Below are 56,354 nucleotides of genomic sequence, written 5' to 3' on the forward strand. Positions count from 1 at the left end.
ACCGGGACCGTGCTGGTGGCAGGCCTTGCCGGGGCCAGTTTGGTGCTCGCCCGGATCACAGATCAGTGACGGCGACCACTCAACCGGGGGCGTCAAGGAGCCGATAAGGCAAGCAGGTGAGCGTTCTCCTGCGACCGGCCCAACCGGTAATCTGCCGAGGAGCGTGATCGCCTGACTTCCAACCGTGAGCATTGAGGAGGACCGCTGTGCGCGCACTGTGGGCCGCAGGTGGCTCCGCCGTGCTCGGGTCCGCGTTGCTCGGGGTGCTGGTGGGAATGGCGCTCCACGGCGTCGCCGACGACGATCCGCTGAGCAGGACACCCTCGTCCACGTGGGTCAAGTCCACGGCGAGCACATCGTCGAGCACACCGGAGAGCTCCACTCCCGAGAGCAGCGCACCGCCGAGTTCCAGCAGTTCGGCACCGAGCCCGCAGCAGACGCCGAAGAAGACCACGACCCCGCCGCCGGCCGCGACCGACCCGGAGCCGCCGCCACCGCCCGCAGCGGTCACCACGACGACGACGCCGTCGTCCGGATGGCCGTGCAGCCCCCTCAACCCGCTGCCGCCGCCCACCTGCAAGAACCTCAGCAACTGAAAAGGGTCCGCCAGCACCGGCGGACCCTCTGCACAGCGTTGGTCAGGCCGATTCGCGGCGCACCAGAACCGTCGGCAGCATCTGCTTCTTCGTCTTCACGGTCTCGTCGCGCAGCAGCTTCATCAGGTGCTCGACCATGTGCTTGACCTGCTCGTCCGAGTCTTGCCGCACCGACGTCAGCGGCGGCGACGTGTGCTCGGCGATCGTCACGTGGTCGTCGAAGCCGACCACCGCGACGTCCTCCGGCACGCGCTTGCCCGCCTCCTGCAACGTTTCCAGCGCGCCGGCCGCCATCAGGTCGGACGCCACGAACACGGCGTCCAGCGAAGGCACCTTCGCGAGCAGCGCGGCCATCGCCTTGCGACCGCCCTCGCGCGTGAAGCCACCGTCCTCGGTGACCTTCGCGGCGCCCTTGTCGTCCAGGCCGAGCGCGGACTTGAAGCCGTTCAGGCGGTCGATCGCGGACAGCTCGTCCGCGGGACCCGCCACGTGCACGATCTTCTTGCGGCCGAGCGACTTGAGGTGCTCGGTGGCGAGCACGGCGCCGCCCTCGTTGTCGTTGTCGACGAGGTGCATGCCGCGCAACGAGCCCCACGGCTTACCGGCGTAGACGACCGGCAGCGGCAGCTTCTTCACGATCGACACGAGCTCGTCGTTGCGGTGCGGCGCGAACACCAGGGCGCCGTCGACGTGGCCGCCCGCGAGGAAGCGGTGTGCGCGGGCCTGGTCGTCCGGCGAGTGCACCAGCATCAGGACCATCTGCACGTCGACGTCCGCCAGCGCACGCGCGCCCGCACGGATCAGCCGGGCGAAGTGCGGGTCGTCGAAGATCTTGGGCTCCGGCTCGGAGAACACCACGGCGACCGCACCGGTTCGACGCGTCACCAACGCACGAGCGGCACGGTTCGGCTGGTAGCCCAGAGCCAGCACGGCGGCGTTGACCGCCTCCAGAGCCTCGGGGCTGACCCGCGGCGACGCGTTCAGCACTCGTGACGCCGTGGCGCGGGAGACCCCGGCCCTCGCGGCCACGTCCTCCAACGTCGGACGCGCGTGGATGGACACGAGCACCACCACTCCTCGATGAAAACCTTTGAGTCGCCGGTCAGCTTAGCTGGAAGCGATCTCCGAGGAGGGTTTCCGCGCTGTTCATCGTGTTTTTTCAGCCACAAGGTCCGTGATTGGGGTCGAAAGTGCACGGCCGCGCGGCGCCATCGACACCCTCAGGAGCCCGTCCTCACGGCGTGTCGTGGTGTCCAGACCGGCTCGTTCGGCGGTCCTCACCAGCGAGTTCTCCGACGGCAGGCACCACGCGACGAGCTCGCGGAAGCCCGCGGCACGGGCGTCCTCCGCGAGTGCGCCGAGCAGCGCAGTGCCCACTCCCCTGCGCTGCCACGCGTCCTCGACCAGCAACGACACCTCGGCGGACGTCGGCTCGCCGGTGTGCAGGAGCTGCCCGAGCGCCACCACCTGGTCCGCGCACTGCGCGAGGATCGTGGTGCCACGTGGCGGGTTCAGCAGCCGGTGCAGCCATCGGCGCGGCACCGTGCGCATGCCGGAGTGGTAGCGGTTGAACAAGGTCTTCATCGAGCAACGGGTGTGCAGCCCCGCGACGGCGTCTTCGTCCTCGTTGGTTCCAGGCCGCAGAACCAGTGCCACGCCGTCATCGCTGAGCACCCCTCGCATCGCGGGCGCCGGTGCGTCGAGCAGGTCCAGCAGGGCCTGGCCGCGAGCGAGCTCGACCTGGGTGAAGCCGGCCCAGCCGCGCCGCGCCGCCAGCTCGCCGAGCTGGACCTGGCCGTCCGCGGCCACGCCGTGCGTCACCGCGTCGGCCGACAGCACCTGGCGGAGGGCCTCGCCGACGCGCGAGGGGTCGGAAAGCGCCATCCTGGCCGCACGCAGCACGGCCGTCGGTTCGTCCACGAGATCCCGCACGTCGGCGCGGGTGATGCCCGCGCACCTGCCGCCTTCCGAGCGGACGGCCTCGATGAGATCGGCGGGCAGCACGCCGGGAGCGGCCCGCACCACGATCTCGTCGAGCACACCGCCGGGCACGGGGATCACCTGCAACGCGAGGACGTTGCAGTCGGCCGCGGCCAGCCGGACTGTGACGCGCGCCAGCGCGCCGGGACTGTCGCTGAGTTCGATGCGCATGCGCCAGGTCGTGGTCATGCCTCCAGAATTCCCCCGAGCTGTTGCCTCGATGCGAACGACGGGTAAACCGCTCCGGATCACATCACCGGACGAGGGGTGAGGGTCAACTGTGACGGCATAGGGTGCCGTCATGAGGAGAACTCTGGCCGCAGGCCTCACCCTGCTCACCGTCACCGCGCTGGCCACGCCCACCACAGCCGCACCCGCTGCCGCGCCTTCCGGAGGCCCGAAGCAGGCCACGCTGACGAACTTCGCCTCACTCCCCGCCGAGACCTACCTGCCCGGCAGCGAGCCGAGCGGCGCCGCACTGGGGACGAGCCCGATCAACGGGATCACGCCGCCGTTCGCCGACCAGCCGATCCAGGGCTTCAGCGGCCTGGTCCGCAACAGCGACGGCACGTTCGACGCGATCTCCGACAACGGCTACGGCACGAAGGCCAACAGCGCGGACTTCCTGCTGCGCATCCACCGCATCGCACCGGACTTCGCGAAGAACACGGTCGACGTCCTCGGCGGCATCACGCTGACCGATCCCAACGGCCACATCCCGTTCCCGCTGACCAGACCGGACCGGGTGATCACCGGCGCGGACATCGACATCGAGTCGGTCACCCGCGGCGCCGACGGCACGTACTGGATGGGCGACGAGTTCGGCCCGTACCTGCTGCACTTCGACCGCGCCGGCCGGCTGATGGCGCCGCCGGTGCCGCTGCCGGGTGTCCGTGCTCCCGAGAACCCCGCCGGCAACCCGAACATCGGTGGCAGCAAGGGTTTCGAGGGCATCACGCTCTCGCCGGACGGCAAGACGATCAACGCGCTGCTGGAGGGCACGGTCGCCGGTGACACGCCGGGCACCCTGCGCCTCAACGAGTTCGACATCGCGAGCAACAGCTTCACCGGCACGACGTGGCACTACCAGCTGGAGAGCCCGAACTTCGCCATCGGTGACGCGATCGCCGTCGACCGGAACCGCCTGCTGATCATCGAGCGGGACAGCGCACAGGGCGTCGACGCGATCGTCAAGCGCGTCTACCTCGCGGACAAGCGCGACAAGGACTCCGACGGCAAGCTCGACAAGACGATGGTCGCCGACCTGCTGAACCTCGCGAACCCCAAGCACATCGGCGGGCACGCGGACCCGTTCAAGTTCCCGTTCGTCACGATCGAGGACGTCACGATCATCGACGACCGCACGATCGCGGTGCTCAACGACAACAACTTCCCGTCGTCGTCGGGCCGCACGCCGGGCAAGCCGGACAACAACGAGTTCATCACCATCCGGCTCGCGGAGAACCTGCACGCCGACCCTCGGGTGCTGCGCCGCAGGTAAAACGAGAGAGCGCTCTCACCTGCGGCACAGAGGTGTCCGCAGGTGAGAGCGCCAGACCCCCTCGGTCCGGCCTAGATGGTGTAACCGTGCGCGGGAAGCCCGTTCTGCCCGATGATCCGGGACAGCGTGGCCGCGCTTTCCTTCACCGTGCGCTGCTGCGTTTCGAAGTCGACGTGCACGATCCCGAACCGCTGCGAGTACCCGGCCGCCCACTCGAAGTTGTCGAGCAGCGACCACGCGAGGTAGCCGCGGACGTCGGCGCCTTCCGAGATCGCCCGGTGCACCGCGCGCACGTGGTCCACCAGGTACTTGGTCCGCTCGACGTCGGCCACGCGGCCCATCGGGTCGACGACGTCGGGGAACGCTGACCCGTTCTCCGTGACCACCAGCGGCACTCCGCCGGCGTCGCGGGACAGCCGCACCAGCAGCTCGGTGAACGCGTCGGCGTTCTGCTCCCACCCGAACCCGGTCAGCTCACCCCGCGGAGGCTGGATGGATGCGCCGCGCAGGCCCGCGTGCGGCCCGGCCGGCACGAAGTCCGGGTCGGCCGGCGCGACGCGCGTCGGGCTGTAGTAGTTCACGCCGATCCAGTCGATCGGGGTCGCGATGGTCTCCATGTCGCCGTCGCGCACCACGTTCGTCCAGTCGCCCAGCCACGACGTGTCCTGCAGGACGTCGAGCGGGTAGCCGCGGCCGCAGATCGGGTCGAGCAGGATGCGGTTCTGCAACCCGTCGACCTTGCGCACGGCATCTTGGGAAGCGGCTGAGTCGTCCTCACCCCAGACGGTGCTGAAGTTCAGCACGATCGACAGCCGGTGCGACTCGGGTGCCTGCGCCCGCAACGCCTGCGTGGCGAGGCCGTGGGCCAGCAGCAGGTGGTGCGCCGCTTCCAGGGACGCCACCGCGTCGGTGACGCCCGGCGCGTGGATTCCGTTGCCGTAGCCCAGGAACGCCGACACCCACGGCTCGTTCAGCGTCGTCCAGGCCTGCACCCGGTCACCGAGCCGGTCGTGCACGATGGCGGCGTAGTCGGCGAAGCGGTAGGCGGTGTCCCGGTTGCGCCAGCCGCCGAAGTCCTCCAGGACCTGCGGCAGGTCCCAGTGGTACAGCGTCACCAGCGGCTGGATGTTCTTCTCCAGCAACGAGTCCACGAGGCGGTCGTAGAACGCGAGACCCCGCTCCTCCACCGCACCGCTGCCGGTGGGCTGGATTCTTGGCCACGCGACGGAGAACCGGTACGCAGCGAGGCCAAGTGAGGACATCAGGTCCACATCGGACTCGTACCGGTTGTAGTGGTCGCAGGCCGGGTTACCCGTGTCGCCGGCCAGCACCTTGCCGGGCGTCGCCGCGAACGTGTCCCAGATCGACGCACCGCGACCGTCCACTGTGGTCGAGCCCTCGATCTGAAACGCCGCGGTTGCCGCTCCCCACAGGAAGTCCGGTGGGAAGGTCAGCACCTCCTGCCCGACCTCGACCTCCGAGTCGGTCGTCATTCACTCATCCCTTCACCGCGCCCTGCATGATGCCGCCGACGATCTGGCGCGACAGCAGGACGAAGATCGCGATCACCGGCAGCACCGCGAGCGAGGCACCGGCGAGCATCAACGAGTAGTCGGTGTAGTAACCGCTGGCCAATGTGGACAGCGCCACCTGCACCGTCGGGCTGTCGTTGGGATCCAGCACGATCAACGGCCAGAAGAAGTCGTTCCAGGCCGTCATGAACGTGAACATGCCGAGCACCGCCGCCTGTGGCCGCACCGCGGGGAAGCCGACGTGCCAGAACGTCCGCAGCACCGAACAGCCGTCCATGCGCGCCGCCTCGATCAGCTCGAACGGCACGGTCTCCTCGCACGCCTGGCGCATCCAGAAGACGGCGAACGACCCGATCAGCGCCGGCACGATCACCGCCTGCAGCGTGCCGTACCAGTCGAGGTCGGACATCAGCATGTACAGCGGGATCACGCCGAGCTGCGTCGGCACCATGGCGGTGCCGAGCACCACGAGGAACAGCGTGTCACGTCCCTTGAACCGCAGCCGCGCGAACGCGAACCCGGCGAGCGTGCCCAGCACGACGTTCGAGATCGCGACGGTCGCCGCCACGACGAACGAGTTCTGCATGGCGAGCCAGAAGTCGACGGTGTCGAAGACCCGCGTGATGTTCTCGACCAGGTTGCCGCCGGGGACCAGCGGCGGCATCTTCTCGCCGAGGACCGAGTTGTCCTTCGACGCCACGATGAACGAGTAGTACAGCGGGAACACCGAGGCCGCCAGCACGGCGACCAGGAACCCGTAGAGCAGAGGGCCTGCCTTCGCGTTCTTCATGATCACCCCTTGCCCGCGATGCGCCGCGTCAGCGAGAAGTTGACGATCGCGACCAGCACGACGACCAGGAACAGCATCCACGCGACGGTGGCCGCGTAACCCGCGTCGAACAGCCGGAAACCCTTCTCGTACATGTAGAGCACCAGCGTCTGGAACTGCCGGTCGGACCCGCCGGTGGAGTTGTTGGCGGCGAAACCGGGGTCGAACAGCGCGGGCTCGGCGAACAGCTGCAGGCCACCGATCGTCGACGTCACCACGGTGAAGAGGATCGTCGGCCGGATCGACGGCACGGTGATCGACCAGAACATCCGCCAGCGCGACGCACCGTCCAAAGTGGCCGACTCGTACATGTCCTTCGGCACCGACTGCATCGCCGCCAAGTACAGCAGCGCGTTGTAGCCGGTCCAGCGCCACATGACCATCGTGGACACCGCGAGGTGCGACGCCCAGGTCTCCGCGCGCCAGTCGACCGGGTCGATGCCGACGAGGCCGAGCAGGAAGTTCACGATGCCGAAGTCACGGCCGAAGAACTGCGCGAACACCAGCGCCACCGCGGCGACCGAGATGACGTTGGGCAGCAGCACACCCGCGCGCCAGAACGCCCGTCCCCGCAACCCCCGGTCGAGCAGCGCGGCCAGGCCGAGCGCGGCCAGCAGCTGCGGCACCGTCGACAGGACGAACAGGCTGATCGTGTTGAACAGCGCGTTCCAGAAGTTGGCGTCGGCGAACAGCCGGACGTAGTTGTCGACACCGACGAACCCCTGGTTGCCGTCGATCAGCTGCCAGTCGTGCAGCGACACCCACGCCGTGTACACCAGCGGGTAGAGCCCGAAGATCGCGAACACCACGAAGAACGGCGCGACGATCAGGTACGGCGTGTACTTCGCGTCCCAGTGGTTCAGCCGGAAGCGCTTCGATTGGCCAGAAGAAGGAACCGAGGCGGCCGGGGCCACCTCGGTCTCCGTGCGGACAGCCGTCACTTGGCGGCGTCCTGCGCTTCCTTCAACGCCTGCGCCCACGCCTCGGCGGCAGACTGCTTGCCCTGCTCGACGCGGGTGAGCGCCGTGCCGAACACCGGTCCGACCTTCGAGTCCTTGGTGCCGCGGTAGGTCGGCTTCAGCGACTCGGCGGAGGTCGCGAAGATCTGCCCCACCGGCGCCTTGTTGAAGTACTCGTTGACGGTCGCCTGCACCTCGGCGTCCTGGTAGACCTTCGGCTGGCTCGGCAGGTTGCCGGTCTCCTTGAAGATCCGCTTCTGCTGCTCGGGCGCCGTCAGCCACTTGGCCAGCTCGTAGGCCTCTTTGGGGTGCTTGCTCTGCTTGGGAATCGCGAGGAACGAGCCACCCCAGTTGCCGCCACCGCCGGGCGCCGTCGTCACGTCCCACTTCCCGGCCGCCGCGTCACCGGCACCGGCCTTGATCAGCGCGAGCGCCCAGGCCGGGCACGTCGTGGTGGCGAACGACCCCTGCTTCAGCGCGACGTTCCACTCCTGGCTGAACGGCTCGAGCGCACCGGTCTGGCCCTTGGTGCCGAGCGCCGCCGCCGTGTCGAACGCCGTCTTGACCTTGTCGTTCTTCTCCGCGATGTACGAGTCGTCCTTCGCGAAGTAGCCCTCCTCGGTCTGGTCGAGGATCGCCTTGTAGACGTTGCGGCCGGTGTCGACGAACTTCACGTTCGGCGTCCTCGCCGTGAACTGGTCGGCGACCTTCGCGTAGTCGGCCCACGACGGCCAGAGCTTCGCGACCTCCTTGCGGTCGGTCGGCAGCCCGGCCGCCTCGAACAGGTCGCGCCGGTAGCAGAGCCCGAGGCTGCCCATGTCCGTGCCCAGCCCGAGCACGAACTCGCCGCCGTCCGCGGTGCCCTGGTTCCACTTCCAGCCGGCCCACTGGTCCTTGAGGTCCTTCGCCCCGTACTCGGCGAGGTTCACGAACTTGTCCTTGGAAGCCCGGAACTGGCTCACCACGCCCTCTTCGAGAGCGACGATGTCCGCCGCACCACGCCCACCCGCGAGCTGGGTCGCGAGCTGCGTGTTGTGCTGTTCCATCTTGACCTTGCGCTGCTCGATCTTGATGTTCGGGTGCGAGGCCATGTACTCCTCGATGAGCTTGTCGTACCCGAAGTCGGAGAACAGGCCCAGCGACAGCTCGACCTTGCCGTCAGCCCCGGAACTCCCGCCGCACCCCGCGGCCAGAACCATCACGAGGGTCGCAGCGACGCTGCCGACCAGACTTCTGCTCATCCGTCCTCCTCGACGGGCGGCGCCATGGGCGCTGCTGACAGTGGTGAGAGCGCTCTCACACTCAACCGGAGAGGCGCGGGTGTCAAGCGGTCGACATCGTTCCGTAACTTTGTGGAGGGTGGCAACAAAAAGCTGTGCCGGAACTGCGAGCGTCTCGGTTCGGCGGCCGCGGGCCTGGTGGAGACGACGAAGAGGGACGACCGGGCCCTCGCTCCGGTCGTCCCTCACCCCAGGTAAAGGGGTTTTCTGGCCGAAAGTGACGCGCGCGGCCAAATTTTTTTCCGCAACTTTCGGTTGAGATGTGGCTGCAGCGGGTAACGGCCCGCACCGTGAAGTACAGCGGAGGCCCGGTGCCCCGACAGCACCGGACCTCCACCGATCCCCCGGCCGCGCGGCCCCTGCTTCCGCGCGACCGAACCCGCCTGACCCGACGGCCCCCGACAGCCTGGGCCAGGCGTGGCGTCCTACGCCTCCGCCATGCCCGCGACCACGGAGTTCCTGGCCGCGCGGCGGGCCGGCAGAGCGGCGGCGATGATCGCCGCGACCACGGCCAGGCCCAGCATGATCCCGATCTGGCCGAACGGGACGGAGAAGCTGATCTGGAACTCCGAGTTGGAGATCGCCTCGACCAGCAGCCACCCGAACCCGGCGCCGAGCAGGACGCCGACGACCGCGCCGATCAGGGCCATCAGGATCGACTCGACCACCAGCATCTGCCGCAGCTGGCCCCGGGTGAGGCCCAGGGCCCGCAGCAGAGCGGACTCGCGGGTGCGTTCCAGGACCGAGAGCGTCAGCGTGTTCGCGATGCCGAACAGGGCGATGATCAGCGCCAGGCCGACGAGGGCCCAGATGAACAGCAGCACCTGGTCGATCTGCGCGTTCAGCTCCGCCTTGGTCTCGGCCGCGGAGTTCAGCACCGCGACCGGCGACGTGGCGATGACGCGTTCCAGGTCGGCGCGGGCGGCCGTGATGTCGGTGCCCGGCGCGAGCTTGACCAGCAGCTTCTGGTAGCCCTTCGGAGCTTCCTTCAGCAGCGACTGCGCCGAGGACAGCGTCACGATGCCGGCGCCGTAGCTGTTGCCCTTGATCAGCGCGACGACCTTGAAGTCCTTGTCGTTGATCTTCAACGTCGACCCGATCGAGAGGCCCGAGTCCTTGGCGTCCTTCTCGCGCAGGGCGATCTCGTTGTCCTTGAGCCCGGTCAGCGTGCCGCCGGCCAGTTCGGGACGGACGAGGGAACCGAGGGCGTCGGCCGGGTAGCCGGTGACGTCGGCGTACTTGAGCTTGTCGGACTCGCCGTAGGCCTGGACCTCCGGCGCGATCTTCGCGACGTTCTTCACCTTGGCGAGCTCGTCGGTGAACTTCTGGGTCAGCGGTTGGCTGTAGACGTTCGAGCTGACCTCGTAGTCGGCCGGGAAGCGCTTGTCCACCTGCTGGTTCATGGTTTCGCGGCCGCTGCCGGCCACGACCGTCACCATCGCGACGATGGTCACGCCGATCATCAGCGCCGCGGTGGTGGCGGCGGTGCGCTTCGGGTTGCGGCCCGCGTTGGCCGAGGCCAGCTTGGACGGGACGCCGCGCAGCGCCTTGCCGAACAGGCGGTTGATCGGGCCCACGTACAGCGGGCCGACCAGCAGGACCGCGAGCAGCAGCACCATCGTGGCGCCGCCGGTGATGAACATCGCGGGCTCTTCCTTCTCCTGCTGCAGGCCGAAGTAGACCGCGGCGCCACCGATCAGCGCGATCAGCGTCGCGACGATGATCCGGACCTTGCCGGTGCGGGCCACGTCGTCGTGGCTGTCCGGCTGCGAGCGCAGGGCGGCCACCGGGGCGACCTTCGTGGCGCGGCGCGCCGGCAGCACGGCCGACAGCACGGTCACGATCACGCCGACGCCGAAGCCGGCGGCGATGGTCACCCACGAGATCGGCAGGCGGATCTGGACGTCACCCGCGTTGGGGCCGTCGAACGAACCCACCAGCGCCTGCAGGCCCGCGGAGACGCCGAGTCCGCCGAGTATGCCCAGTACGGACGCCGCGAGGCCCATGAAGACCGCTTCGGCGAGCACGCTGCGGAACACCTGGCCGCGTTCCGCGCCGACGCAGCGCAGCAGGGCGAGCTCCTTCGTGCGCTGGGCGACGAGGATCGTGAAGGTGTTGTAGATGACCATGCCCGCGACGACGAGCGAGATGGCCGCGAACGCGAGCAGAAACGTCTTGATCTCGCCGGCGGCGTCACCGACCTGGGCCAGCGTCGCCTGGGTCAGCTGCTCACCGGTCTGCACCTTGTAGCCCGAGCCGATGGCCTTGTTGATGTTGTCGACGAGCTGCTGCTGCGTCACGCCGTCCTTGGCGACGGCCACGATCTCGTAGATGCGCTGGTCCGGGATGACCGAGCGCAGGCCCTCCGGCGACACCACGACGTGGTCGCTGCCGGACATGGAGATGCTGCTGGCGCCCTGCTGGTAGGTGCCGACGATCGTGAACGAGTGCTCGGCGTTGTCCCTGTCGAGCAGCTCGAGCTTGTCGCCGACTTTGAGCTTCGCGATCTCCGCGGTCTTCACGTCGATCGCGGCCTCGTCGGCCTTGGCCGGGAACCTGCCGTCCTTGAGGTTGAAGTCGCGGAGCTTCTCCGTCGTCGGCAGCGGCTGGACCAGCGCGTTGCGCGCCTTGTTGTCGCTGCCGAGCAGTGCCGCGCTGCCGAACTCACGGGAGTCCGCACCCGCCACCCCGGACGTCGAGCGGACCTTCTGCAGGACGTCGGCGGGGATGCCCTTCTCCATCTGCGGACTGTTGTCCTGCAGGTGCACCGCGGCGTCGACGTTGCGGGCGCTGCGGGCGAAGTTGTCCCTGGTCTGAGCCTCGACGGCGTCGCCGAGCACGAGCGTGCCCGTCACGAACGCGACGCCGAGCGCGATGGCGATGCTGGACAGCACCAGCCGCGCCGTGCGGGCACGCAGGCCCGCGAGGATCGTCTTCAGCATCTACCTCACGCCCCCAGGTGCGTGAGAGCGTTGACGACGGACTCGGTGGTGGGCTGGTGGATCTCGCCGGCGAGGCGGCCGTCGGCCAGCAGCACCACGCGGTCCGCGTAGCTCGCGGCCACCGGGTCGTGCGTCACCATGATCACGGTCTGGCCCAGCTTGCGGACCGACATGCGCAGGAAGTCGAGGACCTCGGCACCGCTGCGGGAGTCCAGGTTGCCGGTCGGCTCGTCGGCGAAGATGACCTCGGGACGGGCGACCAGGGCGCGGGCACACGCCACGCGCTGCTGCTGGCCACCGGACAGCTCGGTCGGGCGGTGGGTCAGGCGGTCGCGCAGGCCGAGGACGTTGACGATCGTGTCGAACCACTGCTTGTCGGGCTTGCGGCCGGCGAGCTCGAGCCCGAGCAGGATGTTCTGCTCGGCGGTCAGCGTCGGCAGCAGGTTGAAGGCCTGGAACACGAAGCCGACGCGGTCGCGGCGCAGCTTGGTCAGGTCCTTGTCGTTGAGCTTGGTGATCTCGGTCTGTCCGATGTGGATCGTGCCGCCGTCCACCGTGTCCAGTCCCGCGAGGCAGTGCATCAGCGTGGACTTGCCGGAGCCGGACGGGCCCATGATCGCGGTGAACCGGCCGGCCTGGAAGGCGACGTCGATGCCGTCGAGCGCCCGCACGGCGGTGTCACCCTTGCCGTAGATCTTGACCAGGTTGTGGGCCGCCGCCGCGGTCGTGCCGACTGCGCCCACTTCGGACACCAGTGCAGACATGTCGCTTGCCTTCCTCACAGGGGATGTTCCTTGACGAGGAAGAAGCTATGAGTCAGCTGAGTGCGCGGACATCAACTCCGCGACGCGTTGCACATCAGCCTGAGGTATGACAACCAGGCCTATTCCAGCAGACCCCGGTCGTACGCGATGGCCACCGCCTCCGCACGCCGGGAGGCCCCCAGCTTCGCCATGATCCGGGAAAGGTGCACGGAAACGGTCTTCTCGCTGATGTACAGCTCCTCGCCGACCTCGCGGTTCGTCCGTCCGGACGCGACCAGTGCGAGCACCGCGCGTTCGCGAGGGGTGAAGAGGTCGAGGTGCTCCCGCGCGGGTTCGTCCGCCCTGAGGGTGATGCGGGCCCGCTTGGCGCACGACGCCACGGCTTCCTGCAGCGGCACGGCCTTGAGCCTGGTCGCCACCTCGTCGGCGAGGCGCAGCTGTTCCGCGGCTTCGTCGCGGTGGTTCTCCTTGGCCTCCGCGCCCAGCAACGCCTCCGCGAGCCGCCACCGGCACAGCGCCTGCTCGAAGACCAGGCCGTAGCCGAACCCGTCGACGGCCTTCCGCCACAGCTCCGGGTCGCCGGGACCCTGGAGCCGGGACTCCTCGGCGTTGGCGCGGGCCAGCCAGGCGCGTCCTTCCGGCCCGAGTGTGCCGGCGCGCGGCTTGCCGTTCCGCGCGGTCAGCCGCACGTGCTCGGCGAGCTTGCGGCCCGCTTCGACGGCGTTCTCCTCGGCCTCGGTGTCCCGCTTGCGACGTGCCTTCGCGGCGACGTCCGCGTACGCCGCGATGCCGATCGCGCCGATCCGGATGTCCGCGAGCACCCAGGGGCCGCCGAGCTTGCGAGTCCACTCCAGCGCGTCCGTGACCCGCTCGACGGCGAGCTCAGGCCTGCCGCGCCACAGCGCGACCTCCGCGCCCGTGCCACCGGTGATCAGCGCGATCTGGATGTCGCGGTGCCAGTCGCTGCGCAGCTTCGTGATCAGCCGCTCGGTCTCGGCCAGCTCGCCCCGCCCGACCGTGAGGTGCGTGCGCGCCGCCGCCAGCCGGGCCAGCACCGTCGACGACACGGACATGCCGGGCGGCTCGCTGGCCCACGCCGCGTAGTCCCAGTCGCCGATGTAGTAGTGCACCAGCAACTGCAGGATGCGGATCTCCAGCCCGAACATGCTCCAGGTCAGGCCGGTCTCCTTGGCCCGGTTGCCCGCCTCGTTGAACACGCGGGCTGCCTCGGCCAGTTCACCCTGGTCGTAGTGCATCAGGCCGTAGTAGTACCAAGCCCTCAGTTCGTTGTTGAACGCGCCGACCTCACGCGCGCTCTTGATCGCGCGCTCGAAGCTCTCCTTGGCCTCGGCGTGCCGCATCGCGTGGTCGTCGAGGATGGCCAGCGTGCCCAGCGCGTCGGCGACCGCGCCGGGAGCGTTCGCCGTCCTGCCGTCCGCGATCGCCAGCTCGGCGGCCTCGCGTGCGGCGGCGTCCTTGCGTTGCTGGCGCAGCGACGACGCCTTGCCCGCCAGCACACGGGCGCGGGTGGGACTGGGTTCGCGGTCGTACACGAGGTCGAGCGCCTTCGCGATGACCGTGAAGTGCTCCTCCTCGTTGCCGTCCAGGATCGACAACGCCTGCGCGAGCCGCAGCCACACCTCGGCTGCTTCCTCCGGCGTCTGCTCGGAGGTGAGAGCCTTGGTGGCGCTGCGGGCGAACGCGACGGCCCGCTCCGGCTGCCCGGCCGTGCCCGCGACCCAGGAGGCCCGCCTCAGCAGCACCGCCTCGTCCACATCGGACGGACGGTCGGCCGCCGGCACCGCGTTCCACAGGTTGAGCGCCTTTTCCAGGTACCGCAACGACTCCGCGGGCGCACCGGCGCGTTCAGCCTCCTTGGCCGCCTTGATCGAGGCCCTCAACGCCTGCGGCAGGTCGTGGCTCTGGAAGGCGTGGTGCGCGAGGGCTGCCGCGGCACCGCGTTCGTCCAGGTGCTCTGCCAGGTAACGGGCATAGGCGGCATGCAGCCGCACCCGCTCGCCCGGCAGCAGGTCTCCGTACACGGCCTCCCTGAGCAGGGCGTGCCGGAAGATGTAGACCTCGTCGTCGTTCACGACGAGCAGGTGGTGCTGGACGAGCTCGCGCAACGCGGTGTCGAGGTCGACGTCGGACAGGCCCGCGACCTCGCGGAGCCGGTCGTGCCGGACCCGGCGGCCCCGCACCGAGGCGACGCGCACCACGTGCTGGGCTTGCGGGCTGAGGCGTTCCACGCGGCTGAGGAGCACGTCGGCCAGCGCGGACGGCAACGACGACCGGTCGTCGCAGGTGGCCACCGCGATGAGCTCTTCCGCGAAGAAGGCGTTGCCCTCCGAACGTTCCGCGACCTGCTGGACGACGTCCTCGGGCAGGTCGTCGGACAGCGCCTCGACGAACCGGCGGGCGTCCGCCGCGTTGAACGGCGAGAGGTCGAGGCGTTCCACCGCGGGCAGCCGGACCAACTCGGACAGCAAGGGCCGCAACGGATGGCTGCGGTGCAGGTCGTCCGCGCGGTAGGTGCAGACGACCAGCAGGCGCTGGGAACGCAGGCGGGACAACAGGAACGACAGCAGGTACCGCGTGGAGGCGTCCGCCCAGTGCAGGTCCTCGACGACGAGCAGCACGCGCTGGCGTTCGGAGAGGTCGCCGAGCAGTCCCAGCACGGCGTCGAACAGCTGGAGCTGACCGACGTCCTGCTCCGGCCTGCGTCCGGGGAGGAGGCCGGGCGCGGTCATGCCCTCGGTGCCGGGCTCCCGTTCGGCGGGAAGTGCCAGCTGGGGCAGCAACATCGCGAGCGCCGGGCGGTTCGTGATGTCCTTGAGGGTGCCGAGCGCCTCCGCGAACGGCAGGTACGGCAGGCCGGTCTCGCCCGCGTCGAGGCACCGTCCCATGAGGACGAGCGTGTCCTCGGCGCTGGCGGCCAGTTCGTCGATCAGCCGCGTCTTGCCGACACCCGCGTCGCCCGCCAGCAGCACCGCCCCCGCGGTGCCCTCACCAGCCCGAGCCAGCGCGGCGCGCAACCGGTCCAGCTCGCGGTCGCGCGCGACCAACGGGATTCCTGAACCGAGGCGTGCCACGAGTGGCATGCTCGCACATGTCATGCGCCGGTGCCGCCGGCTTTCGCAGTCGTGGGGTGGATCACTCGCCGCAGCCACGACGGCAGCGGGCCGTGCGACCGCTGCCAGTTGCAACGAGCGTTGCCGCGCCGGTACTCGATCTCCGCCTTGATCGCCTCAGGGGTCCATTCCGTCATGACCACGAGGTTCGTCCTGAGGCCTCACCTCAGGCATCGGGCGATCACGCAGTCCTGCCCGGCGAACCCCTTACCCCACCGTCACCGCGCGGGCTCTGGCCAGGCGAGCCCTCACCCCGTCCGCCTCGGAGGCTCCCAGCTCGGTGAACAACGCGAGCGCCCGCTGCCAGTGCGCCGCCGCCCCCGCCGCGCCGAGCCGGTCGAACACCGCCGCCAGCCGGTCGTGTGCCAGCGCCTGGTGGTACGGCGACACCGCGTCGCACGCCACCGCCAGCGCCAGGCGAGCCGATGACAACGCGCCGTCGGTGTCGCCGGTCTCCAGCAACGCCGTGGAGATGTCGACGTGGCACGACGCCTCGCCGCACTGTTCGCCCACCTCGTGGTACATCCGCAGGGCGACCCGCAGCCAGGGCATCGCGTCGTCGAAGCGCTGCGTCGTCAGGTACAGGACCCCGAGGTGGTGGTGGGCGTTGGCCTCGGCCCACTTCGACCCGGCGACCCGCGAGATCTCCATGGCCTCGCGGTAGTGCGCCTCGGCCTCGGCGGCACGACCGAGGTCCTGCAGCGTGCCGGCGATCGTGGTCAGCGCTCGGGCCTGCTGGTGCACGTCTCCCTTGCGGCGGGCCACTTCCAGGGCGCCGCGCTGGGCGTGCAGAGCCTCGTCGTGCCGTTCCAGCTGCACCAACGCCACGCCCAGGTTGAACTGCATGACGAACCGGGCGTCGTCGTCGTTCAGCGCTGTGGCGGCCTGCAACGCGGCTTCCGTGATGCGCAACGAGGTTTCGCGCTCCGTTCGCAGCCACAGGTACCGCGACAACGTGTACGGCAGCTGCCAGGCGTGGACGTGCCAGCCGGCGGCGAAGGCGAGTTCCGTGGCCGCGATCAGGTTGGCGCGTTCGGCGTCGAACCACGCCATCGCGTCCGCCGCACCGGACAGCGCCGGCACGTGGACCGGGCGGTGCTCCGGCGCCACCAGGACGCTGCCGCGGTTGATCGGGAGCATGCCGTCGGCCAGGTCCGCGCAGTGCAGGTAGTAGTCGAGCATGCGACCGGTGGCGGTACGGCGTTCCGGTTCGGAGAGCTCGCCGGCCAGGGTCTTGGTGTAGACGCGGACCATGTCGTGGGCCACGTACCGGCCGGGCTCGCCGACGGACAGCAGGTTGGCGGCGGTCAGCGCGTCCAGGGCCCGCTGGGCTTCCGTCAGCGGGACGTCACCCATCGCCGCGACGACGTGGGTGCTGAGGTCCGCGCCGGGGTGCAGGCCGATGATCGCGAGCAACCGGGACGGCAGCGGCGGCAGAGCACGGCGTGAGGCGTCCAGAGCGGCTCTTACGGTGCCCTCACCGTCCTCCAGGCCGAGTGCGGCGAGCCGTCCGTGCTCGTCCTGCAGCTCCTCGACGAGCTCGGCCACGCGCAAACGAGGGGACACGGCGAGCCGGGCGGCGGCGATGCGCAACGCCAGCGGCAGCCCGTCGCACAGCTCGGCCAGCTCGCGGAAGGCGTGCGTCTCGATGTCCGAGCGTCCGGCGATGCGGCCCAGGACGTCCACGGCGGCGTCCTGGTCGAGCATGTCGAGCTCGATCAGCTTGGCCTCGACCTGGGCGACCAGGCCGACCAGGCGGCGGCGCGAGGTCACCACGACGCACGAGGGCGCGCCGGGCAGCAACGGCAGCAGGTCGGCTGAGCTGCGGACGTTGTCCAGCATCACCAGCATGCGGCGATCGGCCAGCAGCGTCCGCAGCAGGGCAGAGCGTTCGTCCACCGAGACGGGGGTGTCGCCGGCCGGCACACCGAGGGCGCGCAGGAACCGGTTGAGCACCTCACCGATCTCCAGCGGCTCCCGGTTCGGGTCGTAGCCGTGGACGTCGACGTAGAGCTGGCCGTCCGGGAACTCGTCGCGCACCCGGTGCGACCAGTGCAGCGCGAGCGCCGTCTTGCCCACACCCGCAGGACCGGTCACGAGCAGCACCGGGCCGTCGTGATCACGCAGCAGCGCGTCCATGTGCGCCTGCTCGGCGTCCCTGCCGATCAACGCGACGGGAGCACGCGGGAGCTGCGCGGGAATCGTCACCGGCGCGGGTTCCGGGGCGGCTGCCTGCGGGGGCACGCGCACCGGCGGGCGTTCCGGCTCCGGGCTGTCGCCCGCCAGCACGGCCTGGTGCACGCGGCGCAGTTCGGGGCCGGGCTCGACCCCCAGCTCCTCGATCAGCACGCGACGGGCCTCGCGGTAGGCGGCCAGGGCCTCCGCCTGCCGGCCGGCCTGGACCAGCGCGCGCATCAGCAGGCCGTGGCCGCGTTCGCGCAACGGGTGCTCGGCGACCATCGAGGTCAGCTGGGACACCAGCTCGGGTCCCTGTCCGATCGCCAGGCCCAGTTCGGCGCGTTCCTCCAGCACAGCCAGGCGGCGTTCCACGAGACGACCGCGTTCGACGTCGGCGAAGAGGCCGGAGACACCGCCAAGGGGCTCGGCGCGGAACAACGCGAGGGCGTCGTCCAGCTCGACCGCGGCTCCGGCGAGATCACCCGCCGCGCGCATGCGGTTCGCGAGCAGGACCTGACGTTCGAACACATCGAGGTCCAGCGCTCCGGACTCGACGCGCAACAGGTAGCCGTCGCCGACCGACGTCAGCAGCTCGGCCGGGGCCCGGCGAGCGCGGGCCGGCTCCAGCGCTCTGCGCAGTCCGGCCACGTAGGTCTGGACCAAATTCACCGCGCTGGAGGGCACGTTGTCGCCCCAGACCGCCTCGATGATCTGCCCGCGGCTGACCGGTGTGTTGCGCGCCAGCAGGAGCACCGCGAGGACGGCGCGCTGCTTCGCCGCACCGAGATCAACCTCTTGACCTGCGCGAACGACTCGGAGAAGGCCGAGAACCTCGAACCGCAGGGGCTCCTCGCCGTGCGTCACCGACCTGTCCTTCGCCTGGTGGTCACCTGGAGCTTGAAGATCACTTCAGTCGGGCTCCAGTCGTGCTGTAGAAGGCATTCTTACGCTTAGCGTGTCCAACCAACCACAGACGGCGAGATCAACGGAAACCGAGATCGAGCAGTCGGAGCAGGTTGGACCGGACAGCGGAACACCCGCTGCTCCCCATGATCGACGTGGGCCGGCCGGCGTGCAAGGGGCATCCAGCCCGCGGCGGCGGAACGCCGGCCGGCCCACGTCCCCTAACGCGAGAAGGCCCCCGGCTGGACTTCCAGCCGGGGGCCTTCTTCGTTCGGATCTGGATCAGCTGACAAAAGAGCCGGTCTTCGCGGCGGCGAGGAAGGTCTCCCATCCGGCGTCACCGAACCTCAACCGCGCCCCGTCCGCGTTCTTGCTGTCACGGACAGCCGCACCGGACGAGACGAGCGCGATCTCCACGCACTCGGGCCCACCGGCGGACGAACGGCTGCTCTTGCGCCAACGCAAGCTTTCCACTGTCTGTTCACTCCCGGTCGCAGTCACGCGAGAGTGCGAGCGATCTCGGTGATCAGGGTTGCTGATTCCCTCGGGCTCAGGGCGGAGTTCACCAGCCGCTCGAACATCTCGGCGTACCAATGGACGTCTGACTGTTGCTCCAGATAGACGCCGCTCCTTGTGCTTTCGATGTACACGACTTCGGGGTCGAGCTGCTCGGGAAAGCTCAGGATGACGAACGGGCCGTCCATCGCAGCGTGACCACCGGCGCTGAACGGCACGACCTGCATCGTGACGTTCGGCAGTGCACCGACTTCGAGAAGACGCGCCATCTGGGTGCGCATCACCCCGGCGCCGCCGACGAGCCTGCGCAGGGCCGCCTCGTCGATCACGACGTGCAGGCGCAACGGGTCGTCTTCGCTCAGCAAGGCCTGCCGTGCCTTGCGCAACCGGACTCGCCGGTCGATCTCCGCGGTGCTCGCACCCGGCAACACCTGGGAGATCAACGCCCTCGTGTACGCCTCGCACTGCAGCAGGCCCGGGATCATCAGTCCCTGGTAGGTCCTGATCGAGTCCGCGTCGGCCTCGTACCCCACGTAACGACCGGGCACGATGTCGCCGAACTCGTCCCACCACGCCTTGCGGCGGGCCTCCCTGGCCAGCTGGACCAGTTCGTCGAGGGTGACGGTGTCCGCACCGTAGGCGGTGAGCATGTCCCGCACGTCGCGCGGGCTCACCCCCACCCGGCCCGTCTCGATGCGGCTGATCTTGGAGGCAGAGCACTCCAGCCGCTCGCCGACCTCCTCGATCGTCAGCTCGGCCGCTTCGCGCAGTCGCCTGAGCTCGCTCACGAGCCGTCGCTTGCGCAGGGTCGGGCTGCTACCCCGTGGCATCCACACCTCCTGGTCCTGTCTCAGTTTGAGAGCAAAGGAGGTTGTCGCAAAGGGACGTCATCCATTCGTGTAGTGCAACTTGCAGATCGCAGTTGGGTCGCGCCAGGCTGCATGGGCTGCTTACGCAAGGACTGGAGCTCTGAGCCTGATGGCCGTCACGGTGTTCAGCCAACTGGACAAGTCGCTGCACTCACACCTGGCCACCCTCACCGAACTGGCTCAGCACGGCGACGACCAGACGGCCCTCGTGCTCGCCAGGGTAGAGCTGCCGAGGGTCGTCGCGGTGGTCAAGGCGCTGCTGGACGAGCACCAGCCCGACGAGCACGGCCGGTGCGCTACCTGCAAGCGCGGCTGGTTCTCCCGCAGGCTGCCCGCACCGTGCCGCGCCTATCTGTCGGCGCAGCTGATCCTGACCGTGGTGGGCCAGGAGACTTCACACGGCAAGCACCTGCGCTCGGTAGGCTGAATTTCGGAACTCGATAGTTCTTCAGTTCCTGGGCCGGCTCCGCACCCCCCGACCGGAGCCGGCTCGTCTGGCGCCGTGACCGTCGACCTTCACCGCGTCTCCGCCGCTCAGCAGGGCGCCTCGCGGCACCGGCCCCACGTTCGCAGCCAACCAAGATGAGAACGCGGGGCCGGCACCACGATGCACCCGTCTGACCGACGGATACGGAGCAAAGGCTGACGGTCACGGCGCCATGCCATCACCTCCAGTGACGTTACGGGTCAAGATCAACACGGTTGGCTGAAACTTCTGCCACAGCACCGATTCCGCCGCCATCATGGTGGCGACGCGGCCTGATCTGACCCGATGCCTGTGCCGACACGGAGGTGTTCCCGTGCCGACCCCGCATGACCGCGCCGACGCGCTCGCTGCCGTTCGGCCACGCCGCTTGCTGCCCTTAGGGCGCCTCTAGCGAACTCCCCCTCCCCTCGCCCTGTGCCGCGCGCGCAGGGCCATGCCCCTGTTCCTTGAAAGGGAAACGTCGTTGTGAACCATCTGCAGAAGTCCGACGCCGGCGATCACACCCCGCACGGTCCACCGCTGGTTCTCCGGCACGACCTGCCCGCGAGCTTCGTGCTGTTCCTGATCTCGATCCCGCTGTCGCTCGGGATCGCGCACGCGACCGGCGCGCCGCTGATGGCCGGGATCATCTCCGCCGTCGTCGGCGGCGTGGTGGTCGGCGCGCTCAGCGGGGCGCCGTTGCAGATCAGCGGACCTGGCACCGGGCTCGTGGTGATCGTGGCCGGGCTGGTGGCGCAGTTCGGGTGGGCTGCCACCGCGGCGATCACACTGGCCGCGGGCGTGCTGCAGCTGGCTCTGGGACTCACCGGGATCAGCCGGCTGGTGATGTCGCTGTCCCCCGCCATCGTGCACGGAATGCTCGCGGGCATCGGCATTTCCATCGCCGCCGGGCAGCTCGTGGTGGTGCTGGGCGGCACGGCGTCGTCGTCCGTGCCCGAGAACGTCGCCCTGCTGCCGGCGGAGCTGGCGGGGTCGCACGTCGGGTCGCTGACGGCCGGTGCGGTGGCGATCGCGGCTTTGCTGCTGTGGCCACGGGTTCCGCGCGCCGCCGCGGTGCCCGCGCCGTTGGTGGCGGTGGGCGCGTCGACGCTGCTGGCGTACGTGCTGCAGCTGGACGTCGCTCGAGTCGACCTGCCGGACAGCCACGCGCTGGTGTTCCCGGAGATGCCGCGGGGCAGTGCCGGAGCGGTCGCCGCGGCGGTCGCCACCGTGGCGGTGGTGGCGAGCATGGAGTCGTTGCTGTCCGCGGTCGCGACCGACCGGCTGCACGACGGGCCGCGCGCCCGGCTGGACAAGGAACTGATCGCGCAGGGCACCGGGAACGTGCTCGCCGGCGCGCTGGGCGGGCTGCCGATCAGCGGTGGGCTCGCCCGCAGCTCCACGAACGTCGCGGCGGGCGCGAAGACCCGGTACAGCGCGATTCTGCAGGGTGTGTGGATCGCCGTGGCGGTGCTGGCGTTCCCCGTCGCGCTGGAGCAGATCCCTCTCGCGGCGCTGGCGGGCGTGCTCTTCGTGGTCGGGTTGAAGCTCGTGTCGCCGGACCGGATGCGGACGCTGTGGCGGCACCAGGAGTTCCTGGTGTACGCGGCGACCGTGCTCGGCGTCGTCCTCTTCGGACTGCTGGAAGGCGTGGTCGTCGGCCTCGCCATCGCGCTTCTGCGCGCGTTGTACCGGTTGACGCACTGTTCGGTGCGCGTCGAGGGCAACCGGGTGTGCGTGCGCGGATCGCTGGTGTTCCTCGGGGTCGGGCGGCTCGTGCGCGAGCTGCGCCGGTTGCCGCTGGGCCAGACCGTGGTGCTGGAGCTGCACATCGACTACCTGGACCACGCGTCGTACGAGGCGATCAACGACTGGCGCGAGGGCTACGAACGGCTCGGCGGGCTGGTGCGCGTCGACGAGGTGCACGACACCTGGTACGACCAGGCGGACCAGGGCAAACCGGGGCGGCGCAAGACGTTGCCCGGCCCGTTGCCGCGCTGGTTCGCACCGTGGTCGCACTGGCAGGGCTCGCCGGGCTCGGTGCTGCTGCCGGCGCAACGGTCCTCGGTCGAGGGCGATCCGATGATCCTGGGAATGCACGAGTTCGAGCGGCGGTCGGCACCGCTGGTGCGGCCGTTCCTGCACGAGCTGGCGCTGCGCGGGCAGCAACCGCAGCAGCTGTTCATCACCTGCGCGGACTCCCGCGTGGTACCGAACCTGATCACCACGTCCGGGCCGGGTGATCTCTTCTGCGTCCGCAACATCGGGAACCTGGTGCCGATGGTCTCCGCCGAGGACAGGTCCGTCGGCGCGGCGATCGAGTTCGCGGTCGAGGTGCTGAACGTCAGCTCGATCGTCGTTTGCGGACACTCCGACTGCGGTGCGATGAAGGCACTGGTGCGGGGAACCGCCGCGCGCGGCACGCACCTGCACTCGTGGCTGCGCAACGCGGAACCGTCGCTGATCCGGTTCCACGCGCCGACTTCGCCCGGCTGCGCGGAACTGCCGGTGGCGGACCGGCTCGCGGTCGCGAACGTCGCGCAGCAGCTGGACAACCTGCTCGGCTACCCGAGCGTGCGCGAAGCGATCACCGCGGGCACCCTGACGTTGAAGGGCATGTACTTCGACATCTCCAACGCCCGCGTCTACCTGGTCGACCCGGACCGCAACGGGCTGGAGCCGGTGCCTTCACCGGCCTAGAAACCCCGGAGCCGCCTCGGTTTCCCGGGGCGGCTCCAGTTCTCTAGCAGCTGCCGATCCACGAGCACTCGACGTCGTAACGTTCCTGAGGCGCCGACTCGATCCTCGGTGTGGCCACGCCGGCGCCGCCGTCCGAGGCCAGGCGCACGACGATCCTGTCCTCCACCGTCTTCGGGTTGACGGACCGCAGGACGTTGTTCTGCACCACCGAGAACACGAGCTCCCGGTTGTCCTGCGTCCTCACGTAACCGGACAGGGACGAGACGCCGGTGAGCGATCCCGTCTTGGCCTTCACGTTGCCCGCGGCCGGGGTGTTCTTCATGCGGTTGACCAGCGTGCCGTCGACACCGGCGACCGGCAGCGACGCCTGCCACGCCGCGAACCACGGCTTGGTCTTCGCCTTGAGCAGCAACGAGGCGAGGTCGTCCGGCGAGAACTGGCTCATCCGCGACAGGCCGGAGCCGTCGAAGACCTCGACCGAGTTCGGGTCGACGCCGAGACCCGGCCACGTGGTGCTGAGCTGGCGGACGCCGTTCGAGAACGAGCCGCCCGCCGTCTTGACCAGCACCTCCGCCAGCATGTTGTTGCTGTTCTTGAGCAACGGCACGTTCAGCTGGCTCAGCGGGGCGGACTCGTCGGACGCGAGCACCGCGGCACCGGCCGGCGCCTTGGCCCGCTTGACCCCGCCCGTGACGACGATCCCGTTCTGCTTCAACGCCTTGCGGAACACCGACGTGACGAGCCCCGCCGGATCCTTGACCGTCGAGAGCCTGGTGGTCTCGACGGACGTGGAACCGCTGACCTTGATCACGTTCGTGCCGTGCTCGCGCTCCACGGAGATGCCCGCGGTGCCGGTCGTCGCCGTGGAGACGATCTGCACGTGGTCGTTGGCCGGCTCGACGCTGACCACGGCCGGGGCACCCGCCGCGGCACCCGGCTTCACGCGCACGATCACCGTGCCGGCGCTGAACTTCTCGTCCGGCGACAGCGTGAGCGCCGACGTCTCCGCGTTGTACGAGTAGGGCTCGTCGTCCCACGCCCAGCCGGTTCCGTACGGCTGAGCGTCGAACTTGGTGTCGTCGACGACCAACGCGCCGTTGACCACCTTGACCCCGCTGGCTTTCAACGTGTCCGCGAGCTGCTGGTAGCGCTTCTGCGACATCGTCGGGTCACCGCCGCCGCGCAACACCAGGTCGCCGTTGAGCACCGGCCCGAACCTCGTGCCGTTCGACACCAGCTCGGTCTTCCAGCGGTGGTCCGGTCCCAGCAGGTCCAGCGCCGCGGCGGTGGTGACCATCTTCATGTTCGACGCGATCTGCGAACGCCGGCCGCTCTGCCTGGTGTAGACGACCTCGCCGGTGTTCGCGTCCCGCACGATCACGCCGACGTCGGCGCCCTTGAGCGCCCCGACGGCGAGAATCGCGTCGAGATCGGCGGTCAGCGCTTCGTTGCCGACCGCCACCGCGCCGCCGCTGGACGTCAGGGTCAACCCTGCCGCCACAGCGACGACCGCCCCCAGTAAGTGAAATTTCACGCTTCCACCTCGGTCCTGTCTCCCGACCACAGCGTGTGGAAGCTACCGGGCTTGTCGGTGCGCCGGTAAGTGTGCGCGCCGAAGAAGTCCCGCTGTCCCTGGACGAGTGCCGCGGGCAGGCGCTCGGAGCGAAGACCGTCGTAGTAGGCCAGCGCGGACACGAACCCCGGCGTCGGCACACCGGATTCGACCGCACGGACCACGACCCTGCGCCAGGCTGCTTCCGCGTTCTGCACCGCGTCGCGGAAGTAGTTGTCCACCAACAGGGACGCGATGTCCGGGTTCGCGTCGTAGGCCTCGCGGATGCGGTTGAGGAACTGCGCGCGGATGATGCAGCCGCCGCGCCAGATCGTCGCCATGGCGCCGAGGTCGATGTTCCACTCGAAGTTCTTCGATGCTTCGCGGATCATGTCGAAGCCCTGCGCGTACGCGACGACCTTCGACGCGTAGAGCGCCTGGCGCACGTCGTCGACCAGTTCGGCGTCCGGCTTCGCCACGACCTCGCTGGCACCGAACGCGTCGCGCACGGCCTTGCGCTGGTCGGTGTGGCCGGACAGCGAGCGCGCGAACACGGCCTCGGCGATACCGGTGACCGGGACGCCCAGTTCCAGCGCCTCCTGCACGGTCCAGCGGCCGGTGCCCTTCTGCTCAGCCGCGTCCTCGATGACCTGCACCAGCGGCGTGCCGCCCGCGTCGACGTGCTTGAGGACCTCAGCGGTGATCTCGACCAGGTACGACTCCAGGTCGCCGGAGTTCCACCGCGTGAACACCTCGGAGATCTCGGCGGGAGTCTGCCCGCCGACGCGGCTCAGCAGGTCGTACGCCTCGGCGATCAGCTGCATGTCGGCGTACTCGATGCCGTTGTGCACCATCTTCACGAAGTGCCCGGCGCCGTCCGGCCCGACGTGCACGCAGCACGGCTGACCGTCCACCTTGGCCGCGATCTCCTCGAAGACCGGGCCGACGTGCTTGTACGACTCGGCGGGACCGCCCGGCATGATGCTGGGGCCGTTGAGCGCGCCCTCCTCGCCACCGGAGATGCCGGCGCCGACGAACAGCAGCCCCTTCTCCTTCAGCGCGGCCTCACGGCGGCGCGTGTCGGCGTAGTGGGCGTTGCCGCCGTCGATGACCATGTCGCCGGGCTCCAGCAGCCCGCTCAGCTCGTCGATGACGGCATCGGTCGGGCCGCCCGCCTTGACCATGATGATGATCTGGCGCGGCGTCTGCAGGCTGTCCACGAGATCCTGCAGCGTCTCGGCGCCGACGAAGTCGCCCTCGTGACCGTGCTCCTCGAGCAGGGCCTTCATCTTCGCGGGCGTCCGGTTGTGCACGGCGACTTTGAAGCCGTGCCGCGCGAGGTTGCGCGCGAGGTTGCTGCCCATGGTGGCGAGACCGGTGACCGCGATGCGTGCTTTGCCTTCCGTCATAGCGGACAGCCTGCCGTGTTCTCTCTCGTTTCGCGAGACGTCACAGGGTCTTCTCAGACTCTGTTTTGCCAGGTGAACCGCGTCACGCTGCGGTACGTATGGCTAGGCGTAAGTTGGCTTCATGACCGAATTCACGAGCGTGGGACGCTCGGCGACGGACCGTGCCTCCAGGTACGGCTCGCAGCTGGTGAAGCACTTCACGCACAAGGACCTGGAGGGGTCCTGGGAGGACGGACGCGGCTTCGTCCGGTTCTCGCTGGGGCTGGCGGAGTTCACGGCCGCGGACGACGCGTTGATCATGCGCGTGGTGTCTTCGTCGGAGGAGGACGTGGCGCGGTTGCGCGACGTCGTCGAACGGCACCTGGTCCGGTTCGGAAACCGGGACGAGCTCACCGTGTCCTGGGACTCAGGCAGCCAGGACTGACGCTGCCATACCGATGAGAGCGGTACCACAGACCCGCTCGAACGTCGCGCGGATCTTGGGCTTGTTCAGCAGCGCGCCCAGCTGACGGGCGAGCGGCACGACGATCACCCAGAACATCGCGAACACCCCGACGGTGACCGCGCTGAGGAGCGCGGCCTGCGGCAGCGGCGCGCTGTGCGGGTCCATGGCCTGCGGGATGAGGCTCAGGAACGTGAGCATCACCTTGGGGTTCAACAGGTCGCACAGCATGCCGCGCAGGAAGACGTTGCCCTTGTGCTGCTGTTCCTGCGTGGCCTTGTTCGCCGTCCTCAAGGTCATGAACCCGACGTAGGCCAGGTACAGCGCGCCGATGACCTTGACCACGAGCAACGCCGTCGGCACCGCGGCCACCAGCGCGCTCAGGCCGATGGTGGCGAGCGTCGCGTGGATCATCAGCCCGGTGATCACGCCGAGCGCCGCCTCGACCCCCAGGCGCAGGCTCCGCACCGCGTTGCCCATGATCAGCACGAAGTCCGGCCCCGGCACGATCATGATGATCAGGAGAGCGACCAGGAACGACGTCCACGCGATGTGCATGGGCTGATCGTCGTTCACTCGTTCGAGCGAGTTCCAGCTAGTCAGTACGATGTTCGGTCATGCGCGAACAAGCCGAACTCGATTCGGTCGACTGGCACATCCTGGAGGAGTTGCAGAACGACGCGACCCTGCCCAACCGGACACTGGCGGAGATCGTCGGCCTGGCGCCCTCGTCGTGCCTGCAGCGGGTGCGGCGGCTGCGTGAGCTCGGGGTGATCACGGGGTGCCACGCCGTGGTCGACCCGGCCACGACGGGGCTGCCGCTGGAGGCCGTGGTGTCGGTGAACGTGCGGCCGCACACCCGGCCGGTGGTGGCGGCGTTCCGGGCGTTCGTGATGGCTCAGCCGGAGACCCGGTCGATCTTCCACGTCTCCGGGCAGGCGGACTTCCTCATCCACATCGCTGTCGCGGATTCCACGCACCTGCAGGCGTTCCTGATGGACAAGATCGCGTCGCGGACCGAGGTGCGGAACCTGACCAGCTCGGTGGTGCTGGAGCGGGTGGAGACTCGGGCGTTGACGCCGCCGGCGAACCTGCGGCCGACGCACCGGCGGCGTCGAGCGGACTAGCGCAGGCGAGTGAGGGCGTCGAGGTCGAACGTCAGCGTGGCCGGACGGCTCAACTCCACCTTGCCCGTGCCTTCCTGGACAGGTTCGTAGACACCGTCGACAAGCTCGAACGCCACCAGCCTGACGGGTTCGTCAAGCTCAACGAGCCAGTAGTGGGCGATGCCGACTTTCGCGTACTGCGTCGGCTTCGTGACTCGGTCGGCGCGCTCCGACCCGGGTGACACGATCTCGACCGCAAGCACCACGTCCGCCGCCGCGAACCGCTTCGGACCGCGGACCGCCGCCTCGGTGGTCACCACAACGACGTCAGGCCGGCGCACGGTCGGCCGGTCCGAGCTGTCGAGCGTCACATCGACATCGGCATATGCCGTCAGCCCGTTGGGAAGCTGCTCGTCGAGCCAGTAGGCCAGCCGATTCTGAGCCTTCTGGTGAGGAGGTAGGGCGGCAGGTACCACGCGCAGGACTCCATCTACGAGCTCGAGGTTCTTGTCCTCTGGCATCGCGTCCCACTCGTCCAGGCTCACCAGGTGATCCCGCCACGCTCCCGCAGTCACGTGCTCACCTTCCTTCCGCCCCGGAGTTTCCGCCACCAGTCAGTCTAGGCATCGCCCCAGGCCGCACACGGCTTGATCACTCGCACGAGTGGTTCGAACGAAGGTTCGAATTTGGTCACTGCCCGTCCTCGTCGAAGGGCTCGTCGCTCCAGCGCCACCCGGCGGTGCCGTCTCCGTGGATGTGCAACCAGAACTCGGCCACCGGTTGCCCGTCGGGGAACGTCATGGTGAGCGACTTCCGGATCCGCTCGTAACAGGCGTCGGCTCGCTCGTAGTCCTCGTCGTCGATCGCTCGTTCCTGCTCGGCGAACACCGACCGGAACTCCTCGAACCCGGGCAGGGTCTCGGCCGACGCGTGCACCCACGGGAAGTCGCCACCGGTCACCGTCAGCCGCGCGATCTCCCGGCCCGCGTGGTGCAGCCGCCAGACCGCACCGTCGGCCATCACGGGTTGAGCACCCGGATCAGGCCTTCCTGCACCACCGTCGCCACCAGCTGCCCGTCCCGCGAGAAGAACTGCCCGGTGGCCAGCCCGCGGTTCCCGGACGCCGACGGCGAAGCTGTGTCGTACAACAGCCACTCGTCGGCCCGGAACGGCCGGTGGAACCACATCGCGTGGTCCAGAGAAGCACCGACGACCTTGTCCAGTCCCCAGTACACGCCGTGCTTGGCAAGAACCCCGTCCAGCAGGGTCATGTCCGACGCGTAGGTCATGATGCAGATGTGGAGCATCGGGTCGTCCGGCAGCTTGCCGTCGGCCTTCATCCACACCCGTGACGCGGCCTCGCCCGGACCGTCCTCACGCGACTCCCACGGCGGCTCGGTGACGTACCGCACGTCGATCGGGCGCGGGAACTTCGACGTGTGGAGCCCGTAGCCCGCGGCCGACTCGGTCCACGTGGCCAACGACTCGGGGTCCGGCACGGCCGGCATCGGGGAACCGTGCTCGACGCCCTGCTCCTCCAGCTGGAACGAGGCGGAGAGGGCGAAGATCGCCTTGCCGTGCTGCACGGCGACGACGCGGCGCGTGGTGAACGAGCGGCCGTCGCGGATGCGGTCCACCTCGTACACGATCGGCACGCGCGGGTCGCCGGGCCGGATGAAGTACGAGTGCAGCGAGTGCACCCGGCGTTCGGCCGGGACGGTGCGACCGGCGGCGACCAGGGCCTGGCCCGCCACCTGCCCGCCGAAGACGCGCACGGGCGACTCGGCGGGCGACACACCGCGGAAGATGTTCTCCTCGATGCGTTCCAGGTCGAGCAACGCGACCAGGTCGTCCACTGCGGACTGTCCGCTCAGGCCCGACGGGCTCATCGCAGCGGCGCGGGCGGCCTCTGTCACGAAGTACTCCTAGGCGTGGTCGTCCTCCCCCAGCCGGTGCACCCGGATGAGGTTCGTCGACCCAATGGTGCCAGGAGGCGAACCGGCGACGACCACCATGAGGTCACCCGGCTGGTAACGACCGATCTCCAGCATCGAGCTGTCGACCTGGCGGACCATCTCGTCGGTGGACTCCACCTTCGGGACCAGGAACGTCTCGGTGCCCCACGTCAGCGAGAGCTGCGAGCGCACCGACTGCTCCGGCGTGAACGCCAGCAGCGGGAGGTGCGTGTGCAGCCTGGCCAGCCGGCGGACGGTGTCGCCGGACTGCGTGAAGGCGACCAGGGCCTTGGCGTTGAGACGCTCGCCGATGTCGCGGGCCGCGTACGAGATCACGCCGCGCTTGGTGCGCGGGACGTGGGTCAGCGGCGGCACGACGACGGACTCGGTCTCGACGGCCTCGATGATGCGGCCCATGGTCTTGACCGACTCGATGGCGTAGCGGCCGACGGAGGTCTCGCCGGAGAGCATCAGGGCGTCCGCGCCGTCGAGGACCGCGTTCGCGACGTCGGACGTCTCGGCGCGGGTCGGGCGGGAGTTGCTGATCATCGAGTCCAGCATCTGGGTCGCGACGATGACCGGCTTGGCGTTCTCGCGGGCGATCTGGATCGCTCGCTTCTGCACCAGCGGCACGCTCTCCAGCGGCAGCTCGACGCCCAGGTCACCGCGGGCGACCATGACGCCGTCGAAGGCGAGGACGATGGCCTCGAGGTTGTCCACGGCCTCCGGCTTCTCGATCTTCGCGATCACCGGGAGGCGCTTACCTCCCGAACGGTCCATGACCTGGTGGACCAGGTCGATGTCCGCCGGGGAGCGCACGAACGACAGAGCGATGAAGTCCACGCCCAGCTGGAGCGCGAACTCGAGGTCCTCGATGTCCTTCTCCGACAGCGCGGGCACGGAGACGTCCATGCCGGGCAGCGAGAGGCCCTTGTTGTTGCTGACTGGTCCGCCCTCGGTGACCTCGCACACGACGTCGGAACCTTCGACGTCGACGACCACGAGGCCGACCTTGCCGTCGTCCACGAGCAGGCGGTCGCCGACCTTGGCGTCCTTCGCGAGCTCCTTGTACGTCGTCGACACGCGGTCGTGCGTGCCTTCGACGTCCTCGACGGTGATGCGGACCACGTCGCCGGTGTTCCAGTCGACCGGACCCGCGGCGAACCGGCCGAGGCGGATCTTGGGGCCCTGGAGGTCGGCGAGGATGCCCACCGCGCGGCCCGACTCGTCAGCCGCTGCGCGGACCATGTCGTAGACCTGCTTGTGGTCGGCATGGCTGCCGTGGCTGAAGTTCATCCTGGCCACGTCCATACCGGCCGCTACCAGGTCGCGGACCCTGTCCGGCGTGCCAGTGGCGGGACCGAGGGTACAGACGATCTTTGCGCGTCGACTCACGTCTGCAGAGACTAGTCCTGGTTCCTGGACCGATCCCGAACTACCCGCCGGTAATGTTCCGACAATGGGTCGAGTCCTTCCCTTCGTGACCGCAGCGTTGCTCAGTGTCGTCATTTTGTTCACCCCCGAGTCAGGTGTGCCCACCGCGCCGCCGGGTACGGACAAGGTCATCCACGCGCTGCTGTTCGCGTTGCTCGCGTTCACCGGCCTTTACGCGAAGATTTCTCGCATTTTGCCGCTGCTCGTGGTCTACGCCGGCGTTTCGGAGGTGCTGCAGGAGCTGATCACGCCCCTGCACCGCAGCGGCGACGTGCTCGACGCGCTGGTGGACGTGCTCGGGATCGGGCTGGGCTGGGCTACCGCGACCTGGCTTCGCTCACGCCGACGTGGTCCTCGCACCACGCGTTGAAGTCCTTGAGCTGCCGCCACGACTTTCGGACGCGGTCGAGGCACGCGGGCTCGTGCAGCACGTCGTCCGGCTCCCAGACCTTCCGCACGTAGATCGACCGGTGCTTGAGCAGGTCGAGGTGCGGGTGGTCGTCGGCGAACCCGCGCGGCCTGGACCTCATCACGTCGCCGCACAGCGTCCAGCCCTGCTTGACCAGCTTGTCGACGATCTTGCGCAGCAGGACGCCGTGCGCGTCGACGGAGGCGCGGTAGCGGGCGAGCTGGTCGGACGCCATGTGGAACGACCCGCCGCCGGTCATCAGTCCCTCGGGACTGATCTGCACGTAGTACGCGCCGCCGCCACGTCCCTTTTCGATGACGCCGCCGCAGTGCGTCTTGTACGGCGTCTTGTCCTTGGCGAACCGCACGTCCCGGTACGGGCGGAAGACCTTGCCAGGACCGAACTCCTTCTCCAGCGCGGCGAGCAGCGCCTCCATCGGCCCCCGCACGTCCCGCAGGTACGTCTCCTTGTTGTCGTCCCAGTACGCCTTCGAGTTGTCCAGTTCCAGACCGTCGTAGAAGTCGATGGCGTACTCGCCGAAACCGCTGAACGTCACCGCAACAGCCTAGGCGGATCGCCCATGCGCGTGAAATTCGTTTGAAGGCACACGATCACGGCCATAATCAGATGAATGGCCCGCCGTATCAACGCGCTCGCGACCTGGCTTCACCAACTCGAGCCGGACGAGGTGGCCGCGATACTCGTGCACCGCCGCGACGTGGCGGACCGCTACATCCGGACGTTGAAGGACCTCGCGACGCAGCTCACCGACTCGGACTCGGTGCACGCCGCGGAGGACACACTGGACCAGGGCGCGATCGACGTGCTGGGCGCGATCGTCGCGATGGGCAACTCGGGGACGATCGACCTGGTCTGCACCGAGCTGCACTGCTCGGTCGGCGACTTCGAACGGGCCTTCGGACAGCTCAAGGAACGGGCGCTGGCGTGGCCCGATGGTGCGCGGCTCATCGCGGTGAACTCGGTGCGGGCCACCGGCGCGGCAGGTGGTCAGCTCACGTTGCGGCCGAAGACCCCGCGCGTGCGCAAGGCATCGGCGGTCTCACCGGTGGTCGCCGCCATGTCCACTGTGGACGGTGTCGCGCGGCTGCTCGCACACTGCGAACAGGACAGTTTCGACGCACGCTACACCGGTGGCGTGGCGACCGTGGAGATTCGCCGGGTCGCGCGGGCGTTACGGGTCGCCGACCCCGTCCTGCGCCTCTGGCTGGAGCTCGCGGTCGAGGCTCAGCTGATCGGCATCGAACGCCACCGGCTGCTGCCGACCAAGCACGGTGACGACTGGCTCGACTCGCATCCCGGCACACGGCTCGCGGCGCTGGTCAACGCGTGGCGGCGGATGGACTGGCGGCCGGAGCCGGACCAGGCGCGGGCGGCGTTGCGCGACTACACCGGTGCCGCGGGGCTCGCGTTGCGGCGCACCGCACTGGAGCGGTTCTCGGCCGACGTCGCCTTCGCGGACACCGGCGAGCTGGTCGACGACCTGGTGTGGGAGCGGCCTGCCGTGCACGACCCGCGCGCGACGGCGGCGGTGATCAGCGAGATGGAGTCGCTGGGACTGGTGGCCGGCGGCGCGCTGACGCCGCTGGGTGTGGCGGTGCGGGAAGGCGGCGACATCGAGGCCGCGGCGAGCGGCCTGATGCCACCCGCCGCGGGGAAAGCCGCGTTCCAGACGGACATGACCGCCGTGGTGAACGGGCTGCCGTCGCCGGAGCTGAGTGCGACGCTGAACCTGGCGGCGGACCTGGAGGACAACGACGCCGCAAGGGTGTGGCGTCTGTCCGCCGGTTCGGTGCGGCGCGCGTTGGACACCGGGCTCACCGCCGAGGAGCTGCTGGCGAAGCTCGCCGCGGTGTCGGAAGCGCCGTTGCCGCAGGTGATCGAGTACCAGGTGCAGGACGTGGCGCGACGGCACGGGCAGCTGACGGTGACCGACGTGGCGAGCTGCCTGCGGGCCGAGGACCAGTCGCTGCTGCGGGAGATCGCCAGGTCGAAGCGGCTGGCGCCGCTCAAGCTGCGGTTGCTCGCGCCGACCGTGCTGGCCTCCGCGCGGCCGATGGCGGAGACGCTGGCCGCGTTGCGCCGGGCCGGTTACGCGCCGACCGGGGTCGACGCCGGCGATCAGTCCATTGTGGAGCACATGGAACGGCTGCGTGCACCGGCCCGCGGCGAGCGCAGGCCGGACCGGTGGTGGCGCACCGAGCTGGACGACCTGGAGCTGACCCAGCTCGCGATCCGGCTGGTCGAGCAGGAACGGCCGACCGTCGGCAGGGGCACGCCGCGGGCCAGCGCGGCGCGGATGCTGCGCGACCAGAACGTCTTCCTGCGCGACGAAGAGGTGCTGATCCTGGCGACGGCGCTGGTCGCGGGGCACCAGGTCGAGATCAAGTACGCGAGCGGCCCGCGGCAGCTGGAGACGCACGTGATCACGCCGGCCAAGCACCTGGAGGGTGTGCTGACCGCGGAGTGCGAGGACGGGTCGACCCGCGAGTTCGCGATCGGGCACGTCCGCAAGGTCGTGGTGCCGGTATGAACAGCAGGTGAAGTTCCGGCCGGCCCGGTGATCACGCGCTGATACTGGCGGTGTGGCCGATCCGTTTTCCGCCGGACTGCTGATGGTGCTCGAGACCGTGCTGGAGCGTGTGCTGCTCGGTCTCTTCGACGTCGTGCACAAGGGGGCCAGGAACAAGAAGCGCCAGCGAGAGCTGACCAGGCCGGGACCGCTGGTCGAGCGCGTCAGCTCCGAGCTCGCCCGCGGTGAGCTCAGCGCCGTCGAACAGCACGAGTGGCAGGCCGCCGTGGACGCGGTGCGCGAGTCCATCGAGGCTTCGCTGCCGTTGCGGGAGGGCGAGGCGCTGCGGGTGATGCTGACACCCGAGTCGTTGCGCGCGTACGTGCTGTCCAGGTCGGAGAAGATCCGGCGGGCGGCAGGCCTGTCCGACCACGCGACGGCCGTCTACGACGCGTTGCTGCTGCGGGTGTGCGTCGCCGTGGTGGAGCTGGTGTGGTCGCAGCCGGAGTACGCGCGGCGCCTCGCGGTGGAGATGTTCCGGATCGGCAAGGCGACCGCGGATGCCGTGGCACGCCTGGCCGACCAGCAGCAGCTGGCCCTGGTGGCGGCACACCGGGACTTCGAGGACCGCTACGCCGACCAGGTCGCGCACTCGCTGGGCGGGCTGGAGCTGTTCGGGGTGTCGCGCGGCCGGGCGCCGCGGCGGCACTCGTTCGACACCTCGTACGTGTCGCTGGCGGTGGCACGGGTCGGCGACACCGACGAGCTGACCGGTGCCGGGCTGCCGGTGGCGGCCGCGCTGGCGGACACGCCTCGGGTGCTGATCCGCGGCGGTGCGGGCGCCGGCAAGACGACGTTCCTGCGCTGGCTCGCGATGAACGCGCTGGGCGAGACGCGGACGTCGGGCAACGAGTGGCTCGGGCTGGTGCCGTTCTTCGTGCCGCTGCGGCAGTACCCGACGCTGCCGAAGCCGGAGGAGTTCATCTCGTCGACCGCCTCGATGATCGAGGAGGAGAAGCCGGCCGGGTGGGTGACCGCGCGGCTCAAGGAAGGGCGCGCGCTGGTCCTCGTCGACGGTGTGGACGAGCTGGTCTCGGAACGGCGGGAGGAGGCGCGCCAGTGGCTGTGCCGGCTGGTGAACGCCTATCCGGAGGCCCGGTACGCGATCACCACCCGTCCCTCCGCCGTGCCGGAGGACTGGATGGAGGAGTGCGGCTTCACGGCGTTCGACCTCTTGCCGTTGAGCGACAAGGGTGTGCGGGACTTCGTCGAGGCCTGGCACACCGCAGCCCGCGACGAGCCGGGGATGACGCGGGACGCGCGGGTGTGGCTGACGGAGTGCGAGACGCGGCTCATCTCCACGCTGACGCGGCGGCCGGATCTGCGGCGGCTGGCGTCGAGCCCGTTGCTGGCAGGGCTGTTGTGCGCGTTGCACCAGGACCGGAACATGCACCTGCCCCGCGATCGGCGGTCGCTGTACGAGGCGGCACTGGACCTGTTGCTGGTGCGGTGGGACGAGGACCGCGGGCTGGCGCTGCCGTCGTTCTCCAAGGAGGAGCAGCTGGTTCTGCTGCAGCGGTTCGCGTACTCCTTGGTGCGCAACCGGGAGCTGATGGTGCCGCGCTCGGAAGCCGTGCACCGGCTCGGGAACGCGATGCGCGGGCTGCGGTCGCACGACCTCGACCCGGACGAGGCGATGCAGCGGTTGCTCGAACGGGCGGGGCTGCTGCGGGAGGTGTCGTCCGAGCGGGTGCAGTTCGTGCACCGGACGTTCCGGGACTACCTGGCGGCCAAGGAGGTCGTGGACGCCGGTGACCTGAACCTGTTGGTGGACAGGGCACATCTCGACGAGTGGCACGACGTCGTGGTGATGGCGGTCGCCCACGCCAGGCCTCGTGAACGGGCCCGCGTGCTGATGGATCTGCTGGCGGGCAACGACGACACGCGCAAGGACGAACGCGGGAGGGACAAGCTGCGGCTGCTCGCGCTGGCGTGCCTCGACCAGGCCGACGTGATCGAACCGGAGACGGCACGGGCGCAGGTGACGGCGGCCGCCTCCTCGCTGATCCCGCCGAAGAGCTTCGCGCACGCCGACGCGCTGTCCGAGGCCGGGTCGTTCGTCGTGGACCTGCTGCCAGGACCGGAAGCCACCGAGGAAGCCGCGTACGTCGTGCGGACGCTCGCAAACATCGGTGACGAGGGCGCGTGGGACCGCATCGCGGAGTTCGTGGCCGTGGATCACGCGATGGTCATCGACGAGCTGCTGCGAGCGTGGCGGAACACACCGGACGCCGAGAAGTACGCCAAGTCCGTCCTGTCCAAAGTGGACTTCGGCGATCGGCGCGTCGACGTGCGGGGCTGGCACCGGATCCAGTTCATCATGCACCTGGAGAAGCTGCGGTACGTGCGGTGCATCGGCAACATCAACCCGCTCGACCCGCTGGGCGTGATGCCGTCGCTGCACCGGCTGGAGCTGTGGCAGAACGAGGTCATGCGCGACCTCTCGCCGCTGACTGCTTCCAGGTCCTTGACGGAGCTGCACCTGAGCCGGTGCCGCCCGCTCGGCCGGATCGACCTGACGCCGGTGAAGGACCTCGGCGAGCTGCACCTGCACTTCAGCCGGGTCGAGCTGGCGTCGCTGGAGGGCGGAACGCTGCGGCGCCTGCAGATCCGCGACTCGGCGATCGACGACGGGCTGGCCGCACTGCCCTCGTTGCCGGCGCTGCGCGAGCTGGCGATCGACCACCGCCCGCCCTACTCGCTGGCAGGGCTGCAGCGGTGGCCGACCATCACCGTGCTGGAGGTGTTCGGGGTGCCGTCAGCGGACGACCTGCGGGTGCTGCCGGCGTTGGAACGCCTCGTCGTGCACCAGCCGGAGTCGCTCGCCCGGCTGGAGGAGTTGCGCGGGCAGCTGCCCGGAGTGCGCGTCACGACATGACGGTGAGGGTCTCACCACTGGATGTCGGCGAGGCTCCCCAGCGGCTTGCGCTCCGTCTCGTCGAGCAGCTGCACCGACGCGGTGTCGGCGGCGTGCAGCTCGGCGGGGAAGGTGAGGCTCACGCGCTTCTCCAGCTCGGTCAGCGACACCTGGAACACGCGGAACTCGTCCAGGTCGAGCGCTTCTGCCAGGACGAGGTTCTGCGTGAGCAGGAAAGCGCTGCACCGCAGCTCGCCGTTCACCACGAACGCGATCGCCTTGTAGAACTCGCGCGGGATCGCGACGCCGCGGAACACCCGGTCGTCGGCGTTGAAGACCGGGCCGCCGTAGACGCTGACCTTGAGGTTGTCCACGTCGACGTCGGCGAGCACCGCCTCTTCCAGCCGGCCCCAGAGCCCTTCCTTCGTGCTCTGGTTGAAGTCGTCCATCTGCGGCGTGATGTTCGTGAAGAAGAACGAGTCCCTGTTCGCCCTCTGCGCCTCCGCCTTCGGGCCCCAGAGCAGGTCGGCGCGGCGGGCGAGGTGGCCGCGGTCGAGCCTGTTGTCGCGGTAGAGCTCGTCGCCGGTCTGGAACTCGGCCGGAATCCGCGGGTCCTTGATGAACGGGATGTTGCTGCGGCTGAGGGCCTTCAGGTCACCACCGTCGATGTTCCACGCGACCCAGCTCGCGAACTTGCGCGACTTGCTCATCGCGAGCGAGAAGTGCGTGTAGTCGATCGTGGTCGAGCCGTTGAGCTCGACCGCGTCGGCTGCTCCCGATTCGGTCAGGACCGGGATTCCCGCGTCGGTGCCGAGAAACGTCGCGTCGAAACCGATCTTCACGGCTGTGCTGGTCATGGTCGCCCCCTACTGGTTCATCTTCAGGGTCGACTCATCTCATATCGCCGTTACCCGGATACACCCGAACGGCCCAGTGTTCACGAGGTCTTCTTGACCAGTTTGCCGTCCGGGGCGATCGCGAACCACTCGTCGTCGACGCCCTGGCCGTTGAGGTCACCGGGAACCTGGTCTCCCACGTAGTAATAGAGCGGCCACTTTCCGTACACGGCCTGGGAGCTCTCCTCGATCTGGGAGACCAGCTTCGCGTCCGCACCGTCCTTGGCCTCCACTTCGGACTGCGCGGTGAGGGCGGGCCAGACGGCGATGCAGTCGGCGTCGCACGCGTTGGACTTGTTCTCGTCCTTGGTGAACGCGTAGAGCGTGCGTCCCGATTGGTCGACCAGGATCGGCCCGAGGTCGGACTGCGCGATCTTCACCTCGGCCTTCACCGGCACCTCCTGCTGCGCAACCTGTTGCGGCGCCTCGTTTCCGCAGGCCACCAGCATCGCGAGCAGTGCCGGCAAAGCGAGAATTCCCATACGTGCGCGCATCTTCTTCTCCTAGCGGTGTGTCCCTGTTCCGACGTCGACACGTCCGCGGACGCCGTTCGGTTCACCGGCACGAACTTGTTTGAACCGAATCCGATCTGCATCCGTGTTGGTGGCGTCGGGTCCGCCAGACCCCCCGACTCCCACTGAGGAGCCTTGGAGTACATCCCATGTCTGCCAACAAAACTGTCGCTGCCGCATGCCTGCTGGGCGCTGCGCTCGGCCTGGGAGTGGTGACGCCGGCGTCCGCCGCCCAGGACGCCGTGACCGTGAAGATCACCAACCAGGCCGGCTACGAGGCCACCTTCTGCGCCGCGGACGTCCTCGAAGGGCGTTGCCTGGACGGCGCGAGGAAGGGCGAGTCGCGCACCTTCACCGTGAAGCCGGGCAACGGCCCGATCGAGGTCCGCGTGGTCGTGAAGAACGGCGGTTCGGTCTTCCAGAACTTCACCGCGGACGGCCCCGCGCTGAACATCGACGCGGGTGGTTCGGCCGACAAGCCGACCGCCACCAGGGCCGGTGGCGGCCACGGCGGCCACGACCCCGCCCCCACGCAACCGGCCCCGGACCAGGCCAAGCCCAGCCCCGTGAAGGGCAAGCCCTTCTTCTTCTCCGCCGACCTCGACGGCAAGCAGGAAGTCCCCACGCCGGGCGGTCCTGCCGTGGGTGACGCGGACGGATCCGCCAGGGCGCTGGTCGAGGTCCGCGGTGACCGGGTGACTTACGCGATCGAGTGGAAGAAGACGGCCCAGCTCACGCTCGGCCACCTCCACCAGGGCGTGGCCGGCCAGAACGGCCCGGTGAAGGTCAACCTCTTCACGACGCCGATGCCGGAGACGCTGTCCGCGGCCGCCGGCCAGACCGTGGTCGACCCGAAGCTGGCCGACGAGATCCGCAGGAACCCGGCCGGTTTCTACGTGAACCTGCACAGCACCGACCGGCCTGGCGGCGCTGTCCGCGCCCAGCTCAAGCCGCTCGGCAAGCAGGTCAACCCGCTCGACATCATCAAGGGTGGCAAGCTCCGCGCGTTCTCCAACGGCCGCAACGAGGTGCCGGTGCAGGACGGCCCGAAGGTCGGTGACCCCGACGGTCAGGCCATCACGTTCGTGCAGCCCAGCGGCACCGGTGTGGACTTCTCGCTGGCGTGGGTGAACATCGACGCGCCGACGCTCGGCCACGTGCACCAGGGCGCCAAGGGCGTCAACGGCCCGGTGAAGATCACGTTCTTCGGCACGGCCGTCCCGAACGGCGTCTTCGCGGTGTCCGGCACGGTCGCCGGTCTCGACAAGGCCGCTCTCGACGCGTTGAAGAAGTCGCCCAAGGACTTCTACTCGAACATCCACACCGGACAGTTCCCCGGCGGCGCGGTGCGCGGCCAGTTCACGACCCACTAGCAGTCTCGGGACCATCTGAATAGAGGCGCCGCGACCGCGACCCCCACGGTCGCGGCGCCTCGCCCTTCACGGAGTACGGTGCAGACAAGGCGCCGCTATCTCCCGACCAGCTCGACGGTCCTGCCTGCGCGGCGCGACTCGTCGACCCACTGGTCGATGGCCTGCCCGCAGGCCTGGTCGAGGTGCCGGACCCCGCTCAGGTCCATCCGGACGTGCTCGCGGTCGACCCGGTCCAGCGCGTCCAGCAGCCGGGGCAGTCGCAGGAAGGTCGCGTTTCCCTTGAGCGCGACCCCGTCCTTGGTGATGGTGACGGACAGGCGGGACACGTCCCAGGCCGTCTTCACGACGGCGGCCAGCAGGCCGATGAGCGTCCCGGTCAGCAGGTCCGTGGCCACGATGAGCCCTGCGGTCAGCACCAGCACAGCGCCTTCCGCCTTGTCGGTGCGCCACAACGTGATCACCTGCCTGCCGCCGAGCAGCTTCCACCCGGCGTGCACCAGCACCGCGGCCAGCACGGCGACGGGGATCAGCGTCAGCAGTCCGGGCAGCAACACCACGAACATCAACAACCACACGCCGTGCAGCACTCGCGAGGCCCTGGTTCGCGCACCGGCCTGGACGTTGGCCGCGCTGCGCACGATGACCGCCGTCATCGGCAACGCCCCGAGCAGGCCGCAGATCGAGTTGCCCACGCCCTGCGCCACGAGCTCGCGGTTGTACCGCGTGCGCGGCCCGGTGTGCATGCGATCAACCGCCGCCGCGCTGAACATGCTCTCCGCCGACGCCACGAGGGCGAACACCACCGCGGTACCCACGACTCCGGTGTCCAGCAACGAGAAGTCCGGCAGGTGCACGTCCGCCGAGAGAGTGCCGACCTCGATCCGTGTCACCGGCGAGCCGGACACCGCCGCCACCACCGTGCACACGACCACACCGACGAGGATGCCGGGCACCAGACGTAACCGGGTTCGTTGCCACAGCAGCATGATCACCACGGTGAGCAGGCCCAGCGCCAACGCCACCGGCGACACCACCAGGTGCTTCACCTGTCCGAACACCAGCACCAGCCCGATGCCCGCCAGCATCCCCTGCACGACCGACGGCGAGATCGCGCGGAACCACCGCCCGCACCGGGCCAGGCCCAGCGCGATCTGCAGCAACCCGGCGCCGAGAACGATCACACCCAGCGCCTGGATGCCGTGCTGTGCCACGGCATCCGCCACCAGCACCGTGAGCCCCGCCGCCGGCCCGCTCACCTGCATCGTGCTCCCCGGCAACAGCCCGACGACGATGCCGCCGACCACACCGGTCACGATGCCGAGCTCGGCCGGCACCCCGGACGCCACCGCCACACCAACGCACAGCGGCAGCGCCACGAGGAACACGACGACCGACGCACCGAGATCGGCCCAGTACTTCTTCATGTCCGTGCAACCCTTACAGCGGAAGGAAAGCGTGTTCGGCACACGCGGAAACTTCACCGGTCTCGATGTCGTAGAACCAGCCGTGCACCCGCAGCTCGCCCGCCGCCACCTTCTCGGCGACGAACGGGTACGCCAGCAGCACCTCGAGCTGCCCCCGCACGTGCTCCTGCCCCTCGGCCCGCATCGCCGGATCACCCGGCTGCCTGGTCCGCTGCCGTGGCCGCAGCCATCCCCGCATCGCCGGCAGGTGGTCGATCTTCGCGCCGTTCAACACCGTGACCGCACCGCAGTGCGAGTGACCGCAGACGACGATCTCGCTGACCCCGAGCTGCAGCACCGCGAACTCGATCGTGGCCATCTCGCTGGACGGCGCCGTCAGCGAGTACGGCGGGATGACGTTGCCCGCGGTACGCAACTCGAAGAGCGAGCCCGGCTCGGCCCCGGTGATCTCGGCCGTCACGATGCGCGAGTCGGCACACGTGATGAACATCGTCGTGGGCTGCTGCCCGGCCGCGAGCCTCTTGCCGGCGGCGCGCGACCGCGACTTGGCGTGTGCGCGGGCATGCTGAACAAAGCGGTGGAAGTCCATGGAAATCCCTCACTGCCGATGAGATGTGTTCGGTTCTGATCAGTGTCATTTGTCCTGGCACGATCCGGTTTTCAGCCGACGAGAAGCGTGTCGGCTCAAAACCGGAGGCGGGACCGATCAGTTCCGGAACACCTGCAGTGCGGGCGGTGTGCGCCAAACCGTCATGGGTTCGGCCGCGGACACCAGCACGACGCCGGCCACCTCGCGGGGCGCGAACACCGGCACCTCCGCCGGACGCGCCACGCTGGACACCCGCTCGACGGACGCGGCCGGCACTCGCAACCGGCTCGTCTCGCGCTCCTCTCGGGGCGCTTCCTCCTTGGGCACAGAGGTCTTGGACTTCGGCGGCGGCGCGCCGATCGACGCGGGCGTGACGGCCGGGGCCAGCACGGCGCACAGGGCGATCACGACGGCCAGCAGAACGCTGCGCATGCTCACCCACCCCCGACCGAGATGATCTACGGCCTCCAGTTTCGCCCGAACCGGACAACCTTCGCGATATACGAGACGCAGATCGCCCGTATCAAGCACCAGTTTCACCCGAAAGTGCTTCCGGGTGTCACGCGCTGAAACGGCCCGTCGAGCCGTACAGAAGCGGCGTCACGGTGCCGTCCTCACGATCGGGTGCGGCAGGCGGCGGAGCTCTACCGCGGTCAGGGCAGGGGCGCGCAGCTCGCGGAGGTCACCGCGCTGCTGGGCTGATGCCGAACTTCTCCTCGGCCATCCGCCAGAACGCGGGCACCGCGTCCGCGACCGGGTGCTGCTGAACCTCCTCACGCCCGTGCCTGCGTTTCTTGCGGCCGAAGAAGGTCAGCGCGAAGCAGCCGTCGTCGACGGGCGCCATGGTCGACGGGGAGATCACCTTGATGGTCTCGTAGTGCCCGTTCTTCGTCTCGAGTGACACCACGACGAGGTCGTGCATCGAGGTGATCACGCCCAGGCGGTCCGCCACGCCGCTCGCACGGACATTCGCGACGATGTCGCGCAGGTACTGGTGCGACTCGAATCCTTCGTTGTCCCGGCGCAGTTCGTCGTACCACTCGGCCACGGCGTCCCAGGTGGTGCCGCGGAACTCACCGCGGATCGAAGCGAACGCGAGCGGGAACACCTTCATGCGCATCGACACCAGAGAAGGCGAACGCCCCGGTCGACGTCGTTGTCGGCCGGGGCGTCATGCTGCTCTCCGCGGGTCTGACGCCGTTGTCAGACCACAGCGAGCGGAAGCTGGTTCGGGATGACCGGCGAAGGCAGGTTCGAGGAGCCCGTGAGGAAGTTGTCCACGGCGTGCGCCACGGACCGGCCCTCCGCGATCGCCCACACCACGAGCGAAGCGCCGCGGTGCGCGTCGCCGCACACGAACACGCCGGGCGCGGTCGTCTGCCAGTCGGAGCCGCACGAGATGGTGCCCCGCGTCGTCAGCGAGATGCCGAGGTCGTCAAGGAGCCGCATGTGCTCGACGCCCTCGAAGCCGATCGCCAGCAGCACCAGGTCCGCTGGCAGGACCTCGACCTCGTCGGACAGCGGCACGACCGAGCGGCGGCCGGACGAGTCCTTCTCGACGCGCACCTGCTGCAGCTCGATGAAGCGCACGTGACCGTCGTCGTCACCGACGAAGCGGCGGACCGCCACGGTGAAGCGGCGTTCGCCGGCTTCTTCGTGCGCCGGGTACGTGCGCAGGATGTGCGGCCACACCGGCCACGGCGAGCGCTCGTCGTCGCGCACGGTGGGCGGCATCGGGTACTGGTCGAGCTGCGTCACGGACAGCGCGCCCTGGCGGGTCGCGGTGCCGTAGCAGTCGGCGCCCGTGTCGCCACCGCCGATGACGATGACGTGCTTGCCCTCGGCCGAGATCGACGACGGGCCGTCGCCCTCGCACGCGCGGTTCGCGGGGACCAGGTGGTCCATCGCGAGGTGGATGCCCTTGAGCTCACGTCCGGGGGTCGCCTTGTCGTCCCGGCCGCGCAGCGCGCCGACGGCCAGCACGACCGCGTCGAACTCGGCGCGCAGCTGCTCGACGGTGATGTCGACGCCGACCTCGCAGCCGGTCACGAACTTGGTGCCCTCACGACGGAGTTGCGCCAGGCGCCGGTCGAGGACCTTCTTCTCCATCTTGAACTCGGGGATGCCGTACCGCAGCAGGCCGCCGAGCCGGTCATCCCGTTCGTACACCACGACCTCGTGCCCGGCACGGGTCAGCTGCTGGGCGGCGGCCAGACCGGCGGGGCCGGAGCCGACGACCGCGACGCGCTTGCCGGAGGACACGGCGGCGGTCGACGGCTGGACGTAGCCGTTCTCCCACGACATGTCCGCGATCGTCTCTTCGACGCGCTTGATCGCGACGGCGCCACCCGCGTCGTGCGAGATCGCCAGCACGCAGGCGGCCTCACACGGCGCCGGGCACAGCCGGCCCGTGAACTCCGGGAAGTTGTTGGTGGCGTGCAGGCGGTCCGAGGCGAGCTCCCAGTCGCCGCGGCGGACCAGGTCGTTCCACTCGGGGATCAGGTTCCCGAGCGGGCAGCCCGCGGTTCCGCTGTGGCAGAAGGGAATGCCGCAGTCCATGCAGCGCGTCGCCTGCGTGCGCACGGCGTCGTTGCGCTGGGCGGGGTCTTCCTGGAGGTAGACCTCGTTCCAGTCCTGCAACCGTTCCGGCTTCGGACGCTTCGGAGCGTCGGAGCGGGAGTACTTCATGAAACCCTGTGGATCAGCCACGAGACGCCTCCATGACAGCCGCGTCAACGTCCCGGCCCTCGGCGCGGGCGAGGCGCATGGCCTCGAGAACGCGCTGGTAGTCGCCGGGCATGACCTTCGTGAACGCACCGGCTCGACGGGTCCAGTCACCGAGCAGCGAAGCAGCGACGGCAGAGCCGGTGTGCTTGTGGTGCCTGGTGACGGCGTCCTTGAGCCAACGCAGGTCCTCGGCGTTGAGGCGCTGCAGTTGCACCATCTCCTGGTTCACCGACAACGGGTCCAGGTCGAGCACGTACGCGATACCGCCGGACATGCCGGCCGCGACGTTGCGCCCGGTCGGCCCGAGCACCACGGCCCGGCCACCGGTCATGTATTCGAACGCGTGGTCGCCCACGCCCTCGGCCACCAGCAGGGCGCCGGAGTTGCGGACGCAGAAGCGCTCGCCGACGCGGCCGCGCAGGAACACCTCGCCGGACGTGGCGCCGTAGCCGATCACGTTGCCCGCGATCACCTGGTCCTCGGCGCGGAACGGCGCGTCGTCGTGCGGGCGGACGATGATCCGGCCGCCGGACAGGCCCTTGCCGACGTAGTCGTTCGCGTCGCCGACCATCTCCAGCGTGATGCCGCGCGGCAGGAACGCGCCGAGCGACTGGCCGGCCGAGCCGGTCAGCTTCACCCGGATCGTGTCGTCCTCCAGGCCCTCGCCGCCGTAGCGGCGGGTGACCTCGGCGCCGAGCAGCGTGCCGACCGTGCGGTTGACGTTGCGGACGGGCAGCTCCAGGTTGACCTGGTGCGCGTCCTCCAGCGCCGCCTCGGCGAGCTGGATCAGCGTGCGGTCCAGCGCCTTGTCCAGGCCGTGGTCCTGGTCGCGGATCTTGCGCTTCGCCGTCGGGTACGGGGTTTCCGGCACCTCGAAGACCGGGTCCAGGTTCAGGCCCGCGGTCTTCCAGTGCTCGATCGCCTCGTCCTTGTCGAGCAGCTCGGCGTGTCCGACGGCCTCGTCGACCGTGCGGAAACCGAGCTCCGCCAGCAGTTCCCTTGCTTCCTGCGCGACGAACTCGAAGAAGTTCACCACGTGGTCGGCCTGGCCGGTGTAGCGGGCGCGCAGGTCCGGGTTCTGCGTGGCGACGCCGACCGGGCACGTGTCCAGGTGGCAGACGCGCATCATCACGCAGCCCGCGACGATCAGCGGTGCCGTGGCGAAGCCGAACTCCTCCGCGCCGAGCAGAGCGGCGACCACGACGTCGCGGCCGGTGCGCATCGCGCCGTCGACCTGGACGGTGATGCGGTCGCGCAGACCGTTGAGCAGCAGCGTCTGCTGGGTCTCGGCGAGGCCGATCTCCCACGGCGTTCCCGCGTGCTTGAGCGAGTTCATCGGCGAGGCACCCGTGCCGCCGTCGTAGCCGGAGATCAGCACGACGTCGGCGTGCGCCTTGGCGACACCGGCCGCGACCGTGCCGACACCGATCGACGAGACGAGCTTCACGTGAACCCGCGCCTGCTCGTTCGCGTTCTTCAGATCGTGGATGAGCTGCGCCAGGTCCTCGATCGAGTAGATGTCGTGGTGCGGCGGCGGCGAGATCAGGCCGACGCCCGGCGTGGAGTGCCGGGTGCGCGCGACCCACGGGTAGACCTTGAAGCCGGGCAGCTGGCCGCCCTCGCCGGGCTTCGCGCCCTGCGCCATCTTGATCTGGATGTCCGTGGAGTTCACGAGGTACTCGCTCGTGACGCCGAACCGTCCACTCGCGACCTGCTTGACCGCCGAACGGCGCTCGGGGTCGTACAGGCGCTCGCGGTCTTCGCCGCCCTCACCGGAGTTGGACCGGCCGCCGAGCCGGTTCATCGCGATGGCAAGGGTTTCGTGCGCCTCGGCCGAGATCGAGCCGTACGACATGGCGCCGGTGTTGAAGCGCTTGACGATCGAGCTGACCGGCTCGACCTCGTCGATCGGGATCGGCGTGCGGCCCTCGGTGCGGAACTTGAACAGGCCGCGCAACGTGCCGCCCAACCGCGAGAGGCGCTCGACCTCCGCGGTGTAGCGGCGGAAGACGTCCTCCTTGCGCGTCTTCGTGGCGTGCTGCAGCAGGAACACCGTCTCCGGCGTGAACAGGTGCAGCTCGCCCTCGCGGCGGTACTGGTAGTCGCCACCGACCTCGAGCCGGCGGTGCACGCGGTCGGTCGGGTTGTCCGGGTGCGCGCGGCGGTGGCGCAGCGCGACCTCCTCGGCCAGCACGTCCAGGCCGGCCCCGCCGAGCTTGGACTGCGTGCCGGTGAAGTACTCGTCCAGCAGGTCGTTCGACAGGCCGACCGCCTCGAAGACCTGCGCCGCGGTGTAGGCGCCGACCGTCGAGATGCCCATCTTCGACATGATCTTCAGGACGCCCTTCACGAGCGCCTTGACGTAGTTGCGGATCGCCTTGTGCGCGGGGACGCCGGTGATGGCGCCCTGGCTGATCAGGTCTTCGATCGTCTCGAACGCGAGGTACGGGTTCACCGCGGCGGCGCCGTAGCTCAGCAGCGCGGCGACGTGGTGGACCTCGCGGCAGTCGCCGGACTCGACGACGAGCGCGACGCGCAGGCGTTCCTTGGTGCGCACCAGATGGTGGTGCACCGCGGAGACGAGCAGCAGCGACGGGATCGGCGCCATGCGGTGGTCGGAGTCGCGGTCGCTGAGCACGAGCGTGCGCGCGCCGTTCGCGATGGCCTCGGAGGCCTCCCGGCGGACACGTTCGATGGCAGCCGCGAGAGCTTCGCCGCCGCCGTCCACCTCGTACAGTCCGGAGAGGACGGTGCAGGCGAAGCCCGGCAGGTCGCCGTCGTCGTTGATGTGGATGAGCTTGGCGAGCTCGTCGTTGTCGATGACCGGGTAGTCCAGCGTGACGTGGCGGCACGACACCGGGCCGGGGTCGAGCAGGTTCTGCTCAGGGCCCATCACGCGCTTGACGGACGTGACGATCTCTTCACGGATCGCGTCCAGCGGCGGGTTGGTGACCTGCGCGAAGTTCTGCACGAAGTAGTCGTAGAGCAGCCGGGAACGCTGCGACAGCGCGGCGACCGGGGTGTCCGTGCCCATGGAGCCCAGCGGCTCCTGGCCCGTGATCGACATGGGCGTGAGCAGGATCCGCAGCTCCTCCTCGGTGTAGCCGAAGGTGAGCTGGCGGCGCAGGACGGACTCGTGGCTCTGCACCACGTGCTCGCGGTCCTGCAGGTCGGCGAGGTCGAGCAGGCCGGCGTGCAGCCACTCGTCGTAGGGCAGCTCCGACGCGAGGTTCGACTTGAACTCGTCGTCGTCGATGATGCGGCCCTCGGTGGTGTCCACCAGGAACATGCGGCCCGGCTGCAGGCGGCCCTTCGCGACCACCTGGTCGGACGGCACGTCGAGCACACCGGTCTCGGACGCCAGCACGACGCGGCCGTCCGCGGTCTGCCACCAGCGGGCGGGACGCAGGCCGTTGCGGTCGAGCACCGCGCCGACGATCTCGCCGTCGGTGAAGGTGACACAGGCCGGGCCGTCCCACGGCTCCATCAGCGAGGCGTGGAACTGGTAGAACGCACGGCGCTTCGGATCCATCGTGGCGTGGTTCTCCCACGCCTCCGGGATCATCATCAGCACCGCGTGCGGCAGGCTGCGGCCACCGAGGTGCAGCAGCTCCAGCACCTCGTCGAAGCTCGCCGAGTCCGACCCCTCGGGGTCGCAGATCGGGAAGAGCCGGGCGAGGTCACCGGGAATGAGATCGCTGTCCAGCAACGCCTCGCGGGCGCGCATGCGGTTGCGGTTGCCGCGGACGGTGTTGATCTCACCGTTGTGCGCGACGAACCGGAACGGGTGCGCGAGCGGCCACGAGGGGAACGTGTTCGTGGAGAAACGGCTGTGCACCAACGCGATCGCCGTGTAGAGGCGCTCGTCGTGCAGGTCCGGGAAGAACGCCGGCAGCTGCTCGGTCGTCAGCATTCCCTTGTAGACGATCGTGCGCGCGGACAGCGACGGGAAGTACACGCTGCCCTCGTGCTCGACCCGCTTGCGCAGGCAGAAGGCCAGGCGGTCCAGCCCGATGCCCTCCTCGTCCCGCGTGCCCTTGACGAACAGCTGCGCGAAGTGCGGCGCCACCGACATCGCGGTCGGGCCGACGTTGGCCTTCTCCGGGTCGACCGGAACGTCGCGCCAGCCCAGAACCTCGAGGTTCTCCTCCTCGGCGATGCGCTCGATCTCCCGCATCGCCTTCGCGCGTTCTTCGGCCTCAAACGGCAGGAAAGCGATTCCCGCCGCGTACCGCCCGCGTTCCGGCAGGTCGAACTCGACCACGGCACGCAGGAACTCGTCCGGCAGCTGCAGGAGGATGCCAGCACCGTCACCCGAGGTGGGTTCGGCGCCGGCGGCACCGCGATGCTCCAGGTTCGCGAGCGCTGTCAGGGCATCGATCACGATGCCGTGCGAACGCCTGCCCTGGATGTCGGCCACCATGGCGACACCACAGGCGTCGCGCTCGTCAGACGGGTCGTAAAGACCCTGGGGGCCGGGGATGGCGGAGAAGATCACTGCGCAGACCTCCTTCGTCGTCCTCGCGTAAAGAACTAAAGTCCTCGTGCTCAGACCTCGAACCAACAGGTGGAGCACGGGACGACGATGGCCCGCGTGTTGACGCGACTTTAACAGCCGCGAAACCCAGGTACACCCGCCAATGGGTGATCTAGGTCATGGATGTGTAACGATTCCCCACAGCTGAGCGACATTGCGGCCGACGTCGGCGTTCGTTACAGCCGGGTTAGCGTAACCGAACGTTCAACATCAGCGAGTCCGATGAGAGTTCCGTGACATTCACGGTTTACCACTGGATCCGCTGGGCACCCGAGCCTTCTGGCTGGTCAGCCGCCTGCCGTCTCAGTTAGCGGACGCTCACACCACGGCCTGTGACCGGGTGCGCACCGTCCATTCCGGCGGCCGCCGATTGTTCCCCACCAAACGAGACCGAGGCCCCGTTCACCCCGCGCCGCATGCGGGGAGAGCGAGGCCTCGGCATTCACGAGGACCTGCTGGTCTCGTGGCAGGGGACGGGAAGAGACGTCCCCTGCCACGGACGTTTCTCAGTGGGCAACCGCCACCTTGTCCGCCTCCGAGTGCTGCTTCGCCAGCAGGTCGTCGACGTCGACCAGGTCGGGGTTGTTCAGCACCTCGTTCAGGCGTTCCTTGTCGAGGCCCTTCTGCCAGGCGGCGACGACGAGGGAGCCCACACCGTTGCCGATCACGTTGGTGATGGCGCGGGCCTCGGACATGAAGCGGTCGATGCCGACGATCAGCGCGATGCCGACGGCGGGGATGGCGCTGTGGGCCTCGAAGGCCTGCAGCGACGCGGCCAGGGTGACGAGGCCGGCACCGGTGACGCCCGCCGCGCCCTTCGACGCGATCAGCATGAACAGCAGCAGGCCGATCTGCACGCCGAGCGACACGTCGTGACCGGTGGCCTGGGCGATGAAGATCGCGCCCATCGTCAGGTAGATGCACGTGCCGTCGAGGTTGAACGAGTACCCCGTCGGGATGGTGAGACCGACGACCGACTTCTGGGCGCCCGCCGCCTCCAGCTTGACCAGCATGCGCGGCAGCACCGACTCGCTGGACGACGTGCCGAGCACGATGAGGATCTCGTCCTTGATGTAGCGCAGGAACTTGAACAGGCTGAAGCCGGCGAACTTCGCGACGAGGCCGAGCACCACGATGACGAAGAGCAGGCACGTGGCGTAGAAGGAACCCATCAGCCACAACAGCTTGCCGATGACGCTGCCGCCGAACTTGCCGACGGTGTAGGCGATACCGCCGAAGGCACCGATCGGGGCGACGTACATGACGATCTTGATGATGCCGAACATGACCTTGGCGACGGTGTCCATCGCGGACACGACCTTGGCGCCGCGCTCACCCATGCCGGCGACCGCGATCGCCACGAGAATCGCGACGACGAGCACCTGGATCAGCTGGCCGTCGGTGAAGGCGCTGACGAACGACTTCGGCACCAGGCTGAGGATGAACCCGGTGACGCCGGTTTCGGCGCTGGCGGCGGACTTCAGCGTGGCGTCGGCCTGGCTCGCGTTGAGCGTGATCTCGCCGCCGTGGTGACCCGGCTGCACGATGTTCACGACGACGAGGCCGATGGCGAGAGCCACCGTGGTCATCGCGGTGAAGTAGAGCAGCGTCCGCAGCGCCAGCCCGCCCGCCTTGGCCAGGTTTCCGAGACCGGCGATGCCGACGATGATCGTCGCGAAGATGGTCGGCGCGATGACGACCTTGACGAGGTTGACGAACAGGTCGGCGAGCCACTTCATCTCGGATGCCTGTTTGGGGAACAGGAAGCCGACGGCGGCGCCCAGCACGATGGAGACCAGCACCCAGAAGTACAGGTGCTTGTAGATCGGTTTGCGGCCTGTGGTGGTGGTCGCCACTGTTCCTCCTCGAACATCGCGTTGGGAGTGAGGGTGAGCCGCGCCACGGGCAGCGACAAGGCAACGCACGGAAACTTCAGACAGCTCTGACGTAACGGCTAGTCTTCATCTGTGTCGCTCAGCCGTCGCACACTTCTGCTAGGGGCAACCCTCGCTTTCGCGGGGTGCACCCAGCGCAAGGTCGAGGCGCCTCCGGAACTGGTGCTCGCGACCGGGCCGGACGGCGCGGTCTTCCGCGAGGTCGGAGGCGCGCTGGCGGAGGCACTGGCCGAGCAGCTGCCCGGCACGAAGGTCATCCCGCTGCCGACCGCCGCGTCGGTGGAGAACCTCCGGCTGCTGAGGTCCGGCGCGGCCCAGCTCGCCCTGTCCTCTTTGGACCCCATCGACAACCCCGAGAGCGTTCGCGCGGTCGGGCGGCTCTACGACAGCTTCATGCAGATCGCGGTGCCCGCGATCTCGCCGATCGAGAGGTTCCGCGACCTGGCCGGCAAGCGGATCTCATTGGGACCAACGGGTTCTGGCACCGAGTTCACCGGCACCCGGATGCTCAACCACTTCGGTGTGTCCGCATTGGACGAACGGATGGCGCACTCGGAGGCCTCGCGCCGGGTGGCCGAGGGCTCCCTGGACGCGATGCTCGCGCTCACCGGCATCCCGACGTCCGCGATCACCGACCTGCGCGGCAACGTGCGGCTGATCGACATCCCGGCGGAGGCGGCCGAGTTCGCCGACGCGTTCCGCGGCCCGTACATCCCGGCGACGATCCCCGCGAAGACCTACGAGGCGCTGCCGTCGAACCGGACGTTCGCGGTACCGAACCTGCTGCTCGCCCACGAGTCGCTGAGCGCGGACGTCGTCGAGGTCGTGACCCGCACGGTGTTCACCGAGACCGCGCGGATCGTGGAGGGCCACCCGGAGGCGGCGCGGATCAACGTCCGCACCGGCATCGCCACCGGCGAGGTGCCGCTGCACGACGGTGCCGCGCGGTGGTTCCGTTCGGTCAAGCGCTGAGGGCGACCTTCACGTCCAGCCCCGGCCCGGCGTCGTGCAGGGTGAGCGTGCCGCCCGCCGACTCGATCAGCTCCGCGCAGATGGCGAGCCCCATCCCGGTGCCCGCGATGTTCTGGTGCTTGGTGGCGCGCCAGAACCGCTGCAGGGCGTGCTCGCGTTCCTCGCCGGTCAGGCCCTCGCCGTTGTCGATGACGTGCAGCTCGCCGGGCTTGCCGGTGATCCGGACCTCGGTGGCGCCCGCGAGCCGGACCGCGTTGCTGACGAGCTCGTCCAGCACGCTGCCGAGCCCGCCGGGCGGTTCCTGCATGGTGAGGCCGGGCGGGACGTCGACGTCGAGCGTGATGCCCGACTTCGCCGCGAGCGCCTGCCAGGCGGGTTTGTGGGTCACGAGCAGCTGGTCGATGTCGACAGGCTCGGTCTTGCGCGCGCTGTCGAGGCGGGTGGCGGCGAGCAGCGTGTCGAGCACGCGGCCCATCTCCTCGGCCTCGTCGACGGCGATCTGGTGCGCCTCCCTGCCGTGCTCGCCGTCCACGTGCGGCGCGAGGTTGTCGACTGCCAGCCGGAGGCTCGCCAGTGGGTTGCGCAGCTGGTGCGATGCGTCGGCGACGAACGCCTTTTGCCTGTTCAGGGCCTTCCCGACGACGTCGACCATGGTGTTGAAGCTTCTGGCCAGCCTGCGCAGCTCGGGAGGCCCGCCGACCTCGTCCGCGCGCACGTCGAGGTTGCCCGCCGCGACCGCCGCGGTGGCGTCGTCGAGCCTGCGGACCGGCCGGAGCACCCACCGCGACATGGGCCAGGCGGCGGCGACCACGGCCAGCATCGGCGCGAGCCCGGCCAGCGCCATGAGCCCCCACTGGCGCAGCACCTCGGCTCTGAGCGCTCCCGTCGACGAGATCGTGACGACCGCGGCGACCGCCTCGCTGTCGCGCCCGACCGGCTCCACGACGACCATCGGGCCCGTCCGCCACGGCCAGCCCGAGTAGTCGGTGTCGGGCTGGATGCCGTTGAGCGCCTCGTTCAGGACCGCGACGACCTCGGGGTCGTTGGTCGGGTTGAAGCCGCGGCGCGAGGTGAGCAGGAGCCGCTTGTCCGCGCTGACCAGGGCGACGGGGATGTCGAAGAGCTGGTCGTAGCGCTGGATCTCCAGGTCGAGCGGGAGGAGCCGGTCCGACTGCAGGGCGCTCTCGGCCAGCGAGGCGAACCGTCGCGCGTCGCTCAGGCGGTCGAGGTAGGTGGTCTGCGTTTCGCGCTGCACCACCGCGGACGCCAGCGGGATGCCGAGCGCCGCGACCAGGGCGACGAGCAGCGGGACGGTGATGACGAGCAGTCGGCGGAGCATCAGCCGCGATTGTTCCGCACCTGCCTGTGCGTTGTCTCGCGGAGCTACGTCACCCCGCCAGCCGGTACCCCACGCCCCTGACCGTTTCGATCTTGACGTGCTCGCCCAGCTTGCCGCGCAACGCCGCGATGTGCGTGTCCAGCGTTCGTGACGGCGCCTCCCAGTGCGCCTGCCACACCTGGTCGACGATGAAGTCGCGGCTCACCACCTCGCCCGCCCTGGTCGCGAGCAGGGCGAGGAGGTCGAACTCCTTGCGCGTCAGCGACAGCGGTGTGCCCGCGAGCGTGACGGCTCGCGTGGACGTGGAGATCTGCAGCTCGCCGACCTGGATCGGGCCGTCGCTCTCCGGCTCTGCGCGGTGGGTGCGGGTCCTCCTGAGGACGGCTTCGATGCGCGCCAGCAGCTCGGACGTGCCGAACGGCTTCACCACGTAGTCGTCGGCGCCCGCACGCAGCCCGAGCACACGTTCGCGCTCCTCGCCACGCGCCGTCACCGTGATCACGGCGGTGCCCGGACGGTGCCGCAGCTCGCGCAGCACGTCCAGGCCGTCGCCGTCGGGCAGGCCGAGGTCGAGCAGCACGACGTCAGCCGGTGCGGCTCGCAGCGCGTCGGCGGCCGTGGCCACCCGATGCACCTCGTAGCCGGCGTGCCGCAGAGCGGTCAGCAGGCCTCTGGCCACCCGGTCGTCATCCTCGACGACGAGCACGCGCACAGATCACTCCGGTTTGACGGACTCCGGGGAGTTCTTCTCTTCCTTGACGTCGTCGTTCTGGTTCTCGGCGACGTCGTCGGCCGCGGGTTCCGCCGCGGGTCCCGCTTCTGGCTCCGCTTCCGGTTCCGCGGTGGCGCGCAGGGCCGCGACGTCCTCACGCTCGCCGCGCGACCTGGCGATGATGAAGTAGGCGACCGCACCGATGAAGACCAGCGCCGACACGAACACGTTGACGCGCGTGCCGAAGATCAGCGTCGCCTCGTCCGTGCGCATCATCTCGATCCAGAACCGCCCGGCCGTGTAGCCCGCGACGTACAGCGCGAAGACCCGCCCGTGGCCCAGCCGGAACTTGCGGTCGGCCCACACGATCAGCAGCGCGACACCGAGGTTCCACAGCAGCTCGTAGAGGAACGTGGGGTGCACGACCTGGATCGGCGTGTGGTCGATGGCCACACCGGCCAGCGCGTCCTCCCGCCCTTCCGGCGTGACGCGGCGGTAGATCTCCAGGCCCCAAGGCAGCGTCGTGTCGCCGCCGTAGAGCTCCTGGTTGAAGTAGTTGCCGAGCCGCCCGATGGCCTGCGCGACGACGATGCCGGGCGCCAGCGCGTCGGCCAGCGCCGGCAGCGGAATGCCCTTGCGGCGGCATCCGATCCACGCGCCCACGGCACCGAGCGCGATGGCGCCCCAGATGCCCAGGCCACCGTTCCAGATCTCCAGCGCCGCGAGGGGGTTCTTCCCGGGCCCGAAGTACTTCTGGTTGTCGGTGATGACGTGGTAGAGCCTGCCGCCGACGAGGCCGAACGGCACCGCCCACACGGCGATGTCGGTCACCTCGCCCTTGATGCCCCCGCGGGCCACCCAGCGGCGTTCGCCCCACCAGATGGCGACGATGATGCCGGCGATGATGCACAGCGCGTAGGCCCTGATGGGGAGCGGACCGAGGTACCACACACCTTGGTCGGGGCTCGGGATCGTGGCCAGGACGGCGTTCAACACAGCGCCCACCGTACCGGTGGGCTCGTTCACGTCTCGTTCGGACGCTCCTTCGTTAGGGGTTCGCGACCTTGATGGGCGTGATCGGAACGATCACGGCCTCTCCGCGGGCCGGGAATTCCCCAGACCTCCCGGCCTCGGCCTGGGGGGTTCGTGATCGCGGAGCCGACATACTCGGACGCGGTCCTCTGGCGGGCTCGCGAAAGGTCGGACATGACGGTCCTGGTGGTCGGCGGCGGTATCGGTGGCCTGGCAGCAGCGCTCGGGCTCGCACGGGCCGGGCACCGCGTGACGGTGCTCGAGGCCGCCGCGGTGTTCGAGGAGATCGGCGCCGGCATCCAGGTCGGGCCGAACGGGTTTCGCATGCTCGACGCGCTGGGCGTGGGGGCGGTGGTGCGGGCGCGGGCCGTGCACGTGGACGCGTTGCGGCTGCGGTGCGGGGTCTCCGGCGAGCTGATCGCCTCCTTGCCTCTCGACGAGGGCTTCCGGGAGCGGTTCGGCACGTATGCCGTGGTGCATCGCAGCGACGTGCTGACGCCGCTGCTCGACGCCTGTCAGGACGACGAGCGGGTCGACCTGCGGGTGAACAGCGGCGTGGAGGCCTACGCGCAGGACTCGGACGGCGTCACGGCGGTGCTGCGGTCGGGCGAGCTCGTGCAGGGGTCCGCGTTGATCGGCGCGGACGGGTTGCGGTCGGCGGTGCGGAGGCAGCTCGTGGGCGACGGGGATCCGCAGGTGTCCGGGCACACCACCTTCCGCGCGGTCATCCCCGCTCAGAACGTGCCGCGGGAACTGAAAGAGAACGTCGTCACGCTCTGGGCCGGGCCGCGCTACCACGTCGTCTGGTACGTGATCGCCGGTGGGCGGTACGTGAACCTGGTGGCCACCACCGACAACGGCGCCACCGATCCCCTGACCGGCAAGCCCGTCGAGCACGACGAGGTGGTGCGGCACTTCTCGCCGCTGTGCGACGACGCTGCACGCGTCATGGAGCTCGCCAGCGAGTGGCGGGCGTGGGTGTTGTGCGATCGGGCGCCGGTCACGACGTGGCAGGACTCGAGGGTCGTGCTGCTCGGGGACGCCGCCCATCCCGTGCTGCAGTACGCCGCTCAGGGCGCCTGTCAGGCGTTGGAGGACGCCGTGTGCCTCTCGTCCGTGTTCGACCCGAGGGACGTGAGCGGCTCTTTTGCCCGGTACGTGTCTCTGCGCGGAGAGCGGACCGCGCGCGTCCACCACGTCTCACGGCTGATGGGACGGGAGGTCTACCACCCGGCCGGTGACGCCGCCGCGGCACGTGACGCGATGTTCGCCTCGTGGACAACGGCCGACCTGCACGAACGGCTGGAGTGGTTGTACGGCTAGATGACTGATTCCGTGAAGTTCGGGTGAAGTCGGCCCGGTGCCGGGGCATGGGAGGAGGGTGTTCAAGATCAATGTGTGACGAAAGACCTGAACACCCTCCTTACCGCACTGTACGTGCTGGTC

General features: G+C 69.3%; 46 protein-coding genes (1 of these 46 running past the window's edge). 13 read left to right on the forward strand and 33 right to left on the reverse strand.

The window, feature by feature from the left end:
- Together ABFX45_RS36475 and ABFX45_RS36480 are read left to right on the forward strand one after the other, a co-directional pair.
- Nucleotides 1-69: the final stretch of a hypothetical protein gene (locus ABFX45_RS36475; RefSeq protein ID WP_109633404.1), read on the forward strand. The gene continues 282 nt to the left of window position 1, outside the view; only the last 69 of its 351 coding nucleotides appear in the window; its start codon lies off the left edge, out of view; the stop codon is at nt 67-69.
- 137 nt (nt 70-206) lie between these two features.
- Nucleotides 207-596 (forward strand): hypothetical protein, encoded by a 390-nt coding sequence (locus ABFX45_RS36480; RefSeq protein WP_346135106.1) that lies wholly within the window; start codon nt 207-209, stop codon nt 594-596.
- A gap of 42 nt (nt 597-638) precedes the next feature.
- Here ABFX45_RS36480 and ABFX45_RS36485 read toward each other — a convergent pair whose 3' ends face one another.
- Nucleotides 639-1,667: a LacI family DNA-binding transcriptional regulator gene (locus ABFX45_RS36485; protein WP_109635067.1), complete on the reverse strand. Its 1,029-nt coding sequence runs from the start codon at nt 1,665-1,667 to the stop codon at nt 639-641.
- A gap of 75 nt (nt 1,668-1,742) precedes the next feature.
- Nucleotides 1,743-2,765, reverse strand: a complete 1,023-nt coding sequence (locus tag ABFX45_RS36490) for a GNAT family N-acetyltransferase (RefSeq protein ID WP_109633408.1) — start codon at nt 2,763-2,765, stop codon at nt 1,743-1,745.
- A 112-nt stretch (nt 2,766-2,877) separates the two neighbouring features.
- On the opposite strand from ABFX45_RS36490, the gene ABFX45_RS36495 reads away from it, so the two are divergent.
- Entirely contained in the window at nt 2,878-4,077 is a 1,200-nt protein-coding gene (locus ABFX45_RS36495) for an esterase-like activity of phytase family protein (RefSeq protein ID WP_109633411.1), read from the forward strand.
- Between the two features lie 71 nt (nt 4,078-4,148).
- Here the strand turns inward: ABFX45_RS36495 and ABFX45_RS36500 are convergent, their stop codons facing one another.
- From ABFX45_RS36500 to ABFX45_RS36550, 11 genes are all read right to left on the reverse strand, one after another.
- Nucleotides 4,149-5,570, reverse strand: coding sequence for a GH1 family beta-glucosidase (locus tag ABFX45_RS36500; protein WP_346135109.1), 1,422 nt, complete (start codon nt 5,568-5,570; stop codon nt 4,149-4,151).
- Nucleotides 5,571-5,574: 4 nt separating this feature from the next.
- On the reverse strand, nt 5,575-6,399 hold the full coding sequence (locus ABFX45_RS36505; protein ID WP_109635069.1) for a carbohydrate ABC transporter permease: 825 nt from the start codon (nt 6,397-6,399) through the stop codon (nt 5,575-5,577).
- A 2-nt stretch (nt 6,400-6,401) separates the two neighbouring features.
- Nucleotides 6,402-7,301 carry a carbohydrate ABC transporter permease gene (locus ABFX45_RS36510; protein ID WP_233439396.1) on the reverse strand — a complete coding sequence of 300 codons (900 nt, stop codon included), beginning with the start codon at nt 7,299-7,301 and terminating at the stop codon, nt 6,402-6,404.
- Between the two features lie 74 nt (nt 7,302-7,375).
- Nucleotides 7,376-8,638 (reverse strand): ABC transporter substrate-binding protein, encoded by a 1,263-nt coding sequence (locus tag ABFX45_RS36515; RefSeq protein ID WP_109633415.1) that lies wholly within the window; start codon nt 8,636-8,638, stop codon nt 7,376-7,378.
- Nucleotides 8,639-9,102: 464 nt separating this feature from the next.
- Nucleotides 9,103-11,619: an ABC transporter permease gene (locus ABFX45_RS36520; RefSeq protein WP_346135112.1), complete on the reverse strand. Its 2,517-nt coding sequence runs from the start codon at nt 11,617-11,619 to the stop codon at nt 9,103-9,105.
- Between the two features lie 5 nt (nt 11,620-11,624).
- On the reverse strand, nt 11,625-12,383 hold the full coding sequence (locus ABFX45_RS36525; RefSeq protein ID WP_109633419.1) for an ABC transporter ATP-binding protein: 759 nt from the start codon (nt 12,381-12,383) through the stop codon (nt 11,625-11,627).
- Nucleotides 12,384-12,502: 119 nt separating this feature from the next.
- Entirely contained in the window at nt 12,503-15,484 is a 2,982-nt protein-coding gene (locus ABFX45_RS36530; RefSeq protein WP_109633421.1) for a helix-turn-helix transcriptional regulator, read from the reverse strand.
- Nucleotides 15,485-15,495: 11 nt separating this feature from the next.
- On the reverse strand, nt 15,496-15,651 hold the full coding sequence (locus ABFX45_RS36535) for a hypothetical protein (protein WP_170154799.1): 156 nt from the start codon (nt 15,649-15,651) through the stop codon (nt 15,496-15,498).
- Nucleotides 15,652-15,721: 70 nt separating this feature from the next.
- Nucleotides 15,722-18,556 carry an AfsR/SARP family transcriptional regulator gene (locus ABFX45_RS36540; RefSeq protein ID WP_109633423.1) on the reverse strand — a complete coding sequence of 945 codons (2,835 nt, stop codon included), beginning with the start codon at nt 18,554-18,556 and terminating at the stop codon, nt 15,722-15,724.
- 321 nt (nt 18,557-18,877) lie between these two features.
- On the reverse strand, nt 18,878-19,060 hold the full coding sequence (locus ABFX45_RS36545) for a DUF397 domain-containing protein (protein WP_229812568.1): 183 nt from the start codon (nt 19,058-19,060) through the stop codon (nt 18,878-18,880).
- A 32-nt stretch (nt 19,061-19,092) separates the two neighbouring features.
- Nucleotides 19,093-19,941, reverse strand: coding sequence for a helix-turn-helix domain-containing protein (locus tag ABFX45_RS36550; RefSeq protein WP_109633428.1), 849 nt, complete (start codon nt 19,939-19,941; stop codon nt 19,093-19,095).
- Nucleotides 19,942-20,089: 148 nt separating this feature from the next.
- Between ABFX45_RS36550 and ABFX45_RS36555 the strand changes: the two genes are divergently transcribed.
- Entirely contained in the window at nt 20,090-20,407 is a 318-nt protein-coding gene (locus tag ABFX45_RS36555) for a hypothetical protein (RefSeq protein WP_112230486.1), read from the forward strand.
- Between the two features lie 525 nt (nt 20,408-20,932).
- Nucleotides 20,933-23,146, forward strand: a complete 2,214-nt coding sequence (locus ABFX45_RS36560) for a SulP family inorganic anion transporter (protein WP_112230488.1) — start codon at nt 20,933-20,935, stop codon at nt 23,144-23,146.
- A 43-nt stretch (nt 23,147-23,189) separates the two neighbouring features.
- Here the strand turns inward: ABFX45_RS36560 and dacB are convergent, their stop codons facing one another.
- Both dacB and gndA read right to left on the reverse strand, forming a co-directional pair.
- On the reverse strand, nt 23,190-24,680 hold the full coding sequence (dacB, locus tag ABFX45_RS36565; protein ID WP_233439284.1) for a D-alanyl-D-alanine carboxypeptidase/D-alanyl-D-alanine endopeptidase: 1,491 nt from the start codon (nt 24,678-24,680) through the stop codon (nt 23,190-23,192).
- The gene (gene gndA, locus ABFX45_RS36570; protein WP_346135116.1) at nt 24,677-26,107 is read right to left on the reverse strand and encodes an NADP-dependent phosphogluconate dehydrogenase; all 1,431 of its coding nucleotides are present in this window, start codon (nt 26,105-26,107) and stop codon (nt 24,677-24,679) included. The genes dacB and gndA overlap by 4 nt, the downstream gene beginning before the upstream one ends.
- Before the next feature lie 121 nt (nt 26,108-26,228).
- Here gndA and ABFX45_RS36575 point away from each other — a divergent pair, with 121 nt between their 5' ends.
- Nucleotides 26,229-26,531, forward strand: a complete 303-nt coding sequence (locus ABFX45_RS36575; protein ID WP_346135118.1) for a DUF2218 domain-containing protein — start codon at nt 26,229-26,231, stop codon at nt 26,529-26,531.
- On the opposite strand, the gene ABFX45_RS36580 is transcribed toward ABFX45_RS36575, so the two are convergent.
- Nucleotides 26,514-27,107 (reverse strand): LysE family translocator, encoded by a 594-nt coding sequence (locus ABFX45_RS36580; RefSeq protein ID WP_346135120.1) that lies wholly within the window; start codon nt 27,105-27,107, stop codon nt 26,514-26,516. The two genes, ABFX45_RS36575 and ABFX45_RS36580, sit on opposite strands and share 18 nt — an antisense overlap.
- A gap of 59 nt (nt 27,108-27,166) precedes the next feature.
- On the opposite strand from ABFX45_RS36580, the gene ABFX45_RS36585 reads away from it, so the two are divergent.
- Entirely contained in the window at nt 27,167-27,676 is a 510-nt protein-coding gene (locus ABFX45_RS36585) for an Lrp/AsnC family transcriptional regulator (RefSeq protein ID WP_109633438.1), read from the forward strand.
- Here ABFX45_RS36585 and ABFX45_RS36590 read toward each other — a convergent pair.
- The 4 genes from ABFX45_RS36590 to pyk form a co-directional block, all read right to left on the reverse strand.
- Nucleotides 27,673-28,230 (reverse strand): Uma2 family endonuclease, encoded by a 558-nt coding sequence (locus ABFX45_RS36590; RefSeq protein WP_346135123.1) that lies wholly within the window; start codon nt 28,228-28,230, stop codon nt 27,673-27,675. The genes ABFX45_RS36585 and ABFX45_RS36590 overlap by 4 nt on opposite strands.
- Nucleotides 28,231-28,345: 115 nt before the next feature.
- Entirely contained in the window at nt 28,346-28,675 is a 330-nt protein-coding gene (locus tag ABFX45_RS36595) for a hypothetical protein (protein WP_109633442.1), read from the reverse strand.
- Complete coding sequence (gene tesB / locus ABFX45_RS36600; RefSeq protein ID WP_346135125.1) at nt 28,675-29,571, reverse strand: acyl-CoA thioesterase II; 897 nt, start codon at nt 29,569-29,571, stop codon at nt 28,675-28,677. Before tesB ends, ABFX45_RS36595 begins: the two co-directional genes overlap by 1 nt.
- Nucleotides 29,572-29,580: 9 nt before the next feature.
- Nucleotides 29,581-31,005 carry a pyruvate kinase gene (pyk, locus tag ABFX45_RS36605; RefSeq protein WP_346135126.1) on the reverse strand — a complete coding sequence of 475 codons (1,425 nt, stop codon included), beginning with the start codon at nt 31,003-31,005 and terminating at the stop codon, nt 29,581-29,583.
- 64 nt (nt 31,006-31,069) lie between these two features.
- On the opposite strand from pyk, the gene ABFX45_RS36610 reads away from it, so the two are divergent.
- The gene (locus ABFX45_RS36610) at nt 31,070-31,414 is read left to right on the forward strand and encodes a VanZ family protein (protein ID WP_346135128.1); all 345 of its coding nucleotides are present in this window, start codon (nt 31,070-31,072) and stop codon (nt 31,412-31,414) included.
- Here the strand turns inward: ABFX45_RS36610 and ABFX45_RS36615 are convergent.
- A complete protein-coding gene (locus ABFX45_RS36615) occupies nt 31,362-32,009 on the reverse strand; it encodes a DUF2461 domain-containing protein (RefSeq protein ID WP_109633450.1) in 648 nt (215 codons plus the stop codon). The genes ABFX45_RS36610 and ABFX45_RS36615 overlap by 53 nt on opposite strands.
- Nucleotides 32,010-32,084: 75 nt before the next feature.
- Here ABFX45_RS36615 and ABFX45_RS36620 point away from each other — a divergent pair, with 75 nt between their 5' ends.
- The gene (locus ABFX45_RS36620) at nt 32,085-34,004 is read left to right on the forward strand and encodes a helicase-associated domain-containing protein (RefSeq protein ID WP_346135130.1); all 1,920 of its coding nucleotides are present in this window, start codon (nt 32,085-32,087) and stop codon (nt 34,002-34,004) included.
- Between the two features lie 52 nt (nt 34,005-34,056).
- A complete protein-coding gene (locus ABFX45_RS36625; RefSeq protein WP_346135133.1) occupies nt 34,057-36,921 on the forward strand; it encodes an NACHT domain-containing protein in 2,865 nt (954 codons plus the stop codon).
- A gap of 11 nt (nt 36,922-36,932) precedes the next feature.
- Here the strand turns inward: ABFX45_RS36625 and ABFX45_RS36630 are convergent, their stop codons facing one another.
- Together ABFX45_RS36630 and ABFX45_RS36635 are read right to left on the reverse strand one after the other, a co-directional pair.
- Nucleotides 36,933-37,757, reverse strand: a complete 825-nt coding sequence (locus tag ABFX45_RS36630) for a DNA/RNA non-specific endonuclease (RefSeq protein ID WP_112230506.1) — start codon at nt 37,755-37,757, stop codon at nt 36,933-36,935.
- A gap of 80 nt (nt 37,758-37,837) precedes the next feature.
- Nucleotides 37,838-38,290, reverse strand: coding sequence for a COG4315 family predicted lipoprotein (locus ABFX45_RS36635; RefSeq protein ID WP_346135135.1), 453 nt, complete (start codon nt 38,288-38,290; stop codon nt 37,838-37,840).
- A 167-nt stretch (nt 38,291-38,457) separates the two neighbouring features.
- On the opposite strand from ABFX45_RS36635, the gene ABFX45_RS36640 reads away from it, so the two are divergent.
- Complete coding sequence (locus tag ABFX45_RS36640) at nt 38,458-39,681, forward strand: CHRD domain-containing protein (RefSeq protein WP_346135137.1); 1,224 nt, start codon at nt 38,458-38,460, stop codon at nt 39,679-39,681.
- A gap of 95 nt (nt 39,682-39,776) precedes the next feature.
- Here the strand turns inward: ABFX45_RS36640 and ABFX45_RS36645 are convergent, their stop codons facing one another.
- The 7 genes from ABFX45_RS36645 to dctA all read right to left on the reverse strand — a co-directional run bounded on the left by ABFX45_RS36645 (nt 39,777) and on the right by dctA (nt 50,814).
- Nucleotides 39,777-41,105, reverse strand: coding sequence for a SulP family inorganic anion transporter (locus ABFX45_RS36645; RefSeq protein ID WP_346135139.1), 1,329 nt, complete (start codon nt 41,103-41,105; stop codon nt 39,777-39,779).
- Nucleotides 41,106-41,118: 13 nt separating this feature from the next.
- Nucleotides 41,119-41,694 carry a carbonic anhydrase gene (locus ABFX45_RS36650; RefSeq protein ID WP_346135141.1) on the reverse strand — a complete coding sequence of 192 codons (576 nt, stop codon included), beginning with the start codon at nt 41,692-41,694 and terminating at the stop codon, nt 41,119-41,121.
- Nucleotides 41,695-41,811: 117 nt separating this feature from the next.
- Nucleotides 41,812-42,126 (reverse strand): hypothetical protein, encoded by a 315-nt coding sequence (locus ABFX45_RS36655; RefSeq protein ID WP_109633466.1) that lies wholly within the window; start codon nt 42,124-42,126, stop codon nt 41,812-41,814.
- Nucleotides 42,127-42,376: 250 nt separating this feature from the next.
- Nucleotides 42,377-42,814, reverse strand: coding sequence for a hypothetical protein (locus ABFX45_RS36660; RefSeq protein ID WP_346135144.1), 438 nt, complete (start codon nt 42,812-42,814; stop codon nt 42,377-42,379).
- Between the two features lie 83 nt (nt 42,815-42,897).
- Entirely contained in the window at nt 42,898-44,403 is a 1,506-nt protein-coding gene (locus ABFX45_RS36665) for a glutamate synthase subunit beta (protein WP_109633471.1), read from the reverse strand.
- A complete protein-coding gene (gene gltB / locus ABFX45_RS36670) occupies nt 44,396-48,919 on the reverse strand; it encodes a glutamate synthase large subunit (RefSeq protein WP_346135146.1) in 4,524 nt (1,507 codons plus the stop codon). The genes ABFX45_RS36665 and gltB overlap by 8 nt, the downstream gene beginning before the upstream one ends.
- A 545-nt stretch (nt 48,920-49,464) precedes the next feature.
- Nucleotides 49,465-50,814 carry a C4-dicarboxylate transporter DctA gene (gene dctA, locus ABFX45_RS36675; protein WP_109633476.1) on the reverse strand — a complete coding sequence of 450 codons (1,350 nt, stop codon included), beginning with the start codon at nt 50,812-50,814 and terminating at the stop codon, nt 49,465-49,467.
- 111 nt (nt 50,815-50,925) lie between these two features.
- Between dctA and ABFX45_RS36680 the strand changes: the two genes are divergently transcribed.
- Complete coding sequence (locus tag ABFX45_RS36680) at nt 50,926-51,825, forward strand: TAXI family TRAP transporter solute-binding subunit (RefSeq protein ID WP_109633479.1); 900 nt, start codon at nt 50,926-50,928, stop codon at nt 51,823-51,825.
- Here ABFX45_RS36680 and ABFX45_RS36685 read toward each other — a convergent pair.
- The 3 genes from ABFX45_RS36685 to lgt are packed head-to-tail and all read right to left on the reverse strand — an operon-like array spanning nt 51,815 to nt 54,869.
- The gene (locus tag ABFX45_RS36685; RefSeq protein ID WP_112230527.1) at nt 51,815-53,164 is read right to left on the reverse strand and encodes a sensor histidine kinase; all 1,350 of its coding nucleotides are present in this window, start codon (nt 53,162-53,164) and stop codon (nt 51,815-51,817) included. The genes ABFX45_RS36680 and ABFX45_RS36685 overlap by 11 nt on opposite strands.
- 49 nt (nt 53,165-53,213) lie before the next feature.
- Entirely contained in the window at nt 53,214-53,876 is a 663-nt protein-coding gene (locus ABFX45_RS36690) for a response regulator transcription factor (RefSeq protein ID WP_109633481.1), read from the reverse strand.
- Between the two features lie 3 nt (nt 53,877-53,879).
- Nucleotides 53,880-54,869, reverse strand: coding sequence for a prolipoprotein diacylglyceryl transferase (lgt, locus tag ABFX45_RS36695; protein WP_109635079.1), 990 nt, complete (start codon nt 54,867-54,869; stop codon nt 53,880-53,882).
- Between the two features lie 213 nt (nt 54,870-55,082).
- On the opposite strand from lgt, the gene ABFX45_RS36700 reads away from it, so the two are divergent.
- A complete protein-coding gene (locus tag ABFX45_RS36700; RefSeq protein ID WP_346135150.1) occupies nt 55,083-56,231 on the forward strand; it encodes an FAD-dependent monooxygenase in 1,149 nt (382 codons plus the stop codon).
- Nucleotides 56,232-56,354 lie beyond the last annotated feature (123 nt).

It is taken from the genome of Lentzea roselyniae (assembly GCF_039537795.1).
Lineage (GTDB): Bacteria > Actinomycetota > Actinomycetes > Mycobacteriales > Pseudonocardiaceae > Lentzea > Lentzea atacamensis.

Bases quoted from the DNA above. Each gene is read 5' to 3' on its own strand.
- ABFX45_RS36490 (WP_109633408.1), bottom strand. From the start codon at position 2,765: ATGACCACGACCTGGCGCATGCGCATCGAACTCAGCGACAGTCCCGGC.
- ABFX45_RS36495 (WP_109633411.1), top strand. From the start codon at position 2,878: ATGAGGAGAACTCTGGCCGCAGGCCTCACCCTGCTCACCGTCACCGCG.
- ABFX45_RS36500 (WP_346135109.1), bottom strand. From the start codon at position 5,570: ATGACGACCGACTCGGAGGTCGAGGTCGGGCAGGAGGTGCTGACCTTC.
- ABFX45_RS36505 (WP_109635069.1), bottom strand. From the start codon at position 6,399: ATGAAGAACGCGAAGGCAGGCCCTCTGCTCTACGGGTTCCTGGTCGCC.
- ABFX45_RS36515 (WP_109633415.1), bottom strand. From the start codon at position 8,638: ATGAGCAGAAGTCTGGTCGGCAGCGTCGCTGCGACCCTCGTGATGGTT.
- ABFX45_RS36520 (WP_346135112.1), bottom strand. From the start codon at position 11,619: ATGCTGAAGACGATCCTCGCGGGCCTGCGTGCCCGCACGGCGCGGCTG.
- ABFX45_RS36525 (WP_109633419.1), bottom strand. From the start codon at position 12,383: ATGTCTGCACTGGTGTCCGAAGTGGGCGCAGTCGGCACGACCGCGGCG.
- ABFX45_RS36530 (WP_109633421.1), bottom strand. From the start codon at position 15,484: ATGCCACTCGTGGCACGCCTCGGTTCAGGAATCCCGTTGGTCGCGCGC.
- ABFX45_RS36535 (WP_170154799.1), bottom strand. From the start codon at position 15,651: ATGACGGAATGGACCCCTGAGGCGATCAAGGCGGAGATCGAGTACCGG.
- ABFX45_RS36550 (WP_109633428.1), bottom strand. From the start codon at position 19,941: ATGCCACGGGGTAGCAGCCCGACCCTGCGCAAGCGACGGCTCGTGAGC.
- ABFX45_RS36555 (WP_112230486.1), top strand. From the start codon at position 20,090: ATGGCCGTCACGGTGTTCAGCCAACTGGACAAGTCGCTGCACTCACAC.
- gndA (WP_346135116.1), bottom strand. From the start codon at position 26,107: ATGACGGAAGGCAAAGCACGCATCGCGGTCACCGGTCTCGCCACCATG.
- ABFX45_RS36575 (WP_346135118.1), top strand. From the start codon at position 26,229: ATGACCGAATTCACGAGCGTGGGACGCTCGGCGACGGACCGTGCCTCC.
- ABFX45_RS36580 (WP_346135120.1), bottom strand. From the start codon at position 27,107: ATGCACATCGCGTGGACGTCGTTCCTGGTCGCTCTCCTGATCATCATG.
- ABFX45_RS36585 (WP_109633438.1), top strand. From the start codon at position 27,167: ATGCGCGAACAAGCCGAACTCGATTCGGTCGACTGGCACATCCTGGAG.
- ABFX45_RS36595 (WP_109633442.1), bottom strand. From the start codon at position 28,675: ATGGCCGACGGTGCGGTCTGGCGGCTGCACCACGCGGGCCGGGAGATC.
- ABFX45_RS36610 (WP_346135128.1), top strand. From the start codon at position 31,070: ATGGGTCGAGTCCTTCCCTTCGTGACCGCAGCGTTGCTCAGTGTCGTC.
- ABFX45_RS36620 (WP_346135130.1), top strand. From the start codon at position 32,085: ATGGCCCGCCGTATCAACGCGCTCGCGACCTGGCTTCACCAACTCGAG.
- ABFX45_RS36630 (WP_112230506.1), bottom strand. From the start codon at position 37,757: ATGACCAGCACAGCCGTGAAGATCGGTTTCGACGCGACGTTTCTCGGC.
- ABFX45_RS36635 (WP_346135135.1), bottom strand. From the start codon at position 38,290: ATGCGCGCACGTATGGGAATTCTCGCTTTGCCGGCACTGCTCGCGATG.
- ABFX45_RS36640 (WP_346135137.1), top strand. From the start codon at position 38,458: ATGTCTGCCAACAAAACTGTCGCTGCCGCATGCCTGCTGGGCGCTGCG.
- ABFX45_RS36645 (WP_346135139.1), bottom strand. From the start codon at position 41,105: ATGAAGAAGTACTGGGCCGATCTCGGTGCGTCGGTCGTCGTGTTCCTC.
- ABFX45_RS36650 (WP_346135141.1), bottom strand. From the start codon at position 41,694: ATGGACTTCCACCGCTTTGTTCAGCATGCCCGCGCACACGCCAAGTCG.
- ABFX45_RS36655 (WP_109633466.1), bottom strand. From the start codon at position 42,126: ATGCGCAGCGTTCTGCTGGCCGTCGTGATCGCCCTGTGCGCCGTGCTG.
- ABFX45_RS36660 (WP_346135144.1), bottom strand. From the start codon at position 42,814: ATGCGCATGAAGGTGTTCCCGCTCGCGTTCGCTTCGATCCGCGGTGAG.
- ABFX45_RS36685 (WP_112230527.1), bottom strand. From the start codon at position 53,164: ATGCTCCGCCGACTGCTCGTCATCACCGTCCCGCTGCTCGTCGCCCTG.
- ABFX45_RS36700 (WP_346135150.1), top strand. From the start codon at position 55,083: ATGACGGTCCTGGTGGTCGGCGGCGGTATCGGTGGCCTGGCAGCAGCG.